At 60.6% G+C, this 52,605-nt stretch carries 67 protein-coding genes and 1 tRNA gene (2 of these 68 only partly in view); 36 read left to right on the forward strand and 32 right to left on the reverse strand.

The features are described from left to right. From ACNFG0_RS09645 to ACNFG0_RS09695, 11 genes are all read right to left on the reverse strand, one after another. Positions 1-77, reverse strand: the beginning of a protein-coding gene (locus tag ACNFG0_RS09645; RefSeq protein WP_416764591.1) for an HNH endonuclease. 292 nt of this gene lie to the left of the window's left edge; only the first 77 of its 369 coding nucleotides appear in the window; its start codon is at positions 75-77; its stop codon lies beyond the left edge, outside the window. Further along, positions 68-247 (reverse strand): hypothetical protein, encoded by a 180-nt coding sequence (locus tag ACNFG0_RS09650; RefSeq protein ID WP_416764592.1) that lies wholly within the window; start codon positions 245-247, stop codon positions 68-70. Before ACNFG0_RS09650 ends, ACNFG0_RS09645 begins: the two co-directional genes overlap by 10 nt. Before the next feature lie 60 nt (positions 248-307). Continuing rightward, positions 308-631: a phage holin, lambda family gene (locus tag ACNFG0_RS09655; protein ID WP_010952643.1), complete on the reverse strand. Its 324-nt coding sequence runs from the start codon at positions 629-631 to the stop codon at positions 308-310. A gap of 329 nt (positions 632-960) precedes the next feature. Further along, positions 961-1,350, reverse strand: coding sequence for an antiterminator Q family protein (locus ACNFG0_RS09660; protein WP_027609633.1), 390 nt, complete (start codon positions 1,348-1,350; stop codon positions 961-963). 11 nt (positions 1,351-1,361) lie between these two features. Continuing rightward, complete coding sequence (locus ACNFG0_RS09665) at positions 1,362-1,679, reverse strand: hypothetical protein (RefSeq protein ID WP_416764593.1); 318 nt, start codon at positions 1,677-1,679, stop codon at positions 1,362-1,364. A 241-nt stretch (positions 1,680-1,920) separates the two neighbouring features. Next, positions 1,921-3,207: a tyrosine-type recombinase/integrase gene (locus ACNFG0_RS09670; RefSeq protein WP_416764594.1), complete on the reverse strand. Its 1,287-nt coding sequence runs from the start codon at positions 3,205-3,207 to the stop codon at positions 1,921-1,923. Continuing rightward, complete coding sequence (locus tag ACNFG0_RS09675) at positions 3,204-3,620, reverse strand: VRR-NUC domain-containing protein (RefSeq protein ID WP_349738462.1); 417 nt, start codon at positions 3,618-3,620, stop codon at positions 3,204-3,206. Before ACNFG0_RS09675 ends, ACNFG0_RS09670 begins: the two co-directional genes overlap by 4 nt. Further along, positions 3,602-3,811, reverse strand: a complete 210-nt coding sequence (locus tag ACNFG0_RS09680; protein WP_416764595.1) for a hypothetical protein — start codon at positions 3,809-3,811, stop codon at positions 3,602-3,604. Before ACNFG0_RS09680 ends, ACNFG0_RS09675 begins: the two co-directional genes overlap by 19 nt. Further along, a complete protein-coding gene (gene dnaB / locus ACNFG0_RS09685; protein WP_416764596.1) occupies positions 3,808-5,190 on the reverse strand; it encodes a replicative DNA helicase in 1,383 nt (460 codons plus the stop codon). Before dnaB ends, ACNFG0_RS09680 begins: the two co-directional genes overlap by 4 nt. Then, entirely contained in the window at positions 5,183-5,905 is a 723-nt protein-coding gene (locus ACNFG0_RS09690) for a helix-turn-helix domain-containing protein (protein ID WP_416764597.1), read from the reverse strand. The genes dnaB and ACNFG0_RS09690 overlap by 8 nt, the downstream gene beginning before the upstream one ends. Before the next feature lie 326 nt (positions 5,906-6,231). Then, the gene (locus tag ACNFG0_RS09695; protein WP_186618272.1) at positions 6,232-6,408 is read right to left on the reverse strand and encodes a Cro/CI family transcriptional regulator; all 177 of its coding nucleotides are present in this window, start codon (positions 6,406-6,408) and stop codon (positions 6,232-6,234) included. A gap of 88 nt (positions 6,409-6,496) precedes the next feature. Here ACNFG0_RS09695 and ACNFG0_RS09700 point away from each other — a divergent pair, with 88 nt between their 5' ends. The 3 genes from ACNFG0_RS09700 (at position 6,497) to ACNFG0_RS09710 (ending at position 8,994) form a co-directional block, all read left to right on the forward strand. Continuing rightward, positions 6,497-7,354 carry an XRE family transcriptional regulator gene (locus tag ACNFG0_RS09700; RefSeq protein ID WP_416764598.1) on the forward strand — a complete coding sequence of 286 codons (858 nt, stop codon included), beginning with the start codon at positions 6,497-6,499 and terminating at the stop codon, positions 7,352-7,354. A 112-nt stretch (positions 7,355-7,466) separates the two neighbouring features. Continuing rightward, positions 7,467-8,318 (forward strand): hypothetical protein, encoded by an 852-nt coding sequence (locus ACNFG0_RS09705; RefSeq protein ID WP_416764599.1) that lies wholly within the window; start codon positions 7,467-7,469, stop codon positions 8,316-8,318. Between the two features lie 280 nt (positions 8,319-8,598). Continuing rightward, positions 8,599-8,994, forward strand: a complete 396-nt coding sequence (locus ACNFG0_RS09710; protein ID WP_416764600.1) for a hypothetical protein — start codon at positions 8,599-8,601, stop codon at positions 8,992-8,994. Between the two features lie 122 nt (positions 8,995-9,116). Here ACNFG0_RS09710 and ACNFG0_RS09715 read toward each other — a convergent pair whose 3' ends face one another. After that, positions 9,117-9,419: a DUF1654 domain-containing protein gene (locus tag ACNFG0_RS09715; RefSeq protein WP_416764601.1), complete on the reverse strand. Its 303-nt coding sequence runs from the start codon at positions 9,417-9,419 to the stop codon at positions 9,117-9,119. Positions 9,420-9,974: 555 nt separating this feature from the next. On the opposite strand from ACNFG0_RS09715, the gene ACNFG0_RS09720 reads away from it, so the two are divergent. Genes ACNFG0_RS09720 through ACNFG0_RS09735 form a run of 4 tightly spaced genes read left to right on the forward strand, consistent with a single transcriptional unit; the run spans position 9,975 to position 11,353 of the window. After that, complete coding sequence (locus ACNFG0_RS09720; protein ID WP_416764602.1) at positions 9,975-10,358, forward strand: response regulator transcription factor; 384 nt, start codon at positions 9,975-9,977, stop codon at positions 10,356-10,358. Positions 10,359-10,377: 19 nt separating this feature from the next. Next, entirely contained in the window at positions 10,378-10,716 is a 339-nt protein-coding gene (locus ACNFG0_RS09725) for a hypothetical protein (protein ID WP_416764603.1), read from the forward strand. Beyond that, a complete protein-coding gene (gene ssb, locus ACNFG0_RS09730; RefSeq protein WP_416764604.1) occupies positions 10,713-11,189 on the forward strand; it encodes a single-stranded DNA-binding protein in 477 nt (158 codons plus the stop codon). The genes ACNFG0_RS09725 and ssb overlap by 4 nt, the downstream gene beginning before the upstream one ends. 2 nt (positions 11,190-11,191) lie before the next feature. Beyond that, on the forward strand, positions 11,192-11,353 hold the full coding sequence (locus tag ACNFG0_RS09735) for a hypothetical protein (protein ID WP_416764605.1): 162 nt from the start codon (positions 11,192-11,194) through the stop codon (positions 11,351-11,353). Between the two features lie 76 nt (positions 11,354-11,429). On the opposite strand, the gene ACNFG0_RS09740 is transcribed toward ACNFG0_RS09735, so the two are convergent. Next, positions 11,430-12,005 carry a YecA family protein gene (locus ACNFG0_RS09740; protein WP_416764606.1) on the reverse strand — a complete coding sequence of 192 codons (576 nt, stop codon included), beginning with the start codon at positions 12,003-12,005 and terminating at the stop codon, positions 11,430-11,432. 107 nt (positions 12,006-12,112) lie between these two features. Between ACNFG0_RS09740 and ACNFG0_RS09745 the strand changes: the two genes are divergently transcribed. The 10 genes from ACNFG0_RS09745 to ACNFG0_RS09790 all read left to right on the forward strand — a co-directional run bounded on the left by ACNFG0_RS09745 (position 12,113) and on the right by ACNFG0_RS09790 (position 18,140). After that, on the forward strand, positions 12,113-12,658 hold the full coding sequence (locus ACNFG0_RS09745) for a hypothetical protein (protein ID WP_416764607.1): 546 nt from the start codon (positions 12,113-12,115) through the stop codon (positions 12,656-12,658). Between the two features lie 69 nt (positions 12,659-12,727). After that, complete coding sequence (locus ACNFG0_RS09750; RefSeq protein WP_416764608.1) at positions 12,728-14,575, forward strand: DNA cytosine methyltransferase; 1,848 nt, start codon at positions 12,728-12,730, stop codon at positions 14,573-14,575. A 248-nt stretch (positions 14,576-14,823) separates the two neighbouring features. Further along, positions 14,824-15,690: a hypothetical protein gene (locus ACNFG0_RS09755; protein WP_416764609.1), complete on the forward strand. Its 867-nt coding sequence runs from the start codon at positions 14,824-14,826 to the stop codon at positions 15,688-15,690. Positions 15,691-15,783: 93 nt separating this feature from the next. Continuing rightward, on the forward strand, positions 15,784-15,984 hold the full coding sequence (locus ACNFG0_RS09760; RefSeq protein WP_416764610.1) for a hypothetical protein: 201 nt from the start codon (positions 15,784-15,786) through the stop codon (positions 15,982-15,984). Positions 15,985-16,078: 94 nt separating this feature from the next. After that, entirely contained in the window at positions 16,079-16,561 is a 483-nt protein-coding gene (locus ACNFG0_RS09765; RefSeq protein WP_416764611.1) for a class I SAM-dependent methyltransferase, read from the forward strand. Positions 16,562-16,617: 56 nt separating this feature from the next. Further along, entirely contained in the window at positions 16,618-17,169 is a 552-nt protein-coding gene (locus tag ACNFG0_RS09770) for a hypothetical protein (protein ID WP_416764612.1), read from the forward strand. Between the two features lie 39 nt (positions 17,170-17,208). Continuing rightward, positions 17,209-17,442, forward strand: a complete 234-nt coding sequence (locus ACNFG0_RS09775) for a hypothetical protein (protein WP_416764613.1) — start codon at positions 17,209-17,211, stop codon at positions 17,440-17,442. After that, entirely contained in the window at positions 17,439-17,615 is a 177-nt protein-coding gene (locus ACNFG0_RS09780; RefSeq protein ID WP_416764614.1) for a hypothetical protein, read from the forward strand. Before ACNFG0_RS09775 ends, ACNFG0_RS09780 begins: the two co-directional genes overlap by 4 nt. A 9-nt stretch (positions 17,616-17,624) precedes the next feature. After that, on the forward strand, positions 17,625-17,867 hold the full coding sequence (locus tag ACNFG0_RS09785) for a hypothetical protein (protein WP_416764615.1): 243 nt from the start codon (positions 17,625-17,627) through the stop codon (positions 17,865-17,867). Between the two features lie 27 nt (positions 17,868-17,894). Then, positions 17,895-18,140, forward strand: coding sequence for a helix-turn-helix transcriptional regulator (locus ACNFG0_RS09790; protein WP_416764616.1), 246 nt, complete (start codon positions 17,895-17,897; stop codon positions 18,138-18,140). Here the strand turns inward: ACNFG0_RS09790 and ACNFG0_RS09795 are convergent. From ACNFG0_RS09795 to sohB, 3 genes are all read right to left on the reverse strand, one after another. Then, the gene (locus ACNFG0_RS09795) at positions 18,137-19,114 is read right to left on the reverse strand and encodes a tyrosine-type recombinase/integrase (protein ID WP_416764617.1); all 978 of its coding nucleotides are present in this window, start codon (positions 19,112-19,114) and stop codon (positions 18,137-18,139) included. The genes ACNFG0_RS09790 and ACNFG0_RS09795 overlap by 4 nt on opposite strands. A 139-nt stretch (positions 19,115-19,253) precedes the next feature. Beyond that, a tRNA-Cys gene (locus ACNFG0_RS09800) sits at positions 19,254-19,327 on the reverse strand. A 153-nt stretch (positions 19,328-19,480) separates the two neighbouring features. Next, complete coding sequence (gene sohB / locus ACNFG0_RS09805) at positions 19,481-20,506, reverse strand: protease SohB (protein ID WP_084855669.1); 1,026 nt, start codon at positions 20,504-20,506, stop codon at positions 19,481-19,483. A gap of 584 nt (positions 20,507-21,090) precedes the next feature. Here sohB and ACNFG0_RS09810 point away from each other — a divergent pair. Then, complete coding sequence (locus ACNFG0_RS09810; protein ID WP_416764618.1) at positions 21,091-21,666, forward strand: hypothetical protein; 576 nt, start codon at positions 21,091-21,093, stop codon at positions 21,664-21,666. After that, positions 21,666-22,703: a DUF262 domain-containing protein gene (locus ACNFG0_RS09815; RefSeq protein ID WP_416764619.1), complete on the forward strand. Its 1,038-nt coding sequence runs from the start codon at positions 21,666-21,668 to the stop codon at positions 22,701-22,703. Before ACNFG0_RS09810 ends, ACNFG0_RS09815 begins: the two co-directional genes overlap by 1 nt. A 63-nt stretch (positions 22,704-22,766) precedes the next feature. On the opposite strand, the gene ACNFG0_RS09820 is transcribed toward ACNFG0_RS09815, so the two are convergent. The 3 genes from ACNFG0_RS09820 to ACNFG0_RS09830 all read right to left on the reverse strand — a co-directional run bounded on the left by ACNFG0_RS09820 (position 22,767) and on the right by ACNFG0_RS09830 (position 25,121). Continuing rightward, entirely contained in the window at positions 22,767-23,321 is a 555-nt protein-coding gene (locus ACNFG0_RS09820; protein WP_416764620.1) for a recombinase family protein, read from the reverse strand. Positions 23,322-23,637: 316 nt separating this feature from the next. Beyond that, positions 23,638-24,255 (reverse strand): Rha family transcriptional regulator, encoded by a 618-nt coding sequence (locus tag ACNFG0_RS09825; RefSeq protein ID WP_416764621.1) that lies wholly within the window; start codon positions 24,253-24,255, stop codon positions 23,638-23,640. Positions 24,256-24,653: 398 nt separating this feature from the next. After that, complete coding sequence (locus tag ACNFG0_RS09830; RefSeq protein WP_416764622.1) at positions 24,654-25,121, reverse strand: Lrp/AsnC family transcriptional regulator; 468 nt, start codon at positions 25,119-25,121, stop codon at positions 24,654-24,656. 361 nt (positions 25,122-25,482) lie between these two features. Here ACNFG0_RS09830 and ACNFG0_RS09835 point away from each other — a divergent pair, with 361 nt between their 5' ends. After that, a complete protein-coding gene (locus ACNFG0_RS09835) occupies positions 25,483-26,097 on the forward strand; it encodes a YitT family protein (RefSeq protein ID WP_416764623.1) in 615 nt (204 codons plus the stop codon). A 499-nt stretch (positions 26,098-26,596) separates the two neighbouring features. On the opposite strand, the gene ACNFG0_RS09840 is transcribed toward ACNFG0_RS09835, so the two are convergent. The 3 genes from ACNFG0_RS09840 to ACNFG0_RS09850 all read right to left on the reverse strand — a co-directional run bounded on the left by ACNFG0_RS09840 (position 26,597) and on the right by ACNFG0_RS09850 (position 29,168). Continuing rightward, complete coding sequence (locus ACNFG0_RS09840; protein WP_416764624.1) at positions 26,597-27,283, reverse strand: hypothetical protein; 687 nt, start codon at positions 27,281-27,283, stop codon at positions 26,597-26,599. Between the two features lie 229 nt (positions 27,284-27,512). After that, positions 27,513-27,752 carry a hypothetical protein gene (locus ACNFG0_RS09845; RefSeq protein ID WP_416764625.1) on the reverse strand — a complete coding sequence of 80 codons (240 nt, stop codon included), beginning with the start codon at positions 27,750-27,752 and terminating at the stop codon, positions 27,513-27,515. 114 nt (positions 27,753-27,866) lie between these two features. Continuing rightward, positions 27,867-29,168, reverse strand: coding sequence for a tyrosine-type recombinase/integrase (locus tag ACNFG0_RS09850; protein WP_416764626.1), 1,302 nt, complete (start codon positions 29,166-29,168; stop codon positions 27,867-27,869). Between the two features lie 450 nt (positions 29,169-29,618). On the opposite strand from ACNFG0_RS09850, the gene ACNFG0_RS09855 reads away from it, so the two are divergent. The 6 genes from ACNFG0_RS09855 to ACNFG0_RS09880 all read left to right on the forward strand — a co-directional run bounded on the left by ACNFG0_RS09855 (position 29,619) and on the right by ACNFG0_RS09880 (position 34,756). Next, positions 29,619-30,329, forward strand: a complete 711-nt coding sequence (locus ACNFG0_RS09855) for a histidine phosphatase family protein (RefSeq protein ID WP_196154993.1) — start codon at positions 29,619-29,621, stop codon at positions 30,327-30,329. 54 nt (positions 30,330-30,383) lie between these two features. Continuing rightward, entirely contained in the window at positions 30,384-30,701 is a 318-nt protein-coding gene (locus tag ACNFG0_RS09860; protein WP_084855671.1) for an SCP2 sterol-binding domain-containing protein, read from the forward strand. Between the two features lie 202 nt (positions 30,702-30,903). Continuing rightward, positions 30,904-31,971 carry a phosphotransferase family protein gene (locus ACNFG0_RS09865; protein ID WP_196145810.1) on the forward strand — a complete coding sequence of 356 codons (1,068 nt, stop codon included), beginning with the start codon at positions 30,904-30,906 and terminating at the stop codon, positions 31,969-31,971. 16 nt (positions 31,972-31,987) lie between these two features. Further along, complete coding sequence (locus ACNFG0_RS09870; RefSeq protein WP_196145811.1) at positions 31,988-32,755, forward strand: SDR family oxidoreductase; 768 nt, start codon at positions 31,988-31,990, stop codon at positions 32,753-32,755. A 212-nt stretch (positions 32,756-32,967) separates the two neighbouring features. Next, entirely contained in the window at positions 32,968-34,041 is a 1,074-nt protein-coding gene (locus ACNFG0_RS09875) for a helix-turn-helix domain-containing protein (protein WP_196145812.1), read from the forward strand. Positions 34,042-34,057: 16 nt separating this feature from the next. Next, complete coding sequence (locus ACNFG0_RS09880; protein ID WP_416764686.1) at positions 34,058-34,756, forward strand: YoaK family protein; 699 nt, start codon at positions 34,058-34,060, stop codon at positions 34,754-34,756. 1 nt (position 34,757) lies between these two features. On the opposite strand, the gene ACNFG0_RS09885 is transcribed toward ACNFG0_RS09880, so the two are convergent. After that, on the reverse strand, positions 34,758-35,108 hold the full coding sequence (locus ACNFG0_RS09885) for a hypothetical protein (RefSeq protein ID WP_196154995.1): 351 nt from the start codon (positions 35,106-35,108) through the stop codon (positions 34,758-34,760). A gap of 281 nt (positions 35,109-35,389) precedes the next feature. On the opposite strand from ACNFG0_RS09885, the gene ACNFG0_RS09890 reads away from it, so the two are divergent. From ACNFG0_RS09890 to ACNFG0_RS09910, 5 genes are all read left to right on the forward strand, one after another. Further along, the gene (locus ACNFG0_RS09890) at positions 35,390-35,692 is read left to right on the forward strand and encodes an RcnB family protein (protein WP_196145814.1); all 303 of its coding nucleotides are present in this window, start codon (positions 35,390-35,392) and stop codon (positions 35,690-35,692) included. Positions 35,693-35,876: 184 nt separating this feature from the next. Continuing rightward, positions 35,877-36,104: a hypothetical protein gene (locus ACNFG0_RS09895; protein WP_230390412.1), complete on the forward strand. Its 228-nt coding sequence runs from the start codon at positions 35,877-35,879 to the stop codon at positions 36,102-36,104. A gap of 77 nt (positions 36,105-36,181) precedes the next feature. Continuing rightward, complete coding sequence (locus ACNFG0_RS09900) at positions 36,182-36,586, forward strand: glycine zipper domain-containing protein (protein WP_416764627.1); 405 nt, start codon at positions 36,182-36,184, stop codon at positions 36,584-36,586. Between the two features lie 172 nt (positions 36,587-36,758). Continuing rightward, the gene (locus ACNFG0_RS09905; RefSeq protein WP_416764628.1) at positions 36,759-38,588 is read left to right on the forward strand and encodes an SLC13 family permease; all 1,830 of its coding nucleotides are present in this window, start codon (positions 36,759-36,761) and stop codon (positions 38,586-38,588) included. A 146-nt stretch (positions 38,589-38,734) separates the two neighbouring features. Beyond that, entirely contained in the window at positions 38,735-40,159 is a 1,425-nt protein-coding gene (locus tag ACNFG0_RS09910; protein WP_416764629.1) for a diguanylate cyclase, read from the forward strand. Between the two features lies 1 nt (position 40,160). Here ACNFG0_RS09910 and ACNFG0_RS09915 read toward each other — a convergent pair whose 3' ends face one another. Then, positions 40,161-40,922, reverse strand: coding sequence for a sulfite exporter TauE/SafE family protein (locus ACNFG0_RS09915; RefSeq protein ID WP_196145819.1), 762 nt, complete (start codon positions 40,920-40,922; stop codon positions 40,161-40,163). A gap of 101 nt (positions 40,923-41,023) precedes the next feature. On the opposite strand from ACNFG0_RS09915, the gene ACNFG0_RS09920 reads away from it, so the two are divergent. Beyond that, complete coding sequence (locus ACNFG0_RS09920; RefSeq protein WP_416764630.1) at positions 41,024-41,923, forward strand: LysR substrate-binding domain-containing protein; 900 nt, start codon at positions 41,024-41,026, stop codon at positions 41,921-41,923. A gap of 685 nt (positions 41,924-42,608) precedes the next feature. Here the strand turns inward: ACNFG0_RS09920 and cfa are convergent. Both cfa and ACNFG0_RS09930 read right to left on the reverse strand, forming a co-directional pair. Then, positions 42,609-43,763 (reverse strand): cyclopropane fatty acyl phospholipid synthase, encoded by a 1,155-nt coding sequence (gene cfa, locus ACNFG0_RS09925; RefSeq protein WP_196155001.1) that lies wholly within the window; start codon positions 43,761-43,763, stop codon positions 42,609-42,611. A gap of 36 nt (positions 43,764-43,799) precedes the next feature. Beyond that, positions 43,800-44,225: a DUF892 family protein gene (locus ACNFG0_RS09930; RefSeq protein WP_196155002.1), complete on the reverse strand. Its 426-nt coding sequence runs from the start codon at positions 44,223-44,225 to the stop codon at positions 43,800-43,802. A gap of 718 nt (positions 44,226-44,943) precedes the next feature. Here ACNFG0_RS09930 and ACNFG0_RS09935 point away from each other — a divergent pair. Then, positions 44,944-45,207, forward strand: coding sequence for a hypothetical protein (locus ACNFG0_RS09935; RefSeq protein ID WP_416764631.1), 264 nt, complete (start codon positions 44,944-44,946; stop codon positions 45,205-45,207). Positions 45,208-45,217: 10 nt separating this feature from the next. Here ACNFG0_RS09935 and ACNFG0_RS09940 read toward each other — a convergent pair whose 3' ends face one another. From ACNFG0_RS09940 to ACNFG0_RS09955, 4 genes are all read right to left on the reverse strand, one after another. Then, positions 45,218-45,970: a hypothetical protein gene (locus tag ACNFG0_RS09940; RefSeq protein ID WP_416764632.1), complete on the reverse strand. Its 753-nt coding sequence runs from the start codon at positions 45,968-45,970 to the stop codon at positions 45,218-45,220. Positions 45,971-46,037: 67 nt separating this feature from the next. Beyond that, positions 46,038-47,495 (reverse strand): DUF5666 domain-containing protein, encoded by a 1,458-nt coding sequence (locus ACNFG0_RS09945; RefSeq protein ID WP_416764633.1) that lies wholly within the window; start codon positions 47,493-47,495, stop codon positions 46,038-46,040. Next, positions 47,492-48,346 (reverse strand): DUF6502 family protein, encoded by an 855-nt coding sequence (locus ACNFG0_RS09950; protein ID WP_196155006.1) that lies wholly within the window; start codon positions 48,344-48,346, stop codon positions 47,492-47,494. Before ACNFG0_RS09950 ends, ACNFG0_RS09945 begins: the two co-directional genes overlap by 4 nt. Before the next feature lie 143 nt (positions 48,347-48,489). Beyond that, positions 48,490-49,119 (reverse strand): hypothetical protein, encoded by a 630-nt coding sequence (locus ACNFG0_RS09955; protein WP_416764634.1) that lies wholly within the window; start codon positions 49,117-49,119, stop codon positions 48,490-48,492. 409 nt (positions 49,120-49,528) lie between these two features. Here ACNFG0_RS09955 and ACNFG0_RS09960 point away from each other — a divergent pair, with 409 nt between their 5' ends. Both ACNFG0_RS09960 and ACNFG0_RS09965 read left to right on the forward strand, forming a co-directional pair. After that, entirely contained in the window at positions 49,529-49,852 is a 324-nt protein-coding gene (locus tag ACNFG0_RS09960) for a phage holin, lambda family (RefSeq protein WP_416764635.1), read from the forward strand. A 121-nt stretch (positions 49,853-49,973) separates the two neighbouring features. Further along, complete coding sequence (locus tag ACNFG0_RS09965; RefSeq protein WP_416764636.1) at positions 49,974-50,210, forward strand: hypothetical protein; 237 nt, start codon at positions 49,974-49,976, stop codon at positions 50,208-50,210. A 90-nt stretch (positions 50,211-50,300) separates the two neighbouring features. Here ACNFG0_RS09965 and ACNFG0_RS09970 read toward each other — a convergent pair whose 3' ends face one another. Continuing rightward, positions 50,301-51,206 (reverse strand): LysR family transcriptional regulator, encoded by a 906-nt coding sequence (locus tag ACNFG0_RS09970; protein WP_416764637.1) that lies wholly within the window; start codon positions 51,204-51,206, stop codon positions 50,301-50,303. 178 nt (positions 51,207-51,384) lie between these two features. Between ACNFG0_RS09970 and ACNFG0_RS09975 the strand changes: the two genes are divergently transcribed. Continuing rightward, a complete protein-coding gene (locus ACNFG0_RS09975; protein ID WP_416764638.1) occupies positions 51,385-52,071 on the forward strand; it encodes a hydrolase in 687 nt (228 codons plus the stop codon). A gap of 502 nt (positions 52,072-52,573) precedes the next feature. On the opposite strand, the gene ACNFG0_RS09980 is transcribed toward ACNFG0_RS09975, so the two are convergent. Further along, positions 52,574-52,605: the 3' end of a YitT family protein gene (locus ACNFG0_RS09980; protein ID WP_416764639.1), read on the reverse strand. It continues 442 nt past the right edge of the window; 32 of the gene's 474 nt are visible here — the last part of the coding sequence; its start codon lies off the right edge, out of view — the gene reads right to left on this strand; the stop codon is at positions 52,574-52,576.

The raw sequence follows: 52,605 nt of genomic DNA on the forward strand, positions 1-52,605 counted from the left end.
TCGCAGTATCCATTGCCGTTGCGGTGCAGTGCTCTGCACCCTGACGCCCGGCACGGGCGCTGAGGTCTCATCGGCATGGCGCACCACTCAGGTAAGTCTGAGGCGGGGCGTCAAGATCGACGCCGCCTTCATCCGCCAGCGCTTCGATCAGTGCCAGGTTCTGGGTCGCGATCTGTTCGAGCAGGCTGGTCTGCTTCTGCTGCTGGTCCAGGATCTTCTGGAGCAAAGAGATTGCTTGCTCGTTCACGGGCCACCTTCATCCACTTGTTGATCCATTCGCGCCGGGCGGCGCACCCAGTACAGCTCATCAGCCCTGAGCCTTACGAGACAGGAACAGGTCGGAGTAGCCGCGAAGCTTCTCCACGCCCATGAAGCCGACCATGCCGCCGGCGAATGTGGCCATGCCCTGTGGCAGGCCCATCCATTCGAGCAACGGCACCAGGGCCAGGGTGATGAGGCCGCACAGAGCGCCCTCCAAGAACATCTGCCGGCGGGTACCGCCGCCATACACCACCCGGAGGACGGCGATCGCGACTGACAAGCCAGCGGCATACAGCTGAGGCTGATGGGCCAGCACCCAGGTGAGCACAGCGGCCCACAGGCCAGGATCCTTCTCGGGCATGTTTGGCATCTCGATTCCTCCCTTTTGGGGAGCGCAGTAGGTTCGGCCCCAACAGCACTCCCAGCTCGGGGCGATGGGTGTGGTGGAGCCGAAAACGAAAAAGCCCCGGCAAGTGCCGAGGCTTCGAATTGGCGGAGATGTCGACCCTGTCAGGTCGATGTCGTGGCGCTTCCCTCCAGTCCCCACGCTGACTGTTACCCCTGCACGTTCCCGCCGGGCTTTGATCATCTCCAAAACGCAAAATCCCGGTCACATTCGCCGGGATCTCACTGTGTCGCGTTGCTTGCAAGCTGGACACGCTGCTATGAAAACAGGTGTTTATCCGCGCGGAAAGCTTTTTATGCAGCCTCGCGCAATTGCTCCAGGGCACAATCGATCCAGGCCACTCCAGTGTTGATCAGCTCGCGTGCCTTGGCTTCGCTCATCTTGTGCTCGCGGGCGATCCGCAGCGCCGGCCACTTAGCACCGAAGTACAGCCAGACGAAGCCGCCCATCTGCGGGTTGCGCTTGTTCAGCCTGGCTACGGCGCCGTCCACCGCAAGCGCTAGGTCGTCCGTGATCACGTATTGCTTGAGCCCGCCTTCTGCTGGGGCGTGCTCCTTCATAAGCGCATACAGCGGGCATACGTACTGAGGCACGCCCATGCCATCCATGCGCCACCAGCCCCATTGCTCGAGCATGTACGCGGTGTCACCAAGGGCCTTGTCTACATAGGTTCGCTTTTTCATGTCCTTCCCCCTCAATCCCCGGTGTAGTTGGTGCGCCCAGCACCACGCTGGTTGCTTCCCTGATATGTCGCCTCAGGCCCGGATGCCTGAGGGTTCTTCAACTGCTCGATCTGCCGTGTCGCTGCCTGCAGCTTCAGGCTGAGCTGGGTCACCAGTTCATCCAGGGCTAGGGCCTCGCCAGTTGCAGCAACTACCCAGCCTGAAGCGTTGCAGTGGTCGCATGGCAGTTCGTGAAACAGGCCCTGAGTGACCGCTCTCCCACGGCACAAAGGGCACTGAGCCAACTCGATCACAGCCTTCTTGAAGGCGGGGCCGCGGCTCTTTCTCATCGGCCTGTCTTCACCCAACGTCGAATTCGCAGCTCACACCCACTCACGAGGGCGACGCCATTTGCGCAGCCGTAATGAGTTGCGCGGCGTTTGCAGCCGCATTGGCAGCGGCGTCGAGCAGTGGACGGCTTCGCCTCCATGTAGCGAATATGACCTGGCAGGCCGCCGATCTGCCCCCAACCATCGACACCTCCACGCATTGCTGCTGATCGCGCACCTGGCGAAAGCTTGTTCAAATCGATCATTTGGAATCCTCGCCTATGGTTGTTTCCTGAATCCCAGCGCAGGCCTTGTGCTGCGCGGGGTGTGGGTCATTACCCGAATCTGCGTTTCTACCCTCCTTCTTCCCATGGATGCGGTTGAAACCCTTGCTGTCGAGAAACGCGTGCCACTGCTCCAGGGCGGCGCGCTTGCGCTCCTCGGCAGTGGTCTGGATGTACACCTGGACGTTGTGGCCCATGGAGTGGTTGATCAGCAGTTCACCGATCAGGAAGTCGATGCCCTGGTCGGCCCAGCAGCCTCGGGCCAGCTTGCGCAGGTCATGACTGGTCCACTTGCCCTGGCCTAGGCGGGTGAATACCTCGGCGGCCTGTTTCTCGCTCAGGCACTGCCCCGACTTGCCCGGGAACAGAAAGCGCCCGGTATAGCCCTGGGCCTGCTGCCACTCGCGGTAGCCGCTCAGCAACGCACACACCTGGTCGGTCAGCGGCAGCGAGTGCTCCACCCGGGTCTTGGTGTTTTCGGCGGGCAGGTACCAGCGGCGGGTAGCCAGGCTGATGTGAGGCCATTGGGCCATGCGGGTTTCCCCGACCCGGTTGCCGTGGCACAGCATCAGCAAGGCCAGCATGGCGTCAGCGGGCGCTTGATCCATCACATCGGCCAGCTGGGTCAGCAGGTCCTCGATCTGCACAGCGCGCAAGCGGGCGGCCTTGGGCTTGATACGGGCCTTGGTGAAGTCGCTGAAGCGCATCCCGGCCATGGGGTTGCTGGCGATCATGCCCAGGCCCTGGGCCTTCTTGAACGCATCGGCCAGCAGGCCGAACACCAGGCGCACGTACTCGAGCGACAGCTGCTCCTGCAGCGGCCACACCAGATCGCGATCCAGAGCGCTGCGACTCACGTCGGCCAGGGCCAGGCCGCCCAGGCGCGGGATCAGGTGCCGGGTGATGGCGGACTTGGCCGTGGCCTTGCGCTTGGCCGACAGGCTGCGGTTGCGCTCCAGGCGATCGGCGAACCAGGCCAGCAGCTCGCCCAACTGCTCCCAGCCAGACACGGTGGCCGGTGCCTCGGTGGCCAGGCGTTGGCGAATCTCCGGCAGTGCGGCCAGCACCACCTTGGTGGATTGGTCGGGATAGGCGCCGATCCGATGCCAGCGCTTGCGCACCACCAGGTACCAGGTGCCACGCGGGCGGGCCTCGGTGAACCGGAAGCGCAGGCCAGGGTAACGCGGGTCGCGCAGCAGCACGGCGGACGGGTCGTCGCTACGGCGGCGCAGCTCGGCGTCGGAGAACGCAATTACCGCCGTCATGCCGCCACCGTGGCGGGCTGCAGCAGGTAGTTGCGGATGGTCTGGATCGCGTCGATCCTGCCGCGACACACCACGGCCAGATAGCCCTGACGGTGCAGCTTCTGCAGGTAGGCATCCTGGCTCGGCGAGACCGGCGCATCGAACGGCGGCTCGGCCTTGAACTCGATATACAGGCCGAACCAGCCGCCGCGGGCCATCGGCAGGACCAAGTCAGGCACACCGGCCTTGACGCCCTGCCCCTTCAACTTGGCGGCCACGGCCTTGACCCGGTGCCCACCATTGGGAACGTGATAGATCAGGGCGTAGGCCTCTGGGAAGCGCAGCTGCAGCTCGGCCATCAGCGCAGCCTGTTCCTGTCCTTCCCTGTCGATTGGCTTGGCGCGGCCAGGTTCCATCACCGCGAACCGACGCATGGATTGCCTCCTTGCAGGTCGATGACCGTGAAGGCGCCAGGCCACATCTGGGCGCCATGCGCCTGGGCCAACGCCTCTTCGCGATACAGCGCCACGGGCTCCCGTGCGCCATAGGAAATGTCGAGCTTGTCGCTGCGACAGTAGAGCGCGTAGCGGTACTCGGCCGGGTTTGGGGTGAGCAGCGTGCTCATACAGCATTCTCCTTACGGCGATAGCGGGCCGACAGCGGGCGGTCGCTGGCCGGCTGTGCTTTCGCAGGCGGTTGCCAACTGGCGGACAGGTTCTCGAAGCGGTTGTACTGACCCAAGAAGGCGGCGCGAACGGTGCCGGTCTCGATGTCGCGGCCCTTGCCGATGATGATCTCGGCAACACCCTTGTATTCGCTGTTCTCGTGGTAGACCTCGTCGCGGTACACGAACAGGATCACATCGGCGTCCTGCTCGATGGCACCCGATTCGCGCAGGTCGGACGGCACCGGGCGCTTGTTCGGACGCTCCTCGCACTTGCGGGACAGCTGGCTGAGCAGCACGACCGGAATACCCAGCTCGCGGGCCAGCAGCTTGCAACCCCGGCTGATGCTGCTGACTTCCTCTGTGCGGTTGCCGCCCTCGCCGTCCATCAGCTGCAGGTAATCGATCACCAGCAGGTCCAGGCCGTAACGCAACTTGTGGCGGCGGGCCAGGGAGCGGATGCGCCCCACGGTGCCGCCAGATCGGTCAGCGATAAACAGGTTGGCCTGCTGCACCTTTCGGGCACCAAGGCCAAGCTCGGTCGCGTGGGACTGGCACGCGGAGCCGTTCTTGATCAGGTTGAGCGGGACGCGCCCCTCCGAAGCCACTGCGCGATCGAGCAGCTGGCTTTTGCTCATCTCCAGGCTGACCACTAGGGCCGATTTCTTCTGGCGCACCGCGGCATCGAGAGCAAACCCCATGGCCAGAGTCGTTTTGCCCATGGCTGGGCGACCGGCGACGACGATTAGCTGCTCAGGCTGCAGACCGCCCAGCTTCGCATCCAGGTCATCCAGGCCCGTGGACAGACCAATCAAGGTCTCACCTCGGCAGTGGCGATCATGCCGCTCCTGCCAAACCTCCACCTGTTCCGCCATCAGGTCGGCCGCCTTTACAACCTCCTCGCCATCGCAGCCCGAGTCGATGGCCATGGCCGCAGCCTGCACCGCCGCGATCTTGTCCTGGATGTTTCCGCCGCCCTGGACGATCTCCAGGGTCTTGTCGCTCAGATCGTACAGGGCGCGCTCGATGGCGCGCTCACGAACGATGCCCGCGTAGGTGCCGGCGTTGGCAACGCTTGGAGTGTTGGCGACCAGGGCGGCACAGTGGCCCAACGCCTTATCGCCGTTGTCGAGCATGCCGATGTGATCAGAGACGGTCAGCAGGTCAACGGCCTTGCCAGCAGCGCGCAATGCCATGATCCCGCGGAACACCTCGGCGTTCTCGGCGAAGTAGAACGATTCCGGCGACAGGTCGTCGGACAGGGTGTCGATCAGCTCCGGGCGCTGGAGCATGGCACCCAGCAGGCCGTGCTCGGCTTCGGCGTTGTAGGGCTCACGCATGGTAATTGCCCTCCACCACCTTGACGAAGTTGGATGGGGCGATCAACCAGTCGAAAGTGCAACGGAACGGCTTCGCGCCATTCTTGCCCTCGATCTTGCCCATCAGGAAGGCGCTGGTCTTGACTGTGACAAAGAAGTCCCGCCAGAACTCCAGATCCTGGTGAACGGGGCTTTCCTCCCAGCGCGCTTTGATCTTGCTTATGCGGTCCTTGTTGATCAGGACTACGTTCGGCAGTTCTGGCAATAACTCGTTGAACAGGCCGACGATCTCATTCACCGGAACCCGATTCGATCCTTCGCGCATGCGCGTGGAGTCTCCTGACGGTTCCTTGATGGTTCCTTTACGGTTCTGGGGGCACGAGGTGCCGGGGTGGGGGGCATCTGGTGCCGGGGTGGGGGGCATTTCCTGCCGGGGTTGGTCGGCATCTGGTGCCGGGGGGCAGGAGCTGCCGGGGTTGTAGCTTTCCGGGCTGACCGTATACCAGGTGGAGCGGCCTGTCCTATGGTGCGCAGCCAGCACCCCAGAGGCTTCCAACCAGCGCAGCGCATTGCGAACAGCACGTTCTGAAAGGCAGGTGCGCTCGGCAATGCGAGCCACTGATGGCCAGCAGACGCCGTCGTCGTTCGCGTTGTCGGCCAGCGAGATGAGCACGGACTTCTGAGCAGGGCTCATATCCTGCAATGGCCAACAGGCCGTCATCACGATTGTGCTCATGGTTTGGTCTCGCAGAGGGAGGCGCGCAAGTGCTCAACGCATTCAACACGAAACGCGTTCTTCCACTCAGCGGCGTACTGGAGACGAATCATCCGCGCGGCATGGAGGGCGGCGGACTGGTGGTAGGCTTTCTGGTGCGAAACGGCCAAGGGTGCGGTGTTGCTTGCATCCATTGCAGAGTGCATAATCGACCTCGTTTTGAAGCTGTTGAAGAAGCCGGGCTGCCACCCGGTTTTTTTATGCCTGCGATTCAGGTACTGGATGGATCAGCAGGTGTTTTAGTCATCTACTGGCGCATGGCCTGCCAGCTGAAAATGTCCTCACGGTCACGCTGCTGCGTCCGCCTTCCCGGCCTTAAGCGCTCCCTTCGTGATTCGCTCAATCTGGTACTGGCGCAGCTCAGGCACATCCGCCCATTGGCGGACCGCCTCGTAGGTCACCCCCAGCGCCTTAGCGAGCGCCGATATCGACCCGAAATGTTTGATTGCCTGGCTTTTGGTCATGGCGACCTCCTTTGCTCGTCTTGATATTCAAGCATGCTTGCATATTCAAAACAAGCATGCTTGACAAGCAACCTTGTAGATTGCGCACATGAAAACCACAGATCGAATCACCAAGCTCGTACTGGCCCGTCGCCCCGAACTCGGCGTGCGCAACGTCAAGCGGGATATCGCGAACACCTGCGGAATCAGCTATGAAGCTGTACGTCAGTGGTTCGCGGGCGACACCGAGAACATCAAAAACGAGAATCTCGTAGCCCTTGCGGACGGCTATGACACGACTGTGGATTGGTTACTTGCAGGCAAGGGGGAGCCGCCAAGACGCAAAGATGCCCCGGCGCCTAAAGCGGAAGAAAAACAATCGCGATCAGCGGCTGATCTTGTTCAGCAGATGCTTGCCAAGCACGGTAAAAGCCTGCCGGAGGAAGCTCGACAGAAAATCGCAAGCGCGGTCGAAGAGACAGCCGCGGCAGTGTCGATGAATAACGTCATCACTGTAGATTTCTCGCGTCCCGGGTTGGTCGGCGATGAGGTCTGGATTGCTCACTATGACGTCCGCGGCTCTATGGGTGGAGGGCAGGTCACGCATGACCACCCAGAGATGCTCCAAGATGTCCGAGTAAGTCCCAAGCACCTTCGTGAATTGGGCGTCGAGTTCAAGGAGCACTTCCACCTGAAGCTGGTGACGGGCTGGGGGCAGTCGATGGCGCCCACGATCAAGAACCGTGATCCTCTGATAGTGGACGTGAGCATCCGCGAGTTTGTAGGCGATGGGATCTACTACTTCTCCTGGGGCGGGCACGAGTACATCAAGCGGCTCCAGATCGCGGATGAAGACCACTTCGAGATGATCTCGGACAACCCGAAGCACAAAGACCGGATGATCCGGAGGGAAGATACCTATATCCAGGCCAGGGTGTTATTGGTATGGAATGCGCATTTAGTTTAAAACTAAGTCTCACCTAGACAGCGTTTCGCAATTTATGCTCCTCCAATGACGCTTACAAGAACAACCAACACAAAACAGAATAATTAAAACCAACAATGCGAGATCATTTTAGATGGAAGAAATAGTCAAAACGGAATTTAAAATTTCCTACGACGATACCGGCGAACTCAATAAGCACCAGATTAACGCCAAAGATCTTGGCACTGCCATCATCGGGATGTACGACCTGATAACCAAGGCAGCTGAAATTGTAAGCAATGGATCATCAAAAGCCGATCTGAAAGTGGTAGCTCCGGCGAAAGAGGGGTCGCTGGAGGTAATTTTCGCCATTGTTGCCGATCCGCTAACCACTACAACGGTGCTAAAGTCGATTGGTATTGGCGTGGCCACTGCCGCTGCTGGAATCGGTACTGCACTTGGAATAATGGACCGAATTCGAGATACCAAGATCGATCGTGTCATTGTTAATCAACGCACACAGAAAGCCACGCTTGAGACCAAAGATGGCCCAATCGAGACTGATAGCAAAGTAGCTTTGCTGGTATCAAGCAAGGAAATTCGTCAGGCGCTGCACAAGGTGATCCAGGCTCCAGTACAAGGCCGGCCCGAAGCAAAGGTATCATTTATCATTGATGATAAGCGTCTAACTCTTGAAGAGGATAGAATTAAATCTTTCACTCAGATACGTTCAGACGTGACCGAGAGAGAAACCTCCCGCACCCTCCAAAAGACGGTTCAATTCACAAAGCTCAATTTCAAAAGCAAGCGCGGCTGGAACATCCAGACAACTGACGGAATGGAAATGTCGGTTGTAATACAAGACCCGTTATTCCTCGAAAAGATTGCGGCCAACGAAGAAGCTTTTAAAAAAGAAAAGCTTTATGCTGTCGAGCTAGAGGAAACCACGACAATTAACGCTAGCGGAACAAAGACAAAATATGCCATAGTGCGCGTAATAAATTAATTCAGGCGACGGAAATTTTAGGTCTAACCATGTGGGATTACATAACGATATGGCAAGCAATAGGATGGCTTGTTTTAATCTTATGCTCGCCCTGGATAGTGCTAGTGACTAGAAAAATATCTAGGCATATTGCATACGCTGCATTCCCTAAAGACACAATACTACAATATACTGACGGAACAAGGGTTGTGGAAGCTTACTACGTAAAGCACTCCATATTAAGGAAGCCATCCTTTAGAAAGCTGAGCCGCGCAGAATTGACAGAATTGGAGGATAGGACATGAGCAATAACATGTTCATGGCTGGATCCACGACAGTTCTAAATGCTGCTGCCCTTACCATAACAAGCCTTTTCCCAAATCACAACGTCGCACAGGTTGTCATGGCGCTATGCAGCTTGGTTTCTCCATTTCTGTCGATATGGCTATTAAAGCTTTACATTCGCTCAGATGATCCACCCGAGTTAACTAGAAGCATAGCCGGCCTCAAGGCATCTATAAAAACATGCGAGGGGCATCTGAAAGATAAAGGTGCCTCTCCTGAATTCAAAGAAAGCACCAGACTGCAGTTAGAAGACTTTAAGAAAAAACTGCAGAATGTACGGCCTGATTTTGAGAAAGGGCGTGTGCACACTATTACACCGTTCCAAAGCTCTCATTCAGATCCGCCAGGCTGAGCCTATTTTTGATGGATGAATAAGCTTTCGTTAGGCGGCCTTCATTACCTCCACGAGGCTTGACTACATTACTGCGGCAGAACCCTTAGCCCGCTATTTTTTTAGCGGGCTTTTTGTGTCCCTCAGAAAGGCGGATCCTCCTCGCCACTCTCCTCCCGCTCAACCACCGAGCCATCCACGTCCGGCTTATCCCATTGCAAGATCACCGATCCGTCATCACAGAAGGTCATGTCCAGGCCGTCCGTTTCGGATAGCAGTTCCATGATCGCATCCCAGTCCTGATCGCTGTCCGTATCCATACGGTGGATCAGCACCCTTCTCCCCAGCTGCGCTAGCGGCGAATTAATCATTGCCGAAACCCTCAGGCCCAGCCGCTCCAGGCTTGTCAATTCCGCGATCCGAGCTGCTTTTTCCTGTGCTGACATCCGCTATCTCCTACTAACTGGATATCCATACAGTACGAAAAATTAACACAAGCGTGCTTGCATTTGAAAAACAAGCATGCTTTTATTATTGCAAGTTCGCTTGCATATGCATCGAACCAGGCAGCTCAGGCAGCCACTGCTCTTTACACAACTCGACACCCGTCACCCTCAGCGGCACATGAGGGCAGCAGCTGCCTCATGCAGTGAGCTGGGTTCAGGTAACCAAGTGGCGCGCATGCCAATGCGGGGTAGCGCGTAGCCCAGAGAGCGATGGGCGCCTGGATCACTTCAATTTCACTGGCTGGCCTTGGCGACAGGGCCAGACGGGAAATGAATCCTGACCGGGGTTAGCCGGCCGCTGGACTCCCAAGCGCATAAAGGGATAGCCCTTCCGCATGACGGGCTCAATGGTTGTGCGGTGACAGCCGGAAAGACGGCCCGATCCACCTGGTTCCCTATCACCAGGCTGCATCGGTCGTGGCGTTCGACCTCCCCTGGTCCGGGAGGCTCACGGCAGCGAGCGTCACGACCGATGCAGCCCACCAAGGACAGTTCATGGAAACGATCACCTGTGGCTCATGGATAGGCCAGCTCGGCAAGGCGCTGGCTCCCCGCGAGCTTGAAGCATTGCTGTGGGTGGCCCAAGGCCTAACCACCAAAGAAATCGCCCGCCAGATGGCGGTTAGCCCGGGCACAGTGGCCAACCGCATCGAGGCCGCGCTGTTCAAGCTGGAGGCAGGGCGCCGCATCGAAGCGGTAACCAAGGCCATGCGCCGCCAGATCATCAGCCCCCTGTGCATCGCCCTCGCCGGCCTGATCGCCATGCATTCCGCGATCAACGACGGCGACCCGATGCGCCGCGACCGGCGCGTGCCTGAACGCCGTGTCGCTCAAGTCCGAATCGTTCGCAAGGCCGAGGCCTTCGAGCTCCACGCCTGACCCTACCGAGGATCACAACATGCAAGCAGCCATCAAAGACAGCCAGGGCCAGCTCGACGTCCTGCGCCAAGAGGTCATCACCGCAACCGAGGAGTTCCGCAGCAAGTCTCGCTTCTACGTAACCCAGAGCGGCAACGGCTGGGTTGTTGTGTCGGCGAGCGACAGTCGCGTGTACGGCCGCAACGTCAGCTACCCGCAGGCCGTGCGTTACGCACAGAGCCTCGAGCGGGCGATAGACGCCAAGGTTATGCCTGTCGCGGCAGTCATCCAGGCAAGACACATCGGTGAGCGTGCAACCCGCTGGGTCAGTTTGTTTGCCCTACTGCTGGTGGTGCTGGCCGGAGCGGCGTCAGCATGAGCCGTGGGGTCAACAAGGTCATCCTGGTCGGCACGCTCGGCCAGGACCCAGAGGTGCGCTACCTGCCCAATGGCAATGCTGTGACCAGCATCAGCCTGGCCACCAGTGAGCAGTGGACGGACAAGCGCTCCGGACAGAAGGTCGAGCGCACCGAATGGCATCGCGTCGTGCTGTTCGGCAAGGTCGCCGAGATCACCGGCGAGTATGCCCGCAAGGGATCGCAGATCTACATCGAGGGCAAGCTGCAGACCCGCGAGTGGGAGAAGGACGGCATTAAGCGCTACACCACCGAAGTCATCGTTGACATGCAGGGCACCATGCAGCTCCTGGGTGGACGCCCGCAAGGCCAGCCCGGTGGCCAGCAACAGCGCCAGCAGCGCCCTGCCCCACAGCCGAGCCAACAAGCCGTGCCGCCTGACGCCTTCGATGACGACATCCCCTTCGCGCCCATGCCTTACCTGGCCGGGACGTAGCCATGAAGCACCAGCATGCCCCTCACCCTGAGGCCTACTACCTGGGCCGCGCCTGCCGCGACAACGGACAGTCGAAGCACTCCCAGCCCTATGTCTGGATGACCGTCGACTGCGGCTGGTGGCTGGCAGGCTGGAACGATCGAGACATGGAGCTCATCGCTTGAAAAGTATTACCTACCGAACTCGGAATGGCCGCCACCATGATATTCAGGATATATGAAGATACGCAAAATCCAACATTTAGCCTCCACCAAAAACGGCGATACCAATCGCGCCCGCCAATTGTACCCAAAGGCCTGCGTTAATATTTTGTTCCATACACCATGTCTTTAGCCTTGAGTGCTCAAGAGTTTCTGTAGTGCCGCTAGACCTGACCTCACGAAATGCCTCATCAAGAATTTCTTTCGGAGGCGCAACACCAAGACCTTTTAAAAATTCATCCACACCAAGAACATTGGGGACTACATGATTTAGCTCCTCTATATGAGCATGACTATCAGTAAGGTCAACGCCAATATCCGCGACTATATTTGCCTTACCAACCGTGAAGGTGCTGCGAGTTGATCTAATACCAGTCGACATATTCTCTCTTCCTAAGCAGCATTTTTTGTACTTTAATCCGGACCCACAGGGACAGACTTCATTCCTACCAACTTTCGAAAACCGCTCAGCACTCGAAGCGTGGCGGGAACTGTTGTTGTCCATGTATATATTTTTAGAATTATAAATATCTATAGCGATATCAACGCCAATACCAAAGTCGTTATCTGTGACGCGTGTACCGTTGCAATTGATCATGAGCAGTCCAGTAGCCATAGACCTTCCTCGAAATTAGCCGCATATGGATACATAGCTCATCCGACACTAAATTGCCACCATGCCGCATCCGGCCACGGAGGGCGGCGCATGCATGGAGTACCGTAATGCAAGTCGAGACCTCGACCGTCACCAAGCTGCTGATCACCGGCGCCGAAGGCCTGGACCCGATCAGCGTCTACCTCGAAGACTTCGAGCCCTGTAAGGGCAAGATCACCGTCAGCTGCTACGACAAGACCTGGCACGCCTACTGGGGCGGCATGTGGGATGGCCTGACCATCGGCCAGTTCTTCTGCAAGCTGCACGACGCCTACATCATCGGCTACTTCGACCGGTCCCTGAGTTCTCGCCGGTTCAGCGCTGAGGCCCTGGCCGACAAAGCGCGGAAGGTGATCGTGCAAATGCGGCGTGACCGGGACCTGGACGCAGAAGACGCCCGGAGCCTGCTCGACGAGGCGGAAGTTGTGCGCCACACCAGCTCGCTCGATGAGTGCGGAGGCGCCCACCGCGAGTTCATGCACCGCGTGTTCGGTGACGACTGGTGGAACCTGCCGGCCGATGCCATGGAGCCCAACCCAGATTGGGCCTACCTCTGCCGGATCATCGAAACGGTGCAGCAGGCCCTGGCCAAGCAGTTTCCAATCGCCGCCTGACCCTCGCTGCCCGCCAGCGCCTTCCCCTATTCAACGATAACGACTCACGCCAACCGGCGAGGACCGCCCATGTCTACGTTTCAGAAAAAGAACCCTCTCGACTTCAAAACCCAGTACGGCCTTGGCTTCGACCCGCAGGACGATGAAATCGTGGTCGACTTCTTCTGCGGTGGTGGTGGCGCCGGTACCGGCCTGGAGATGGGCCTGGGCCGTCCGGTGAATGTCGCCAAGAACCACAGCCCCGCAGCCATCAATATGCACACCGCCAATCACCCAGCAGCGCGCCACTTCACCACGGACGTATTCGAGGGCGATCCCGACGAGGAATGCCAAGGCCGGCCGGTTGGATGGTTCCACATGTCGCCCGACTGCACCCACCACAGCCAGGCCGCCGGCGGCCAGCCGCGCAAGCGCGAGATCCGCAACCTGTCGTGGATTGGCCTGAAGTGGGCCGGCAAGAAGAAGCCGCGTGTGATCAGCCTGGAGAACGTGAAACAGATCCTGCAGTGGGGACCGCTGATCGCCAAGCGCGACAAGGCCACCGGCCGGGTGATGAAGCTGGACGGCACCGTTGCGGCCATCGGCGAGCGCGTGCCGGTGCAACAGCAGTACCTTGTGCCCGACCCGAAGCGCCGCGGCGTCACCTGGCGCCGGTTCGTGCATCTGCTCGAAAGCATGGGCTACCAGGTGGAATGGCGAATCATCAAGGCCTGCGACTTTGGCGCGCCGACCAGCCGGGAACGTCTGTTCATGATCGCCCGTTGCGACGGTCAGCCCATCGTGTGGCCTGAGCCGACCCACGCCAAGAACCCAGCCAAGGGACAGCAGAAGTGGCGCACCGCCGCGGACTGCATCGACTGGAGCGTGCCGAGCAAGAGCATTTTCGGTCGCAAGAAGCCCCTGGCAGCAGCAACGCTGCGCCGAGTGGCCAAGGGGATGAAGAAGTTCGTGCTGGACAACCCGCAGCCTTTCATCGTGCCGATAGCGAACTGGTCGGGAGAGCTGGCCCAGTCAGCCCACGAACCTCTACGCACGGTCACCTCATGGCCACGCGGCGGATCATTCGCCGTGGCCAGCCCTACCCTGGTTCAGACCGGATACGGTGAGCGGGCCGGTCAGCAGCCCAGGGTGCCGGGCCTCGATCAGCCGCTGGGCACTGTCGTCGCCGGTGATGTGAAGCATGCCTTGGCAGCCGCGCACCTGGTCAAGTTCAGGTTCAACAGCGAAGGCTCCCCCATCACCGAGCCGGTGCCGACCATCACCAGCGGTGGCAACTACAAGCGGCCGGCGGGTGCTGCCCATGCCATGGGCGTGTGCACAGCCTTCATTGAGCAGGCCAATGGCGGATTCAACACCACACCAGCTAAGGGAGCCGACGAACCACTGACCACGGTCACCAACACGGGCAGCCAGCAGCGCCTGGTTACGGCCAGCCTGGCCACTCTCCGGCGAAACTGCGTAGGCCGAGCCGTTGATGAGCCCGTACCGACCATGACCGCCGGTGCCGAGCATCACGCCCTGGTCGAGTACAGGCTGTCACCAGAGCATGAGGAAGGCGCCCTGCGCGTGGCTGCGTTTCTGATCAGCTACTACGGCACCGAAAACACCAGCGCAGCAGACGCGCCAGCGCCAACGGTGACCACCAAGGACCGACTGGGCCTGGTCACCGTGTTCGTGAAGGGCACGCCCTACGTCATCGTCGACATCTGCCTACGCATGCTGCAGCCGCACGAGCTGTACCGCGCCCAAGGCTTCCCGGCCAGCTACATCATCGACAAGGGCGCCGACGGTAAGCCATTCACCAAGACTGAGCAGGTGCACATGTGCGGCAACAGCGTCAGCCCGCCGCCTATGGCCGCGCTGGCCCGCGCCAACAACCCATGGCGCACATCCGACAGGCTTGCTTCAGCTGCATAGTGGCGTCTTCACCAACCCCCAAGCCCAGGCCATCACATCCAAGATGCCCTGGGCTATCAGCTGAACGATCACCTCTTCTATCACTCGCTTCATCATGTCGGTACAGCTCCTCTGTAGATGAGGAAATTCTGCTGTCACGACCAATTCGAATCCTCTTGGGTTTTTTCCAAAAACTCTTCATCAGCGATCACTGCCGATCACGACTGTTCACACAGCAACTACCGTTTGTCGGCAATTGAGGTATCCCCATGCTCACAGAAAACCGATCCAGCAACACAGAGATGGTAAGCGTGCAAGCAACCATCGAATCGCTTGAAGAGGCTTATGCAGGCGATGGCGCGCTCGACTTCATGAACGATGCTGCTCAGCTGCTGCGACAGTTCAAGGCCATTTCCGCCTTGGAGCTCCAGGGCGAACCAGTGGTGCCAAAGCTCAAAAAACCGCGCTACACGCCAACTCCATGCAGGTTCGGTGGCAAGGATGGCTACTACCAAGTGGGTGGAGTGCTGGTTTACGACAGTCTGGCCGAGGCTCAAGCCTCTGCCGACAGGAAAAATGCCGAACTGGCGCAGCGGTATTACGAAGCGCTTGAACACGCCGATCCTGGCGAGGTTGATCGGCTGCGCGAGGTAGAGGACGCCTACAAGGCACTTGAAGAAATGGTCCAGATCACAGCGAAAGCGGTCGGCGACAACACCGGCACGATGTGGGTGAAGATCCAGACAGCCTTCCTACGCGACATGCCCAGGCTGCGTGCCCAGCTGGCCGAGGCGAGGAATCTGCTGGATACCGCCAGCATCACTCTGGCGCGCTGGCTCAATATGAGCGATGAGCCACGTAGACAAATAATTTCGTTCTTGGAAGCCAGCGCAGAGCCGAGCGCGCCGATTGCCTGGCACGTCGGCGGAAATGGCTATGACCGGATCTGCTTCGAAAAACCAGCCGAGCTACCGGGTAGCCCTTGCATCCAGGCCATCCATGACCAGCACCAGCTGATCGACCTGCTCAAGCGGTACGACCTGCGCGACGAGGAAGTGCCACTAGACGAGCGCTCCCACGGCATCCCCGGCACCTCCTTCCAGCGACTAAACGCACTGGCCAACCAGGGCGAGTAAGCCGGGGCTCGTGAAGAGCACATTTGTACTCCACCCTGCTGTAACCCCTCTCACCTCTATTCACTGCCGCGATATGGCGGCCAAGGACGCCCTGTGCCTGAAATCAAGCGTACCTACCTGATCGGCTACCTCTGCAAAGTCGGCGGCGGCAGGTTCTTCCATGAGCGCGACACCGATGACGCCCCAACTTGCGAGCAAATCGAGAGCATGGAAGCGAAGCTGGCCGCTGACAATGGAGTGACCTGCGCAATCACGTCGATATCCCTGATCCAGAACAGCAAGGCGCAGCCATGACCAGTCTGATCCAAGTGAAGAACTGCACCTGCCCATCCGGAGACGGCTCGCTGCGCTGGCCTTGCCCGGTTCATCCGCCGAAGGAGGTTTTCCAATGAGCGCAGCAGCTAAAGTTCTCGATCCCTGCAGCGCCAGCCGCATGATGTGGTTCGACAAGCAGGATCAGCGCGCCCTGTTCGGCGATATCCGCGACGAGGAACACCTACTCTGCGACGGCCGGGTGCTGAAGGTTGAGCCCGATGTGCTGATGGACTTTCGGAGTCTTCCCTTCGAGGCCTCAACCTTCCGCCTGGTAGTGTTCGATCCACCCCACCTCACCCGCGCCGGCGTAGATAGCTGGATGCGTGCCAAGTACGGAGTGCTCACCAGCGACTGGCGGGAAGACATCCGCCAAGGGTTTGCCGAGTGCTTCCGCGTGCTGGAGCCCGAAGGCATCCTGATCTTCAAGTGGAACGAAACCCAGGTGCTGGTAAGCGAGCTTCTGGCCCTGACAGATGAGAAGCCCCTGTTTGGCCACAAGTCCGGCAAGCGTGAGAAAACGCACTGGATCACATTCATGAAGCGCCCCGCAGCCTAACCCCTCCCCCAACTACTCAAGCCCGCCGACATGCGCGGGAATGGAGAGCTATTGCCATGATCATCGACGATGTGATGACGGACAAAGTCACGCTACACGGCCTGGGCTTCGTCCAGGTCCAACTGCAGGGCGACCAGCGTCTGCACGTGTGGCACCCCGAACTGCCGCGCCGCAGCTGCTTCGAGCACTCGGCCATCCACGACCATCGCTTCAATTTCGTTTCGAGAATTCTGGTCGGAAAACAGATCAACCACTGCTACGACATGCGCCTGCTTGATGATGGCGAATTCGTTCTCTACCTGCATGAGGGGGCGCGTCAAGCTGGCGGCGGGAGACCTTGGACGCCGGACGGTAGGGCCGACATGGTGCATCACTCGACCTGCACTATTGCCGCCGGCGACGTGTACACCACCAGGGCCTACGAGTATCACCGGACTGAGCCAGGCGGTGACGGCCGTGTGGCCACCATCATGCAGAAACGTGGCGAATACCCTGCCGGCGCCCACTCCACCTGCCGCTACGGAATCCAGCCCGACACCGACTTCGACCGCTACCAATGGCCCGCCGCCCGACTCTGGGAAGTTGTGCGTGACGTGCTGCTGGCCTGACAACCAACCTGCCGCCACCGGCGGCGTGGAGACCTACCCATGCCAGTAATCACCATCAAAACCACCATCACCACCAGGTTCGAGATCCCCGAGGGCCTGACCATCGACATGATCCGACACCAGGCCATTCCCATCCTCGATGAGGATGAGGAAGGCACCGATGAGGTTGGCAACCTGCAGGACGCGGCCCTGAACATGGTGTTCTTGGGTGATGCCGAGGCCCAGTCCCGCACCGTCGAGCATTCCATCATTGAAGGTGGGGACCATCCATGAACCAGGTCGACTGCTACGTCACGAAGATCCTCGGTGAGCCGTACCGCAAGTTCGGCTACTGGTGGGTATCGGTTGAGTTCGAGGCGGAAGGCTGGCCTGGCACCAAAGAAATCATGTTCCGCACTGAAACGGCGGCACGAGCCGCTGCAGTCGGTCACCACTTCTTGGCGTGAGGATTACCCATGACCATCCCATTCAAGGCCTACACCCTGGGCGAGGACTTCGCCGTCAGGGAGGTCACCATCGTGCGCAAAGGCCTGTTCTGCGTGGACAGCAAAGGCGTGAAGCACCCGAGGCCGAAGTTGTTCACCAGCGCCAAGGCCGCTCAGGAAAAGGCCAGGAAGTGGCTGGCCGACCGTGAGGCGCAGCTGGCCAGAGAGAACGAGCTGCACGAGCAGCGCAAAAAGATAGCCGCATCCTACTGATGCCGCCGGGTGCGGCAGGAGCCCTACATGGAACCAGAAATCATCCACATCCCCGAGCTAGCCAAGCTCCTTGGCCGGTCCGAATCCGCCATCCGCAGCGCCCGGCAGGCCGGAGCATCCTGGCTGCCACCGTTCTTCAAGCAAGGCGCCAGGATTTGCTGGAGAGTCAGCACGGTTCGCCAGTTTTTGCAGGAGTGCGAAAGCGGGATGCACGCGCCGGCGAAGCCAGGCCGGAAGCGCCAGGCGCCGCCGACCTTGGCCAGCGTGCGCTAGCCGAGCTTGTCAGCCAGGGTATCGGGGCACAGATGCGTGTAGCGCTTGAGCATGCTCAAGGACTTGTGCCCCGTGATCGTGCTGACCTCCATCATGGACAGCCCTTTTTCGAACAGCCTCGACGTACCTTCATGGCGAAGGTCGTGGAAATGCAGGTCCTCGACGTTGGCCGCCCGGCAGGCCCGGGTGAAGTACTGGCTTACCGAGTGCGGGACCAGGGAAAACACCTTGCCATCCAGGCGCGCCGGCAGCGCCTCGAGCAGGTTGCGCGCACGGACGGACAGCGGGACCAGTCGTCGGGTACCGTTCTTGGTGTCTTCCAGAATCACGTGCTTCGCTTTGACGTTCTCGCGGCGGAGCGTCAGCAGTTCGCTACGGCGCATCGCCGTCTCTACCGCAATACCGATGATCGCCGGCATCTCAGCATGGATATCGCCTGCTGCCTTGATCACATCCTTCAGTTCCTGGGCAGTCGGCCGTCGATCGCGCGACTTCGCCCCCTTCGGCATCCTCAGCCGGGCCACCGGGTTGCTCAGCCCCTCAATACCCCAGTCCTTGATGGCTACTGTATAAAGGTGGCTGATCACCGCCAGGTCGAGCTTGACCGTCGCGGTGGACTTCCCTTCCTTGAGCTCATCATCCCTATACGCAGCCATATCGCTTGACCGGATCGCGGCCAGGCCCTTCTTCGCCAGCTTGTGCTTCTTCCACTTGGCGATGCGAGTCATCTCCTGCTTGGCGCCCTTCTTGGCCGAGGTCACCTCGCGAGAGTAGCGATCGAGGGCCTCTTCCAGGGTTGTGCTCTCAGCCTCGCGCATGTCGACAAACCTGGCGCGCGACATGTCGCCTTCGATTTCGGCAGCCCAGCGCTGGGCCTCGGCCTTAGTGTCGAAGGTCGCGGAGAGGGTTGGGTATCCTTTTCGGCGGATCTTGGTCCGCCATGCCCCGTTGGGGCGCTGCTCAATAGTGGCCATGCACCGGATTTTGCCGGGGACCCGTGGGACATGCAATTTCTTCGAGTGTCCCAGGATTGTCCCAAATGGCCGGGGCCAACAAAATCCGCAGGCATGAAAAAAGCCCCGCAACCTCAATGGCTGCGGGGCTTTCGAATGGTGGAGGCCGAGGTCGGAATCGAACCGGCGTAGACGGATTTGCAATCCGGAGCATAACCACTTTGCTACTCGGCCTCAAAGTTCGGATCTAGCAGCTTGCGCTTCGCTATCTCCTTGAAACTTCAGCACTTTTTCAAGCTTGCTGCGTTTCGATGGACGCCATTATGTCTACATTCTCTGGACCTTGCAACCCCCTGAAGATAAAAAATCTTCAAGGGGCTCAAGGTGTTAGCGCAGGCGACCGAGTTTGCTCCACAGGCCTACCAAGGTGTTCTCGACAGTGCCGCTGGCGGCCATGCCGATGCGCTCTTGCAGGCTCTTGCGTTCGGCGTAGTGCAGGTGGAACAGGTTGGCTTCGCGAGCGCGGTCGCTGAGGTATTCGTCGCTGGTGCGCAACTCGTCGACCAGCTTGCGGTTCAAGGCGGCGACGCCGAGCCAGACTTCGCCGGTGGCCACTTCGTCGATGTGCAGTTGAGGGCGGTAGCGGGAGACGAAATCCTTGAACAGCTGGTGGGTGATGTCCAGGTCTTCCTGGAACTTCTCCCGGCCTTTCTCGGTGTTCTCGCCGAACACGGTCAGGGTGCGCTTGTATTCGCCAGCAGTGAGCACTTCGAAGTCGATGTCGTGCTTTTTCAGCAGGCGATTGACGTTCGGCAGCTGGGCGACCACGCCGATCGAGCCGAGCACGGCAAACGGGGCGCTGACGATCTTTTCGCCGATGCAGGCCATCATGTAGCCGCCGCTGGCGGCTACCTTGTCGATGCACACGGTCAGCGGAATGCCGGCCTGGCGGATTCGTGCCAGTTGCGAGGCCGCCAGGCCATAGCTGTGCACCAGGCCGCCGCCGCTTTCCAGGCGCAGCACCACTTCGTCACGCGGAGTGGCCAGGGTCAGCAGCGCGGTGATCTCGTTGCGCAGGCTCTCGGTGGCCGAGGCCTTGATGTCGCCGTCGAAATCGAGGACGAACACACGGCCTTTTTCCTCGGCCTTGGCCTTGCCCTTCTTCTGTTGTTTTTCCGCCTTGGCCTGCTGCTTGCGCAAGGCCTTGAGCTGGGCCTTGTCGAACAGGCCCGACTCCAGGCGTTCGCGCAGATCCTTGTAGAACTCGTTCAGGCGGGTGACCTGCAACTGCCCGCCCGACTTGCGCCGCCCCTTGCCCCGCAGGCCGGCGATAGCCGACAGGACCACCAGGATGGCGATCACCAGGGTGGCGGTTTTGGCGAGAAAGCTTGCGTATTCGGCAAGAAACTCCACAGTAGTCCTCGAAGCCCGGAATTGAAGCCTCATCGTACCTAAGCTTGTGACTGTTTGGTACGGTCTTGTGACAATGACTCGTTGGCCCTCTAAAAGCGAGCCCCGCCGAAATGCGCCTACAAAAGCGGACAGCCCCGTGGTTACTGCATCTGACAGTTCTTCTCGCCCCAACGCTGGGCAGAGCTGATGCTGAAGGACAGTTGTTACCCAGCAATCTTTCGTTATATAAAGCATCATAGCTGTAAGCCATTACTCTCGCGCACATGTGCCCCCTTGGCGCGCCCCATACGAGCACGAGTGATGCGCTATGACCATAGTCACACCAAGGCCCCGCCCCGTTTTGCCAGCGCTACCACCGAAGGTGTTGCCTGCCACTGATGCTTTCACGACAGCTTTAGGAAGACTAAGCCAGGCTTTAACGAGTGAAGAGGAGGTCAATACGTGCGAAGGGATTTGCCGCGAGAACTGCAAAAGGTTATCCAGTCGAACATTGAAGAGCGCTATCTAATGGAACTACGAGAAAGCCATCTGATATGGCCACCCCTCAAGCTCAAACTCGGCGTATCGGCAATGGATTTTCGAGAATGAGCTATGTAAGCTTAAAAGAGTTTTCTACAGACATAACATCGAGAGACCCAAAAGAATTAATTGACTGCTGGATGCGTACCGAGCAACCACATGCGTTTTCCTCCAGCGGATTGTACAATGAATTTAGGGAGCAAATATCAACAGACTGGCCCAACAATGAAATGATATCAATTGCGGGAAGCGGAAACTGGCGATACAGCCTGAACCCAACTAAAAAATTCAGCGAGTTTCATGACGGCAGCGACATTGATGTCGTTGTAATCAGCCAGGAGTATTTCGAGCGCACCTGGCAAGAGCTACGAACAATTCATAAAAAGTCCTGGATCCGTTGGAACCCTACTGAGCGGGCAGCCGTAATGCGAACCGGCCAAAACGTATACTGCGGCTTCGTCTCTCCCAAACATATACCCGAAGCGCAGAACCCTTATCGTTTCGATTTCTTGAAAAAATGTAATTCCTACTCCACTGGAGCAGTAGGATATCGAGAAGTTAATCTCATGTTCTTCAAATCTTTAGAAGATACAATCGATTACTATCTGCGCGGCGTTCGACTTGCGAAAGGAAAAATCTAATGGAGTATGAAGTCAGCTTACAGACAATTGCCTGGATTAACTCGCAGAGGAACGAGGAGAAGCTCGAGATCAGCGCTGCATTCCAACGGCGTGCCGTGTGGATGGAAAGGGAGCGAGCAGACCTCATCGCGACGATCCTCGACGGTTTACCATTCCCGGAAATCTATATCCACGTAGTGACAGACCCCGACAGTGGGAAGCAAACCCACATTGTGGTAGATGGCCAGCAGAGAACCACCTCCATCCTCATGTTTATCGACAATGAGTTCGCCATTCCACCAAGCAGGACCGGATCTTCGGTGTACTTCCGTGACCTCTCCCCTGAGGCGAAAGAAAGGTTTTGGGACTATAAGGTCGTCGTGCGCAGCCTGCGAAAAACAAACGAGGCGGAGATCCGCGACATATTCGCACGCCTCAACACAAACAACATCACCTTAAACGACCAAGAACTCAGAAACGCCAAATATATCGGAAAGTTCAAGCAGGCAGCGGAGCGACTTGCGGATAACCCGCTTTTTGAGGACATGGGACTCTTCACTGCGCGGGACATGCGCCGAATGCTTGACGTCGAGTTTGTCTCTGAGCTTCTTCTGCGCCTAACAGTAGGAATAACAAATAAAAAGGACTTACTTGAAGAGTCCTATGCAGCCTACGAAGAGGAATTCCCGGGCGAAGCACAATACGAAACGGAGTTCACCACGGCGATGTCACTTTTATGGAGCATCTATGACGACTCTGTAAAGGCCGCTTATAAAACACGAGGAAATTTCTCCAGTGTATTTGGCTGCTTCGTCGAGTACTACAGACTCACTGGGCGCCGGGCTTTTTTACAGCCTCAGATCGTCAAAGAGATTTTCAGCGAATTCCTCAATGCGGTCCGCAATAGAGAGTTTGATGAGAGTAATGCCAACATCGAAATCTATCATGATGCAGTGTCACGCGCTTCCTCTGACAGATCGCGCCGCGCGCGCAGGGAGAATATTCTGAGCGAGCTACTGGTCCAGGCTGGCGAGCTTGGACAGCCTTATAATTTTTAGGCAATCGCCCCGGCTTGCAACTACCACGAAAGTCGGGGTGGCTTCACAGACCAAAGATATCGATCAGCTGTTGCTACGCGATGTTTTCATAGCCCTTTGAACGGTGCTAAGGCCAACTCCAAGCTCTTCAGCGGTCCTTCGGAAGCTTAACCCGCCAGCGACAGCCGCCCGAATCGCTTCATCGTTTACAGTCTTCTTGCGACCCTTGTATACACCAGACGCCTTGGCCTTAGCGATACCTTCGGCTTGACGCTCTCGAATCATGCTACGCTCAAACTGAGCCACCGCGCCCATCATGCTCAGCATCAGGTCTTGCGTGTGATTTTTCTCGCTCGTGAAGATCAACCCTTCCTTGTGGAAATGAAGCTGCACGCCACGGGATTTGAGGTCCTCGACCAGCGCCAGCAGATCCTTGAGGCTCCGGGCAAGCCGGTCGATGCTATGAACATGGATGGTGTCACCCTTACGCACGTAGCGCAGCATCTCTTGGAGCGCTGGACGTTCCGTTGTTGCACCGCTTAGATGGTCCTCGAATACCCCATCCAGCGCCACGCCGTCCAATTGTCGGGCTGTGTTTTGGTCTGTCGAACTCACACGCTTGTAACCTACCTGCGCCATTAACAGCCTCGCATTGTGTATTCAGTTGGGCTTAGATGCTGCAATGCTGAGTGTAGTCGTAATCGATGTCAACCCTAATGAACACGTATGACGAGGGCCACGCGTGTTCACCAAGCTGCATTCTCAAGGGTGCACCCTTTTGGATACATGGTGTAAGACGTGGATGGCGCCGGTCTGGGAGCTGTTCGTGCCCGGAGCGATGCCTCATGAATTCACCTCGACGCCAGGAGAGAACCCAGAAAATCACCAGAGCCGAGGCCGATCAGGGGGGGCTTTCGCCAATTGCTTATATGAGGTGACCTCTCGGAAATTTCTCTCAGATTTTCGTCAGGGCACTTAACAAATGACATGGCTCCACCTTAGGGCGAGCTTTCGGTGTCTTGAGGCCAAGCGCCTTGGCTTTCTCAAGGGTCAGGTTGCCACTCTCCACCGCTGCCCGCAGGCCGCGCTGTGAGTTGATCTCGCCGCGATTCTTGAGGCCGCGAAGTGCTGCCGCTCGGTTGTCCTTCTCGCGTTCCACAAGCTCGACCACGGCTTCCTGCACGGACACACGGGCAAACCCGGAGCCTTCGAGTTCCAGCCAGCGACCCACGATGAGGTCGGACAGCTTGAACGAATAGCGGGACAGCAGGACGAAGGTTCGTCGTTTGTCGAGGATCATCATCGGACGTAGCTCGCCCTTTGCATCGAGGCACTGGACCTCAGCGAAGGTAACCGGCTCAGATTTGAGCTCGTTAACCGCCTCCAATTTGGATTGGTCAGATAGTCCCAGTTCGTCCAGCATCTTGCGGATGTCCCGAAGTACGTTCTTGTGACTCTTACCAGTGATCTCTGCAATTTCCTGTGAGGTCATACCCGGCAGGCCGTTCAGAGTCGTCGGGTGAGCTACGCGGGTCTGGTTGATCTGCTCTGCAATGACGGTGATGGTATTCATAATTGTCGATTTCCTTTTGGTAGCGCCCTCCAGGTCGCACCCACACACGGCCATCCAGCCCCCGACAAAGGGGACCGGTGTGGCACGAAAGGCGCTATCAGAAGAACTGGATAGTGATGATGATATTTTCGACGGTCGTCCACCGCCGACACAGTGCGACCTGTGATATCGAGGTGGAGCAGGATGCGGGACGGGGCAAGGACTGCCGATCAGGGTTGATAGCTACGCGTCTGTTGTTGAACCTGGGCTTGGCCGTCCGTGGCTCATGTATGGTTTGAGCATTCAACCGTAGGAGGAAACCCCTCGCTTCTACCCCCTATAGTGAGGGTTTCTAATCGTTCTGCTGCACACGTGGCCGACTTGATACGAACTATCCAAACACGAGCCATCAGCATGCTTCACAGCGGCACGCTTGCTGCCTTTAGCTGTCGGAGAACAAAGCTCGATACCGAATGACGAAGGCCGGGGATCTTGTAAAGCTTCTCACGCAGCAAGCGCTCATAGTCGCGGGTGTCTCGCACGGCCAGTCTCAAAAAGTAGTCATACTCACCTGACACCAAGTACGCCTCGATAACCTCGGGAATCTCAGCGAGCGCCTGCTCGAACTTGTGGAGAACCTCATCGCCGTGCTGGTCGAGGGTTACCATCACAATCAAGCCCTCACCATACCCAAGCTCGGTCATGTCGATCTTCGCCTGATACCCCTGAATAACCCCGGCTTCCTCCATGCGCTTGATGCGCTGCCAGCAGGGACTTGAAGACAGCCCGACCTGCTTTCCGATTTCTTGCAAGCTTGCCCGACCATCACGGCTTAGCACGCGGAGGATACGACGATCAATCTCGTCAATCAGATTGTTTTTCTGCATAACAGTCAATCCTCAAAAAACATTTCTGAATGGTAGAGGTTTAGCCGAATGATTCGAAAGCACTTTCCGTGTAACTCGGCAGAAAATAGAGATCCAGCAATGCGGGTCCGAGGGAGACCCGGTGGGGCCTGACGGTGCAATCCACCAGAACCTCGCCAAGTTGCGGCTGGAATCCCAAAAGGAAAAGCTATGCATCAGGTGAAGTACGACATGCCAGAGGCCCAAGCGAGCCTCGAATACATCCTCGAACAGGTCATCTACGGAACCGAAGTAATCATCGAGCGGGATGGTGTCGAGATTGCTCGTGTGACAGCCGTAGACGGGCTTACTAAGCGCGCTACAACGCTAATAGGGGCACCGTATGAACTGCGATAACGCTGCCCTGTATCCTCGGCATAGCGCCGTTGATGATGCCTACGGGCTTTTCACCGGCATCGCTTTGGCAGCCACTGGAATCGCAATCCTCGGGAAAGCCGGGCTGATTACCGGAGGAATCGCAGGGATGGCCCTATTGGGCTCATTCGTCAGTCCTTACCCGACTTCGGTTCTGGTCCCGGCGATCAACATCCCGTTCCTGCTGTTCGCCCTGTTCACCATGGGCCGCAACTTCACTCTAAAGAGCGTCCTCGTCAGTTTCGCCCTGGGTGCAGGCGTAAAGCTCATCACACCGGCTCTCAACGCTTCGGGGATCGACCCGGCGCTCGGATGGGTGGTCGGCGGGACGCTACTCGGGATGGGCATTTTGTGCCTTGCGCGCCATAACGCCTCAATGGGTGGCACCGGCTCGGTGACCCTCTGGATTCAAAAGCACTTCGGGATCAACGCAGGGCTCGCCCAGTTGGCCTGTGACTGCATCCTGTTCATCGTCGCGGCCTTCTACTTGCCCGCCGAAAAGATGGCTTGGTCGCTCATTGGTACCGTCGCGATGAATCTGGTGCTCATCCGATGGCACAAGCCGGGCCGGTATCGCGGTTAAGCCACCCTTCGTATTCACAACAATAAAAGGAACGGAGTAATGCGTTTCGAGAAGCGCGTCTGTATGGGCATCGAACTGGACGTGCTGGCGGGACACTGAGGAAGTCTTGTCGACCACCCGGAAGACTGAGCTACCACAGACCGCCGAGCCCGAGAACCCAACCGCTGTCGAGACCATCGAGGAGCTGGCCAAGTTACACACGCGACTCGATGAGATCTTGGCAGGGTTGATGACCTCTTACTCGATTATCAGCATCCTTGGATCATAGCTCAGTGATCTTAACGACGCAGATCGTCCTATAACTTGCTCTTGATGACTGACTCAGTGAGCAGAGACTTTGATAAATACAATCACACCCTTCTTGTCGTCAGTCGCTCAGTGTCTTGAAGATGGTCCACGGCCACCTATATCTTTGTGCGCATGTTTTTGGTCGAAATCGCTACAGGCCTCGTAATACAAGGGCTCCAGCGGCGTACCATCCCGGACCGCAGCGGACCAACTAAAGGCCCAGCTTCAGCCACGCTTGGTCATCGGAGGAGCCCTCCCGGTCCGGCGCCGTGACCTCGCCTGCATCCCCAAAATGATCAACCGCAGCCTGAGCGTGCACCTCCAGATTGCGAAGCCGGGCTTCAATGGGAACCGCCTTGCGGCCTGCGAGCATTGCCAGAAGTTCGGCCTGTAGAGCCGTGAAGTCTGCGCCAGGGAATCGTTGAACGAGGTCGAAGCTGATGTCCGTGATTCGCTCTTGAATGTCAGCCAATCCCGCGATCATCGCTTGGCGCTGGGAACCTGCTCGGTGCTTGTCGAGCCACTTCGGCAGGCAGACCCCACCATTCTCCGTGGCGCGCTTTCTAAGGCCGTCAATCTGCCAGCGTGTAGCGAGGGACATCCCGCCCGCATCGCGTCCATAAACAGCCGCTGCGAAGTCGTAGACGGCATCCGGGGAAAGCCCCTCCGGTGACTTGGCGAGTTCCTGAAGTGCCTTGATGGCTTCGGCTCGTGTCATCGTCGGTGGCGTTCCGCCTGCGCCTTGTTCCTCGATGGGGAATAGCTGGGCATCTGCTTTGGCTTCGACTTCTATACGGTTCCGCACTTGGCGCCGCGAGATGCAGAGGTGTTCCGCCAAAGCCCGTTCGCTCATGGTCTTGCGCAGGTCGGTAATGCGTGGTTGGGAAAGCATGTTCATAGGTCGTGGTCCTCCGTGGTTATTCTCACTACCAGTGAGGACTTCTGGACCATGGCCCTCGGACCGCCCACGAAAACTACAGAGACAGACCGGGCGATCCCCGATCAGCCTCATTGCATCCCGTTCTTAGGCAAAATGTGCAGCCCTCCTATGCCTCTGCGAATCCTCCAGATTTCACGCAGGAACGCGATACGGTGGCCTCTACCAAACTGTATAGACCCCGGTGTAGTCACACCCGCAGCCCATGCCGGTAAGCCATACAGCCTTTCATCCAGATGCACAGGCCAGCGCTAAGCTTCTGAGCGACATCATCCAGACCACGCACACGAGCCTCAGCGATTCGCACCCGGAACTCAGCAGCGAGCGGGTAGAGCATCTGGTCTACTGGATTGGCAAGCTGTCTGGCTCTGCGTCTGGCCGCTGTGAGTTCAACTTGTCGGGCTTGCAGTGCTTCGGTCGGCGTGGTCATGGCGGTAGCTCCTTGCTTCGTCCAAATGAAAACGGCGAGCACCTTACGCCCGCCGCTTCGATCCATTCAAGTGTTAGAACTTAGAAAGTAGAACTATCCACGCATGTTTCATATTCAACGCACGAGCTTCAGGGCCTTGACCATGAGGTCCATTGAGGCAGCCGCATTGCTCCCATACGTATCGTACGCGATGACTCCAGAGCTATGCCCCAAGATCGACTGAGCGATGCCTACAGCCACGCCAGCGGCCTTCAGATCGGACGCCAGAGAATGACGAAGCGAGTGGAACGACTGCCCTTCCCCGGTCTTCACGCCCAGCAGGTCACGGATCATTTGATTGAGCAACTGAGCAAAGCCGCTCATGGATTGACCGAACAGACGGCCTTCGGTAGCCGCAAGCATCCGCAGGTGAACGTCAGGAATGCCTACCAGCGGCACCACACGGCGGCTGAATGAGTTCTTCAGGGTCTTCCCGTCGTTGTCGTTGATATCCATGATCCATTGACCGCCTTCCTCTCGGATGTCCGCCCCGGTCAGCTGGTGGATTTCCCCAATGCGAGCACCTGTAGCCACAGCCAGGGCGATTGCAGACGCCTTCCAGTCGTCGAGCAGGCTCGTTTCAGCCCACCCCTGTAGCGTTGCCAGTTGCGCCTGCGTGAAGGCCGTGCGCTCGCTCTCGGCACCTTTCGAGATCATCAGGTTCTTCGAGAAATTCTTGTCGATCAATCCGGTATCCACAGCCCAACCAATGACCATGGAAGCGTGGGTCATGATCTTGTTCACCGACGAAGGCTTGCGATTGTCAGCCAGTAGCGCGTCCCGTAGACCCGTGAAGGTCGCCCGCGTGTGAGTCGCCATGCCTGCATCCCCGAGGTGCCGAGTGATAACCCGCGTGCAGCTCTCCCAGTTCTTGATGGTGTTGGGTGTCTTGTCGCCACCCCGCTCGGCTTTGAACGCAGCGTAGAGAGCGCTGAAGGTCTGACCTTTGGTGGATTGGGCATCCACGTTGGAATCCGAAAGAGACATACAGATAGGGACAGAGAGAGGTTTATGCGCAGAACTGTCAGTCGAACCTATCTCATTAAAACTATTTTGAATACGACCAAGCTTCCCGGACTCCAGAAGATCAACGAGAGGCTTCAGGTTCCCCGCGTGGCGCTCCTCAGCAGCCGCTACGACACGTTGAGCCATCGTCAGGGCCTGAGCTTGGGGCAGACCGAGCGGCACGCTGTGAGCGATCTCCCGCAGGTTCTGAGCGACATCATCCAGCACGAGGCCGTAGGCATCGCCTTGTGGGTTGCCCAGTGCTTCCTCAGCGATGAACCGCAGGTGCTCGCGTAGCTCCTCCCATGTGGCCTCAGGCCGATCCAGATGGAACGCCTTGAGAGTCGAAAGGAGATGCTTTGCAGTGGTCATTGCGGCTGGCCTGTTGGTTGTCTTGAGCGAGAGCGTGTAGGAGCTGTGAGAGCCTTTCGGGCGCACACGAAGATAGTAGCGGCCAGAGGAACGGCGGTAGACGTAGGGAAGCGCTATGGCGGTTTGTGACACGTTGTGACTTGGTTGTGACACTGAAGCGCTTGGTTGAATGGTCATAATTGGCTGGAAGCCCCGTGTTGCTTGGCTTAGCCCGGTCATCGTCAGCTTTAGCGGCAGTTGGCAAGAAACTCCACATTGACTCCTTGATAGACCAGCGCCTCAGGGCGCGAAACTGTTGCAAGCATACCGGTGCGCTTGGAGCGCTGCCAGCCGGGGTAAACGCTGGCAACACAGTTCAAACGACCTTTTCAAACGCTTGTATGTTTTTTCGTTGACAGCCTGTCTGTCGCATCCTAACCTCGCAGCAACTCCAATCGGCCGGACCTCTACGTGGGCAACATCTACCTGATCCGACATGGCCAAGCCTCCTTCGGCGCCGACGACTACGATGTCCTCTCGCCATTGGGTGCGCGCCAGAGCCACGCACTGGGCGAGCACCTGGCTCAGCTCGGGCTGCGCCTGGATCGCTGCCTGGCCGGCGACCTGCGCCGCCAGCAGGACACCGCACGACTGACGCTCCAGGCGATGCAGGCCCAGGGCTGCCACACGCCCGCCATTGAGACCGACGCCGCGTTCAACGAGTTCGACGCCGACGGCATGATCCGCGCGCTGCTCCCCGGCCTGCTGCCGCAGGAGCCCGAAGCGCTGCATATCCTGCGCAATGCCGCTAGCAACCGCAGCGAGTTCCAGCGCCTGTTCGCCCTGATGGTGCAACGCTGGCACGATGGTGGGCATGAAAGCGACGGCCTGGAGACCTGGCAAGCCTTCACCGCCCGGGTCGACGCCGGCCTCGCGCGGGTGCTCGAAAGCGCCAACAGCGGCGACAACATCGCCATCTTCACCTCCGGCGGCACCATTGCCGCCCTGCTCCACCTGGTCACCCGTATCACTCCCAGCCAAGCCTTCGCGCTGAACTGGCAGATCATCAACACGTCGCTCAGCCAGTTGAAGTTCCGTGGCCGCGACGTGGCACTGGCTTCCTTCAACAGCCAAGCCCATGTGCAGTTGTTGAGGGCGCCGGAGCTCGTCACCTACCGATGAGCCCGGCCTGTTGTCCCTGTGGGGACGTGAATATCACTCTATAAGGAATGCGCCATGACCTCCGTAGCTGATGCCGTCAAGAAGATGCAAGAGAAGTTCAACCCATCCGCTGCCGCCGGCCTGGACCTGGTGTTCGGTTTCAACATCACCGACGAAGACAAGCACTACGCCCTGATCGTCAAGGATGGCACCTGCGACCTGCAGGAAGGCGAGAACCCGGACGCCAACTGCACCCTGGTCATGGACAGCGAGACCCTCAAGGGCATCGTCAGCGGTGACACCGACGGTATGCAGGCCTTCATGAGCGGCAAGCTGCGCGTGGAAGGCGACATGATGCTGTCGATGAAGCTCAGCGAGCTGTTCCCGGCCTGAGTGGCATGGGCGCTGGCCGATGAAAGAAACCGGAGCCGATGGGCTTCGGTTTTTTTTTGCCAGCTACCAGGCGCCCAACATTCATCAGGCCTACTGATTGCGCACCAACACCGACGTCTATCGGTTGCGGGTACGCTTGTACCCGGGCTGACCTGAAATTAGATTAGCCAATAATCCTCATGCTCGATAATAAGGTAAACGCATGACGCTCACCGACCAGTCCACCCAGGTACGTCCCGGCGAAGAACTCGACGCGGCCGTCATCGACCCTTACCTCAAGGCCCAGGTGCCAGGGCTGAGCGGCACTCCGATCATCAGCCAATTCCCGGGCGGTGCGTCGAACCTCACCTACCTGGTCGCCTACCCGGAACAAGAGTTCGTGCTACGTCGCCCGCCGTTCGGCCACAAGGCCAAGACCGCCCATGACATGGGCCGCGAGTTCCGTATCCTCAACCAGCTCAACAGCGGCTTCCCCTATTGCCCCAAGGCCTACGTGCACTGCACCGACGAGTCGCTGATCGGCAGCGAGTTCTACGTCATGGAACGGGTCAAGGGTATCATCCTGCGCTCGGACATTCCGCCGTCCCTGGGCCTGGACGCCAGCCGCACCGAGGCCCTGTGCAAGAGCTTCATCGACCGCCTGGTAGAACTGCATCAAGTCGACTACAAGGCCTGTGGCCTGGCCGACCTGGGCAAGCCCGAAGGCTACGTGCAGCGCCAGGTGGAGGGCTGGACCAGCCGCTACGAAAAGGCCCTGACACCAGATGCACCGCACTGGGAACAGGTAATCGCCTGGCTGCGCGACAAGATGCCCGCCGACCACCCGCGCCCGGGCATCGTGCACAACGACTACCGCTTCGACAACGTGATCCTCGATGTCGACAACCCGATGCGCATCATCGGCGTGCTGGACTGGGAAATGACCACCCTGGGCGACCCGCTGATGGACCTGGGCAACAGCCTGGCCTATTGGATCGAAGCCAACGACCCACCGCCAGTGCAACTGATGCGCCGCCAGCCGAGCAATGCTCCGGGCATGCTGACCCGCCGCCAGTTCGTCGACTACTACGCCGAGCGCGCCGGCATCCGCCTGGACAACTTCGATTACTACTATTGCTATGGCCTGTTCCGCCTGGCCGGCATCGTCCAGCAGATCTACTACCGCTTCCACCACGGCCAGACCCAGGACAAACGCTTCGCCCAGTTCATCCACATGAACCGGCTGCTGGAGCAGATGGCCCTGCAGGTGATCGGTAAGTCCTCACTCTGACAACAAGGAAACCGGCATGTCCAAGACCACCCTGTTCGACCTCGACGGCAAGATCGCCTTCGTCTCCGGCGCCAGCCGCGGCATCGGCGAGGCCATCGCCCACCTGTTGGCCCAGCAAGGCGCCCACGTGATCGTCTCCAGCCGCAAGCTCGACGGCTGCCAGCATGTCGCCGATGCCATCGTCGCCGCGGGTGGCAAGGCCAGCGCCGTGGCCTGCCACATCGGCGAGATGGAGCAGATCCAGCAGGTGTTCGCCGGGATCCGTGAACAGTTCGGTCGCCTGGACATCCTGGTCAACAACGCCGCCACCAACCCGCAGTTTTGCAATGTGCTGGATACCGACCTGGGCGCCTTCCAGAAGACCGTGGACGTGAACATCCGCGGCTACTTCTTCATGTCGGTGGAAGCCGGCAAGCTGATGCGCGAGCACGGTGGCGGCAGCATCATCAACGTGGCCTCGATCAACGGGGTTTCGCCGGGGCTGTTCCAGGGCATCTATTCGATGACCAAAGCCGCGGTGATCAACATGACCAAGGTATTCGCCAAGGAATGTGCGCAATTCGGCATCCGCTGCAACGCCCTGCTCCCGGGGCTGACCGACACCAAGTTCGCCTCGGCCCTGGTCAAGAACGACGCCATCCTCAATGCCGCCCTGCAGCACATCCCGCTCAAGCGCGTGGCCAACCCCAGCGAGATGGCCGGCGCAGTGCTGTATCTGGCCAGCGAGGCGTCCAGCTATACCACCGGCACCGCGCTGAACGTCGACGGTGGCTACCTGTCCTGACCGTACAAAAAACGCCCGCTTGCCCCCTTCCGTAGCGGGCTTACCCCGCGAAGCGGTGTGCCTTAGGCTTTGTACGAAAAGTGCCTGATCGCCGCTCGGCTACTTTTCGTACAAACCCTAAATCAACGCATGAAAGGTTGACGCAACCCGTCAACCTGAAGTTTACAGCTCAGGTATACTGCCGGCTTCGGCCCAAGCCCAGGATCCTGACCATGACGGAAAACAGCTTTGCCTTTCGCCTCAAGGAACTGCTCGAACACCACAAGCTGACCCTCCAGGCAGTAGGCACGGCACTGGGCATCTCGCGCACGGCAGTGCACAAGTGGACCCGCGGCGGCGAGATCGACTACGACAATCTGCGCAAGCTGGCAGACTTTCTCAAGGTCAACTGGATCTGGCTGCGCTACGGCGAAGAGGCCCTGCAAAGCGTGCAGCAGGCCGAAGTGGTGGAGCTGCCGATGACCGATCTGCGTCGGCGCTACACCGCCGAGATCATGGAAAGCGAAACGCGCATGAAGCTGGCCCAGGAAGGTGCGCGTATCGTCACTTGGGAATGGAACCTGGTCAGCGACGAGGTGACCTACTCGCCCAATGTCGAGGACGTGTACGGCTGGCCAGTGCGGCACAACGAGGACTTCTGGGTGCACGTGGCGCCGGAAGACGCCATGCAGATGCACGCCATGTACACCCGCGCCGTGGCCAGCGGCACCCGCTGCGAATGTGATTTTCGCATCACCCGACCCGACGGTAGCCAGCGCTGGATCGCCTCTCGCGCCACGGTGCTGCAGGACAGCGTCGGACGTTCGGTAAAGATGGTCGGCATCAGCATGGACGTCACCGAACGCAAGGTGGCCGAGGCGGAACTGCGCCAGAGCGAGGAGCGCTTTCGCACCATCTTCGAACTGGCCTGGGGCGCCTTGGCCTATATCGACCCGGACGGCACCTGGAGCCGCGTCAACGGCAGCTTCTGCGAACTGCTGGGCTATACCGAACAGGAGCTGTACGGCATGACCTTCCAGCAGCTTACCCACCCCGACGACCTGCCCGGCAACCTGGTGCTGCTCGAGCGCATGCTGGCGGGCGAAATCGACCGCTACGAAGTGGAAAAACGCGTGCGCCACAAGGATGGCCGCTATATCTGGGTGCGCGCCCGTACCTCGCTGCAACGCCACGTCGACGGCCAGCCCGAGCACCTGATCAGCGTGTTCGAGGACATCACCGCCGAGCGCGACGAACATGAACGCCTGCAAGCCCATATCGCCGGCCTGCAAGCTCGCCTTAACTAGACGGAGAAGCGTGACGATGCTGCCCGGGAGCCTGTCAGCCAATGGCCAAAGCCGTAACCATGTGCAGCGCCGCGGCACCGTGGGGCTGTATTTCGTCGCTGGGCTCTCGGTGCTGGCCGGCATGACCGATGCCATTGGCTTCATGGCCACCGGCGATTTCGTCTCGTTCATGAGTGGCAACACCACGCGCTTGGCGGTATCGCTGGGCAGCGCCGAACTGGGCCTGGTCCTGCGCCTGGTGTTGGTGATCGGTGCCTTTGTCCTGGGCAACGCCCTGGGCGTGATCGTCGCGGCGAAAAGCGGCCGGCGCCCCTGGCCGTTGCTCGGCCTGATCGCCGCCCTGCTGGCGCTGGCTGCCCTGTTGCCAGAATTGCTGCAACTGCCCGCCCTGCTGGCGGCGGTCACGGCCATGGGCATGATCAACGCTGTGGTGGAGGAAGTGAACGGCCTGCCGATCGGCCTCACCTACGTCACCGGCGCCCTATCACGCTTCGGCCGAGGCCTGGGGCGCACGTTGCTGGGCCAACGCCGGCAGGGCTGGCGGGTGCAGTTGATCCCTTGGAGCGGCATGTTCTTGGGCGCGATCGCCGGGGTCCTGCTGGAGCAGCGCTTCGACCGCGCCGCCCTGCTCGCCAGCGCCCTGCTAGCCCTGCTGCTGGGCCTGGCTTCGCTGAAAATTCCGCGGCGCTGGCAGTTGCGCTACATGCCACGCTGAATCACAGGCAGGTCGCCGCCGCGGCGCGACGGCGCAAGGCGTTGGTGTCCTTGCCTTGCGCGTAGTAGTCGACGCGGGTTCCGCCGGCCTGCGGGTAGATGTCGGCGAACGACTCCGCCTCCCGGGTGTAGACGGTAAAACCGCCCTGCTTGCGCGGCTCCAGGTAGCCGCTGGCATCGACCCCGAATGCCGCCTCTTCCTGCCAGCTGAACTGAATGCACTGGGCGACAAGGTCGGGCGCCTTGGTCGAGTCGAGCTGGGCGGTCGGCGTGCCGTTACGCGCGGCGTCCATGGTCGCTGAAGCACAACCGGCCAGTACCAGCGCTACGGCGATCGGCAGAATTGCTCGCATGTTCCATCCTCGGGGCAAAAAAGAAGGCGACTCTAGCACTGGCGCCAGCGCGAGTGAATTGTCCCGCGCGTGCCGTTGTCGCAGATAGGGCATGCCCAAATGCCAGCTGCACTGGGGGCTGCTACGCAGCCCATCGCCGGCAAGCCGGCTCCCACAGGGACAGCGCCGCTCTCAGGCTGACGCGTTACTTGTGGGAGCCGGCTTGCCGGCGATGGGCGTGCAGCGCCCCGCGTCCTTAACTAACAGGCAATAGGGCATGCCCTGCCTACAAGGAGACTTCCATGAAGCCTAGCCAAACCCTATATGCCCTGCTGCTCGGCGCAACCTTGTCCTGCCTGCCCCTGGCAGCGACCGCGGCGGATGTGTCAGAAGAAAGCGTCACCGCACCACACACCGAACGCGAACTGAAGGTCGGCGACAAGGCGCCGGACCAATACAAGCGCGACGACCTGGCCGTGCGCGACTGGCGCGCCAAAGGCCTGCCTGCCCCGGAAGAGGACAGCCACTGGGTACGTCTGGCCGACCATTACGTGCTGGTGCAGACCACCAATGGCGTGATTCTCGCCATCCAGCCCGCCACCTGACCCAACCACCCGGGCAAGCCCGCCCAGGCGATAGACGCGCCGCTGCTTGCCCGGGCCCTTTGGCGACCCAACCCATGCCGCTTATCGCTGGAGCGGGAAAATCTTGCGCGTGCAAGAAACCAAATCGAGCGATGCCTGTCTCACGAAGTACCCCGTAAACCTTTGCGGATCAAGGACCTATATCGTGATCAAGCGCATAGCGAGCTTTTCGTTGATTGCCACCGTGCTGCTGCTTGGCGGCTGCTACCACCATTACGACGATGATGACTATGGCTGGCGGGACCGTGACCGCGACCATCGCTACTACCGCTATGACCGCGATGACGATGACCACCGTTACCGCGATCGGGACCGTCGCGACCGTTACTACCGTCACCGCGACCGTGATCGCGATGATGACGATGACGATTGAAACCGATACCGTCCTAACCCTGACCCGCCGCCGTGGCGCGGCACTTTTACCCTGATGATTCCTTTGAGGTTCATATCATGCGTCTGACTCTGCCTTCCCTTGCCCTCGGCTTGCTGCTCTGCCAGGGCGCATTTGCCGGCGACGGCACCGCGGCCATTGGCGGCGGCCTGGGCGGCGCCCTGGGCAACATCGTTGGCCAACAAATCGGCGGCGGCACCGGTGCTGCCATTGGTGCAGGCCTGGGCGGCGCGGCCGGCAGCGCGGTCGGTGCACGCAAGGGCAACCGTACCGAAGCTGCCATCGGCGGCGGTCTGGGTTCGGCCGGCGGTTCGGTGCTGGGCCGCGCGGTAGGCGGCTCCACCGGCTCGACCATCGGCGCAGGCCTTGGTGGTGCTGCCGGCGGCGCACTGGGCAACCACATCGGCGACAATGACCGCGACCACGGCCACGGCCACCGCCACCACCGTCGTCATCGCCACTGATCCATCGTCCGCGGGGGCTGCCTTGCAGCCCTTTCGCGGCACAACGCCGCGTCTACAGAAAAAGCGTCATCCGAACTGCAGCCTTGCAGTGCATCAATACCTCCTTCACCACACGTCGGCACACTGACGCTACTCTCTACCGTGCCCCTCGCGTGAAGGATCACCCCTCCCCATGAACCATGAGTTGCTCTGGGTCCTCGGCCTTTTGGCCGTCGTCGTCATTCTCTTCGTCGTCAACCGCCCGCGCATGGACGTGGTCGCCCTGCTGGTGATACTCGCCCTGCCGCTTTCGGGCATCCTCACCATCGAGCAGGCCCTGGCCGGTTTCAGCGACCCCAACGTGGTGCTGATCGCTGCACTGTTCGTGATCGGCGAAGGCCTGGTGCGCACCGGCATCGCTTACCGCATCGGCGAATGGATGAGCGAACGCGCCGGCAACAGCGAGGCACGCCTGCTGGTGCTGCTGATGATCGCCGTGGCCGGCCTGGGTTCGGTGATGAGCTCGACGGGCGTGGTGGCCATCTTCATCCCGGTGGTATTGAGCATCGCCGCACGCCTACAGCTCTCGCCCAGCCGGCTGATGATGCCGCTGAGCTTCGCCGGCCTGATCAGCGGCATGCTCAGCTTGGTCGCCACGCCACCCAACGTGGTGGTGCACAGCGAACTGGTACGTCATGGCGGGCAGGGCTTCGGTTTTTTCAGCTTCACCCCGTTCGGCTTGGTGGTGCTGCTGCTCGGCATCGGCTACATGCTGTTCGCCCGCCGCTGGCTCAATGGCGAAGTGCGCAAGGATGGCCGCGTGGAAACCCGCCGCACGCTGCTTGACCTGGTGCTGGACTACAAGCTCAACGGCCGCGAACGGCGCCTGCGTGTGCGTCCCCATTCGCCCCTGGTCGGGCACACCCTGGGCGAACTGGAGTTGCGCACCCGCCATGGCGCCAACGTGATCGGCATCGAGCGCCAGCACAAATTCACCACCCGGGTCATCGCGGCCGACTCCAGCACGGTGCTGCACCAGGGCGATGTACTGCTGCTCGACCTCTTCGCCAACGTCGACGACCTGCGCAGCCTGTGCCAGACCATGCAACTCGAGCCCCTGCACTTCAAGGCGGCCTACTTCATCGACCAGTCACAGGAGCTGGGCATGGCCGAGGTGTCCCTGCCGCCCGGCTCGCAGCTGATCGGCAAAAGCATCCTGGACTTGGCCTTTCGTAGCCGCTTCGGCCTGAACGTGGTCGGCCTGCGTCGGGAGCAAACCGCGATCGAAGCACAGCTGGTGGAGGAAAAACTGCGTCTGGGCGACACGCTGCTGGTAGTGGGGCCCTGGAAGGCCGTACGCCAGCTGCAGGGACAACCCCGGGACTTCCTGGTCTTGAGCCTGCCGGCGGAAATCGACCAGGTGGCCCCGGCGCGCACACGGGCGCCGTATGCGCTGCTCAGCCTGGCGGTCATGGTGGGCCTGATGGTCAGTGGCGTGGTGCCCAATGTGGTGGCCGCGCTGATCGGTTGCGTGCTGATGGGCGCCGGGCGCTGCATCGACATGGACAGCGCCTACCGCGCCATCCATTGGCAAAGCCTGGTGCTGATCGTCGGCATGCTGCCGTTCGCCCTGGCCCTGCAGCAAACCGGCGGCATCGACCTGGCAGTGAGTGGCCTGGTCGGCCTGCTAGGCGGCGCCGGGCCCAGCGCGATCCTGGCGTGTCTGTTCGTCGTTACCGCCGTGATCGGCCTGTTCATTTCCAACACCGCCACGGCGGTTCTGATGGCACCGGTGGCGATCAGTACCGCGCAACAACTGGGCATGTCGCCCTACCCGTTCGCCATGACCGTGGCCCTGGCGGCTTCGGCGGCATTCATGACGCCGGTCTCCTCCCCGGTCAATACCCTGGTGCTGGGGCCGGGCCAGTACCGCTTCGCCGACTTCGTGAAGGTCGGCGTGCCGTTCACCTTTTTGGTGATGCTGGTCACGGTGTTCATGGTGCCATGGTTCTTCGGCTTGTAGCTGACGTCAAGAAAACGACGAAAAATTAATACGGTCACATTTCGACCGGCAGGACACCAGCTAATTGACATTGTCCCTGCTCTCGAAACACACTGATACGAATTGCCCCAGGTGCCTTCGGTCGTTTTCCTGGATTCAGTTCCCGCTTGCCGGTCGAGCCCATGGTGTTTCCAGCCCAGTCGCGCCTGCTTCCTCCCCTGGTCCTGTTCGGCCTGACGTTCGCCCTGACCGTGGGCGGCATCCTGGCCCGGCCGATCGAATCCCTGTCGCTGTTCTGGCCGGTAAACGCCGTGCTCGCCGGTGTGCTGTTGCGTTATCCGCGCCAGGCCAACGCAAGAGGCTTTGTGCTTATCTGGGTGGCCATGGTCGCTGCCGACCTAGCCAGTGGCAGCACGTTGAAGCCAGCGTTGTGGCTCAACCTGTGCAACCTGAGCGTGATCGCTACCCTCTGGCAAGTGCTGTCGCGCCTGCCGCGCATGCATCGGCGCATGCGCACGCCACAGGGCGTATTGTGGGTGTTCGGCGCTTGCGCCGCTGGCGCCATGGTGGCGGCAAGCCTGGCCTGCGTCGTGGCAGCGCCGTGGTTCCAGCAGTCGCTGCGGGCCACCTGGCTGGCCTGGTTCAGCGAGCAGTTCTCCACAAACGTGCTGGTGCTGCCGATGCTGCTCACCGCACCGAACCTGCGACCCCTGGTACGCGGTGGCGCCCAAGCGATTCACGTGTCCCCCATGCTGGTGTTGCTGGCCTCCCTGGCCTTGGGTATCGCTTTCGGCGGGCCAGGCGCCATCGCCTTTCCCATCGCCGCATTGCTCTGGTGTGCCTGGATCTATTCGCCGTTCCTGGTCTGCGTACTGGCCTTCACCGCCGGCACCACGCTGATCGTCGCCGTAGCCCAGAGCCTCATGCATTTCAGCCTGCCGCAGAGCGTGCCTGGGGTCACCACCTTGATGTCGGCGCGCCTGGGCATCGCCATGCTGGTGCTCGGCCCGCTGGTAGTCGCTTGTGTCAGCCAGGCCAACCGCAGCCTGCTGGCACGCCTGGCGCACCAGGCCACGGTAGACCACCTGACCGGAGCCCTGACCCGCAGCGCCTTCACCCATCGCGCCACGGCCCTGCTCGACAGTCGCCAGCAACACGAGCAGGCCCTGCCGCTGACCCTGATGATGCTCGACATCGACCACTTCAAGGGCATCAACGACCAGCATGGTCATGCCGTGGGCGACCAGGTCTTGCGCCAGTTCGCCCGCACCCTGCAAGACCAGCTACACGAAGGTGAGCTGTTCGCCCGCCTGGGCGGCGAGGAATTCGTGATCATCGTGCCGGGCCTTGCGCCGGAGCAGGCCAAGTTCACCGCCGAACGCCTGCGCCGGGCGGTGCAGGACCTGCGCGTGGTCCAAGCCGAGCAGCGTCTGCAGGTGACGGTCAGCATCGGCGTGGCTGGCTGCACCGCCGAGCAGCACTCGGTGAACCTGGACACCTTGCTGGCCCATGCCGACCAGGCGCTCTACCGGGCCAAGGCCGATGGCCGCAACCGCGTCGAGCAGGCCGAAGCCCAGCGCCAGGCAATGTGACCTACCCCGCCAGCAAATCCCAGGACAGCTTGGCGATCAGCACGCACAACAACACCAGGAACAGCCCGCGCACGAAGCCCGCGCCCTTGCGTACCGCCAGCCAGGTACCAGTCAGGGCGCCGAGGATATTGAACGCCGCCATGGGCAAGGCGATGGCCCACAGCACGTTGCCCGACGGGATGAAGAACACCAGCGCGGCCAAGTTGGTGGCGATGTTCACAAGCTTGGCCGAGGCCGAGGCGTGGAGAAAATCCAGGGCGAAAAAGCGGATGAACAGGAAGATCAGGAAACTTCCGGTGCCCGGCCCGAACAGCCCGTCGTAGAAACCGATGGCGCCTCCGATCAGCACCGCCAGGCATTGCTCCTTGCGGCCGATGTGGGTTGGCTTGTGCAAGGTGCCGAAGTCCTTCTTGCAGAAGGTATAGATCGCCATCAGCACGATCAGCACCAGCACCGCCGGGCGCATCAGGCTTGGCGGCACCAGAGACACCGTCGCCGCGCCAACGAATGACATGACGAAGGCACTGAGCATCGCCGGCACGATCAGCCCCCAATCCAGTTTCACCTTGCGGATGAATGAGCGCGCCGCGAACGACGTGCCGCAGACCGAGGCCAGCTTGTTGCTGCCCAACAGGGCCGCCGGTTGCGCGTTCGGCAATACGTTGAACAGTGCTGGAATCTGGATCAACCCGCCGCCACCGACGGCGGCATCGATCAGGCCAGCGGCGAAGGCGAACAGCGAAAGCAGGGCTATATCCATCATGGGGCGGAGTTCCGGGCATCAAGGCAAGCGCCAAGGCTAATCAAAGCCGTGCGCTTATGGTGAAATGCCGTATTGCGAAAACTGCAACCAAGGAACCTTTCATGGCATTGGACATGTTGCGCGAGATCCAGGCGTTCGTAAGCGTCGCGCACAAGCGCAGCTTCGTTGCCGCGGCCCGTTCCCTGGGGCGCTCGCCCAGCTCCGTGACACGCGCGGTGCAAGCGCTGGAAGACAATGCCGGGGCCAAGCTGCTCAACCGCAGCGCCAGCACCGTGACCCTCACCGAGGCGGGCGAACGGCTGCTGCCCCATGCAGAACGCTTGCTGGATGTGCAACGCGACGCAGCCGACGAACTGGCCGCGCTCAGCGGCACCGCCCAAGGCTGGATCCGCTTCGCCGCGCCAGAACTGCTCAGCCAGCAGGTATTGCCCCAGGTATTGGCAGAGTTTTCCCAGCGCCACCCTCAGGTCACCTTGGACGTGCAATTCAGCGACGTGGCGCTGGACCCTCTGCAAGGCAAGTTCGACTTCGTCATTCGTGGCGCCTTTGCGCAGTCCAGCGAGCTGATCGGCTACCCACTGTGGCGCTACCGGCGCTACTTGTATGCCAGCCCCGATTACCTGGCCCGGGCAGGCATGCCTGAGCACCCGAAAGCCCTCGAGCGGCACGCGGTGATCCTGCACACCGCACCGCGCATCCTCAAAGCCTGGCACTTCTATCGCGACGGCCAGATCACCAGCCTGCGCCCGCACCCTCGCCTGCGCCTGAGTTCAGGAGGCGCGGTGCTGCAAAGCACCCTGGCCGGCGCTGGTATCGCCCGCCTGGCGGATTGGGCAGGCGACCCGTATGTACGCGCCGGTCGGCTGGTAAAGGTGTGCCCCGGTTTTCGATTGACCTCCAGCACGGGCCAGGACCCGCAGATGCATGCCCTGTATCCGGCTGGCGAATTACCGGCGCGAGTAAGGGAATTGCTGCAGACGCTGCGCCTGGCTCCCCCGTGACGCGAAGGTTCGGCTGCGCTTCAACAGCGCTGCTCAAATTCTGTTCAATTTAACAGAGCCCGCCGCCGGCTTGGGTTGCAGCATTTTATCCACAGACCTACCCACTTTTTTTGTGGACAGATTTCCCAGCGTAAAGAACGACTTATCGTACAGGCCAGGCTCCAGGAAAGCGGGCCATGAACAACGGATTCAGCTGGGCGGAATGGTCCCCAGCAGGCCGATCAGGATTGTCAGGAACAGGAAACCACCCAGAAACAGTGCGAGCTTGCCCATCGGAACCTCTACATGGATGTACGGGAACGGCGAGGCTGGCTGGTGCGGATGCAGTGCAGCTCAGCTTGCCCAGCGCTCGCCGGTAGGAAAGGCTGGGCCTGATGGGTATTGTCGGCGTGAGGCTGATACGGTTACAGATTCAGGTTCATGTAAAAAAAGCGTATCAGATGAGCGCTGGCGGCCTTCGTGTCGGGGATCCTTGTTGGAGCGGGTTTACCGGCGAGGCATGCCTCGCGCTAACGGGCACCGGCGTTGCCGGTGTTCGCGGGGCAAGCCCGCTCAGGGACAGCGTTATTTCAGGACTGCGGTAATCCTGTGGGAGCGGGCTTGTCCCGCGATTGGGCAGCACTGCCATCGCCGCTGCTTGGCAAGGGCTTCGCCCTTGTTCGCAGGGCAAGCCCACTCAGGTGGTTTAACTGACCCGTTGGTAGCCGCCGAGCACACCTCGGCGTGACATCACCCATTGCCACAACTGGATGTCCCGGGCACGGAATGCACCTGCGCAGGACAACAGGTAGTAGCGCCACATACGCCGGAAGCGCTCGCCCAGTTCGTTGGCGAAATACTGCCAATGGGCCTCGAAGTTCTCGTACCAAGCCATCAGCGTGCGGTCGTAGTCCGCACCGAAGTTATGCAGGTCCTCGACCACCAACAGGCCATCGGCGGCATCGCCGATCTGGCCGATCGAAGGCAGGTCGCCATTGGGGAAGATGTACTTGTCGATCCAGCGGTCCGGCACGTCGCGACGCCGGTTCTTACCGATGGTGTGCAACAGCAGCAGGCCATCGTCCTCCAGACAACGCGCGGCGACTTCCATGAAGGTGCGATGATTCTTGCGCCCCACGTGCTCGAACATGCCGATGCTGACAACGCGATCGAAGCGCTCGTCGAGCGCTCGGTAATCCTGGAGGCGAAACTCCAGCGGCAGGCCTTTGTAGCGTTTCTCGGCCCATTGGCACTGCTCGCGGGAGATAGTCACCCCGACGCATTCGACGCCATAGCGCTCGGCGGCAAAACCCATGAAGCTGCCCCAGCCGCAGCCGATGTCCAGAAGCCGCATGCCCGGGCGCAGCCCCAACTTGCGGCAGATCAGGTCCAGTTTGGCTTCCTGGGCCTGGGCAAGGTCGTCGGCGTCCTTCCAATAGCCGCAGGTATAGGTCATGCGCGGATCGAGCATGGCTGCGTAGAAATCGTTGCCCAGGTCATAGTGGCGCTCGCCCACGGTCCAGGCGCGTCGGGACGTCTGGCGATTGAGCAGACGAGCCTGCAGCGCATGGTAGATCAGCGCCATCGGGCTGACTTGGTCGGCCACACCAGCGCGAAGCAGGCGGGTGAAGAATTCGTCGAGTTGCTCGCAGTCCCAGTCACCATCCATGTAGGCCTCGCCCAGGCCAAGGTTGCCCTGGGCCAGGGCGCGCTGGGGTACATCGGCGGCGTGCAGTTGCATGTCCCAGGGCTGCTCGCCCTCCAGGCCAAGGCCGGCCTGGGCCAGCAGCTCACGGGCGAAGCGGGTGGTACGGCTGGCCGGCGCAGCGCCGGGCAGGTTGGAGGAAAGCTCGGAAGGCATGGTGTGTCCTTGTGGGTATTGGAAATCGGACGCGCTTCAAACGTCGGGGGTGTCCTGGTGCAGCCCCAGCACCACTTGCAGCTCCTGGCGCAGCCAGGGCTGTTCGATCGAGGGCAGGCGTGCCTGCAATTGGCGGGCGACCCAGCGTTGGCCGCGGGCGATGAAATGCAGGCGCTCGTGCAGGTCGGCGATGGCCATGGCCTTGCCATAGAACTCGCCCATGCCGCCGCCGGGCTTGGCATCCAGGCGTTCCAGGCAGTTGCGCAGGCGACGGCAGCTCTCGGCTTCGCCGTGGTGCAGCTGCTCCAGGCGCTGAAGCAACAAGGGGTCTGTGGTCTGCCTGGCGCTGTCGAGCATCAGCCTGGCACCAGCACGCTCGGCGCGCATGAGCATGCGCAACCAGTCGATCAGATCGTCGGAGGGCGGTATGGCAGGGCCCTGTGTTTCACAAGCATGTGACATGGAAAACTCCTGAAGCCGCTGGACTGCGCGGCGACAGGACGAGCTTAGAATGCTGGCACGCTGAAATTAATTGAAATTAAATGGGGGTTGAGTGCAATAAAACGAATACTTGCAGACCACTCGAAACCTGCCTCGAATGGCGCTGGCCATACGTATTCGGGGCCTGGGAGCTACAGCCCACACGCCATCGTTGCAACCTTGATGCAAAATTTTCGAAGCAATCGGCTTGAGGCGCTCCGCCTGCTATCGCGTCCCTTCATTACCTCGCGCCACATCGCCCTCCTGCTCGGCGGTGCGTTGGGCCGTGGTCTTCCCCACCTGGGGCCGTCTAGCGTTCGGTCGCAGGGCATCGTTGTCCCGCTCGACTTACCTGGCGTGCGTTGAGCGGGTGTGCTGCCGGTGTTCTTTTTCATGATCCACCTCGACGTGAGCCTGTGCTGGGTTCGAGCCATGCGTGCGGTGAAGGGTTCAATTCTGCTGTTTTCCGTTTGCAAGACATACTCGGTGCCAGGCAATTGAAACATTTCTTTTCCCATTAACTCGGCATTGACCTTATGTAGCCCAACAGACCATTCGAGGGCTTAACGAGCGCGCGCCCCCTTGTCTACAGGGGGAACACCCTGTCCCAGGTCATCAGTCGAAACGTATCTCACGCTGGCTTTGCAGGACTCGTCCGAAGCACGCGTAGCCTGGGTCCTACGTAAAGCCCAGTCCCTGTATGAAACATCAGTTTCACCTGTTTGAACGAGCTGATACGGTCGCCGCTTTCCTACAGCGGCACGGATGCCAGCAGCACGAGACCGACATGGACCCGTATCAAACCTCTGCCCTCTCCCTACAAAAGACCCTGCTCAACCTGCGCCAGAAACGCGACCTGCTGAGGTCCCAGGCACGCCATGAGGAAGCCGACAGGCTTGCCAAGCAAATCGCCGATATCGAGACGACGCTTCGCGGCCTGCCGGCTGTACCGACGTTGCAGTGACTGGGTTGTCTTAGAAAGCGCGGCTGAGCTGTAACCCGCCGCCGGTGTCGGGGCTCGCATCGGAAAAGCCTTTCAATGCATAGAGCTGGACCTTCCAGTGCGCATCGAGCCTTTGGGTCAGGAACAAGGTGAGCTCCCGGATTTCATCACCGTCGGCAGTCACTTTCTGCCGCCAGTCATAGGCTGCCCCCGCGGACGTACCAGGTGCCAGGCGGGTAACCAGGCCTACGGAGGTAAAGACCGGGTCGCGAAAATCGCTGCCCGCCGGGTCACCGAACTTCTTCCAGCCCAACGTGGCAAAGCCGCTCACGGCGCCAAAGGCCCGCACCAGATCGACCTGGGCGGAATAATCGGCTTTGCCCGTACCCAGACAACGGTCTTCGTCCGCCGTGGGCAACTTCACCTTCCCCACCAGGTCCACCAACAGGTTGCCGCCGTCGCGGCCATCGAACAGCGCATAATCGACGCTGGCCACCGTGTCTCCGAGGCCGCTCTCGACGCGCCCGCAATCATCGCCCGCCAACGGCTCTCCGCCGGGGCCAACCGCGGGGTTGGTAATGCGCAGGTAGGGAATGGTGAGTTTGTAGATCATCGGGCCGGCTTCGTACTTGCCGATCACAGGTACGTACCAGGTCTCGCTGGTGGCGGCCGTGCCATAGTCGCCCCGCGAGTAGTCCACCCCTGTCGAAAGGCTGAGGTCACCTGCCACGGCGGGCAATGCCAGGGCCATCAGGCAGGGAAACAGCGCGCGTATCGGTACCATGATCACCTCGTGGCGATTGCATATCGACGGTTACATGGGCCACCAGCCCATCAAGCAAGGCCCAGCGTCAATGCGGTCCCGAATGGTCCACACGCTCGACCTTTTCTGGGCGCTCCACTTTTTCAGGGCGCTCGATTTTCTCTGGGCGTTCGACCTTTTCGGGCCGTTCGACCTTGTCCGGCCGTTCCGTACGTTCTACCCGCTCGATCCTTTCGATGCGGTCAGGCTTGTCTGGCCGGTCGGAGCGCTCGATCTTCTCGGTCCGCTCGATGCGCTCCACACGCACGCCGTTTTCGAACACCTCGATCCGCTCGCGGGTCTCCACACGCTCCCCATCGTCACGCGTTTCGATCCGCTCCCGACGCTCGAGCGCTCCCGAGCCTGACAGGTCCTGGCGCTCAACCTTCTCACCAGACCCATCGTGCTCGATGCGCTCCTGGGTATTTCCCTGCCCACGTCCGGCACTTGTGCGTTCATGGTTTTGCGACTCAACCTTACGCCCTCCCTGGTACAGGGTCTGGCCGGAATGCTCGGGCAGCACTTCGACCCGATCGGCCCGAATGCTGCGCCCTTGCTCGAATACGCCGCTCACCCGGACACGTTGGCCGATGGCAAGGCTCGCCGCCTGGCTGCCGCCGACATAGGCGGTGAAACCGCCGACTTCGACACGATCACCTTGCTGCCCGCGCACCAGCCCTTCCACCAGTGCGTTGCGCACTCGCCCGGCGAAGGGGAAACCGGGGTCCTGGCTAGCCTTGGCAACGTCAAGCTGCTGGCCGTTCCACGCACCGCGCACCAGCATTTCACCGGTGGCCGGCAGCGGCTTGCTTAGCGCCAGGCCCTGCAGATTGCCTGCCTGCCGGATATCGCCAATGGCACTGGCCTGCATCAGGCCTGGCGCTCGATCGATTCGGCTGGCCATCACCTCGCCCTGGGCGTTACGCAGGCCGCTGACGCGCACCGGCTCACCGATGCGCAGGCCGGGGGCCAGGCGAGCGCCCGGAGCCACGCGCACCGGCTGGCCCATCACACGCAAAGGCACATCGCCAGAGGCAAGCCCTGTTACCGGGCCTTCGTACGCGTTGAGGATGGCGATGCTGCGCGCCTCCAGCCCCCGACGTGACTGGTGCGCTTCGACCGCGACGACCTGGCCGATCGCCAGGCGCTGGCTGCTGGCGGGCAGGCCGTTCTCGCTGAAGGCCACGTGGTCATCGAAATGCACTTCCGCGCCATTGACGCAAATCGAGCCAAACCCGGTAATGGTGCCGACAATACCGGTGCCACCCACCCCGCCATCCTCGACCGGAGCCCCGGTGCCCCCGATCCCCCCTCCGCCTGGCCGCGCACCGGTGCCACCGACGCCACCGGTGTCCGCTGGCGCACCCGCACCGCCGGGTGCTATCGCACCTGTGCCGCCCATGCCGCCGGGTTCGACGCAAGCCGGTGCTGCCGTCGCCAAAAATGGCAGCATGAGCAGGCCGAGCAGCACGGCGAGGCTGCCAACCAGGCGCGGGACTCCGTTCATGGTGGGCTGGCCTTGGCTTCAGGGGGAGCCTCGGCCGGGCTGGGTTCGGTGTAGAGATAAAGGCCTACGGTAATGCGCTGTCGGGCATCGGCGGGCGGAGGGTCCCGCTCTTCCCATTCCGCGGCTAGCTGGTTCAGGGCAATGAGCACCTGCATGCCGTCGGTTTGCACCAGCGCTTTCAGGTGCTCAACCCCAGCCACGGACAGGCTGTCGTAGTGCACCGCACGCTCGAAGAATGGCTCGCCCGGCTCGGTCAGGTTGTGCACGGCTGCACAAGCGTGGTCATGCAGGTTATGGCGCAGGTACGCCACCTTTTCGTCGAAGCCCCGCTGCGGGATGAACGCCCGGGTCTGCAGGTGCACCTGGTCCTGTTCGTCTACCCGCACCACGCCCAGGCGCAGCCATTCATCCAGCACCACACGCGCGCGGATATCGGTGCTCAGCGTCGCGACCAGGCCGTCGAACGAGCCGTCGCCACCCATGCTGGCCAGGCGTGGCAAGGGCCGCGGCTGGCCGGGCTGATCGCAGAACGGCATCTGGTTCAACCAGATGCTCACCAAGTGCGCACCGAAAGAAACCGCCTCCGGCATTCCGGCGTCGCCGTCTACCGGCTGGGCGCGCAGACGCCGAACATCCTTGCGGTGCACGCCGGTGATCAGGCTGATCCGGCTGTCACTCGCCGGTTTGCCCTCAAGACGGAATTCCCGCTCGGCGACCTCCACGAAGATCTCCTTGAGCATCTGAGTGAAGCTGTTGAATGTGACCCCTTTGCGCAACATCAGCCTCACCAGCGGACGCATGACGTGCCTCAACGCTGGCAAGAGGGAGGGAGGCAAGGTAGGCAATTGCATTGCAGGTCTTCCTTATCGACGGGCGGTGTGGTCCCAGGCCATTGCAGCAGCTTGCCCAAGGCATCACAACCATCCTGGCCTACGCCCGGCCTCAACACGGAGCCCGACCCTCACGCCGGGCCCCGTCGTCCTGCGTTCAGCGGTCAGGCACCGCCGCGATCATCACCGACGTCATGAGCCGGGCCGTCATCGGCACCGTGGCCGATGCCGTGGGCCTCACCGACATCATGGTTGGGGCCATCATCGGCACCGTGGCCTACGCCGTGCGCCTCGCCGACATCGTGGTTGGGGCCATCGTCGGCGCCATGGCCGACACCATGCAGGCCGCCCTCATCGTGATCTCGACCGTCGTCGCGGCCACGCCCGCTGTTCGCGCTTCCCGGGCCGCTGTTACCAGCATGGCCACCCTCTGCGCCGTGGCCAGAACCACTGTTGCCGCCGTGGCCGCCACCATCACCGCCGTGGCCTGAGCCATGGCCGCCTCCACCGCCGCTGCCGCCTCCACCGTGGCCACCACCACCTCCACTGCCGCCATGACCGCCCCCGCCACTTCCACCACCGTGGCCGCCTCCACCACCATGACCACCACCGCCGCCATGACCTCCGCCACCGCCATGGCCTCCGCCACCGCCACCGCCACCGCCACCGCCACCGCCACCGCCATCTTTCGCATAAGCGCTGGAGAAATCACTGATCTGGTCAGGTACCAAGGCCAGCGACGCCGAAAGAGCGCCGCCAATGGCGAGCGCCAGCAAGCATTTCTTGAGCAGCATGATGAATCTCCGCTTCAGGGTTGCAGTTTCACGCTCGAAACAGACGCAACAACCAACGAATCCCGGCTGCCTTACGGGCAACCAGCGGGTGCTCCATCCCGGTGTCTGTGCCGATGTGCTTGTGCACGTTCCTTCTGGGCCAGTCAGCCTGTTCTTTTATGCGTGGGATTTTTTCCCACGATTCGAGCATAGACCTATGCCAGGGAGAGTCAATGACCAGCTATCCGTTGGCCTACAAATGCCGTACCTGTGACATCAGCTGGTTGCCGTCGCCCTGTCGTCTGCAGACCATGGCTTATCTCGCTGACAAGGACACAACGCATGCACCTCGAAACAACCTCCACCGCCCGGCAAGCCAGCCCCATTCGAAACTGGCCGCCTGGATGCGACCCTATGAGTGGGGTGCTCCATGCTTGACCATATCGATGTCTGGGCATGGGTCGTCGGCTGGCTTCAGGAAAACTGGCCAGCCTTGTATGCCGGGCTCCTGGCTGTCGTCATTGCCGGGCTTCGCGTGGTTTATGGCGGCGGCTCACTGCGCCGGATGGCAATAGAAGCCCCCTTGTGCGGCGCCCTCGCCCTGTCCGCCAGCCATGGCCTGTCGCTGATCGGCATGCCCCTCGATACCGCGCCGTTTTTCGGTGGCATGATTGGCTTGCTGGGGGTCGAAGGGATTCGTGAGGCGGCGAGGAGGTTCGTGTTGCATAAGGGAAAAGACGAACAGCAGCGCTGACGATTGTTCGCGCTAGCCCCAGGATTATGCCTGGCTGCCCATCCAGATGGATGCAAAGCCAGTAACGGGGGTAGCTCGCAGCAGAGTAGCGTTGAGCCTTGACGGTATCACGGAGGGGTATATGAACATTCGCAGCCTGGCCAAGAACCTTCCAGCAGACCCTGATCGCGAAGGCAGGGTCCTGGGTTGGGGCGTACTTAGAGACCGGCATCCATGGCATTTCGTGGATGTCTATGCCGACCAGCAGACTGCCCGGGCGCAAGCGCAGCGGTGCGGTGAGGGCTACGTCGTGGAATACGGCTCGCACCGGTTGGGATCGGATGATTTTATCTGTGGCGTGACACCGCCTGAGGGGTAAATGCCGCGAGACAAGCCGGTTTCGCTCGGCGGCATGAGCGAAACCAGACGCGTGGCACGGCAGACAGGACTCACCACTGCCGTTCGCGAACTAGCTGATTCCGCTGGTGGCAAATTCGCTGCCAAGAAAATCCAGCAGTGCCCGCACGGAGGGAAGCAAACCGCGACGGGAGGCATAGACCGCATGGACCACCCCAGTCCGGGGCGCCCAATCCGGTAGCAGGTTCACAAGCGTGCCGTCATTCAGGTCTTCGCGCACCACGACGGCGGGCATATGCACCGCCCCGGCGCCCACCAGTGCAGCCTGGCGCAGAGCGACGAGGTCATCGGTAACCAACCGTGGCCGGTAGCGAACCTGCGCTCTGGCATCCCCGGGACCGTCCAGTTGCCAATGGTACTCACGCTGTGCCGCCCCCCAGTGAAGGGTTGGCAAAGCCGCTACATCGGCAGGTGCCGGCCTTGCTGGCAGGCGCTCGCGCAACGCCGGGGCACCCACCACACATTGTTGACTTTCACCCAGTATCTTCATGACCAGGTCACTGCTTTCCAACGGGGGGAAGCGCACCCGCAAGGCGATGTCGATGCTGTCCTGGATCGGGTCCATCTGGCGATTGGTGCTCTGTACATGCAACTCCACCAGCGGGTACTGCACCATGAAACGCGCGAGCATCGGGCCGACCCAGAAGTTCAACAGCGCCGTGGGGCAACTCAAGCTCACCACCCCACGGGGTTCGGAACGATGCCGTTCGACAGCCTCGGTGGCTGCAGCAGCTTCCACCAGCATCGCTACGCAATGGCGGTAGAACACCTGGCCGATCTCCGTCACCGAAAAGTGCCTCGTGGAACGCTGGATCAATCGCACGCCTAGGCGCTCCTCCAGCGCAGCCATGCGCCGGCTCAGCTTCGACTTGGGTTCGCCCAAGGCGCGTCCGGCAGGCGTGAAACCGCCGTGCTCCACCACTTGGGCGAAATAATAAAGGTCGTTGAGATCGTCCATTTCAGTGTTCCTTTCGCAGAACACTGATACTAATTTTTGCGGACTACCGAGGCAATTGTTCCATCTATATCGTTTTCTCCGTGATCTGTCCCCAGGCTCAGGCCTCGCCAAGCCTGGATGAACGCCCGGCAGGAGGCACGGGTTTACCGGCCTGGAGGCCCTCTCAGGAGAAACCGATATGTCCAACTTTTCTCAGATTGCCAACTTCAACGGCCAGCGCCCGGTGATCGATCCAGACGACACCGCCATGCTACTCATCGACCATCAGAGTGGCCTTTTCCAGACGGTCAAGGACATGCCGATGACCGAACTGCGCAACAACGCCATCACCCTGGCCAAGATCGCCACATTGGCGAAAATCCCGGTGATCACCACCGCTTCGGTGCCGCAGGGCCCCAACGGCCCGCTGATTCCCGAAATCCATGAGGCTGCCCCCCATGCGCAGTATGTGGCACGCAAGGGTGAGATCAACGCTTGGGACAATCCTGAATTCGTCGCCGCCGTAGAGGCTACGGGTAAAAAGACCCTGGTCATCGCCGGCACTATCACCAGCGTATGCATGGCTTTCCCAGCGATTGCCGCGATCAATGCCGGCTACAGAGTATTCGCAGTGATCGACGCCTCCGGCACTTACTCCAAGGCTGCCCAGGAAATCACGCTGGCCCGAATCGTCCAGGCAGGCGTGGTGCCCATGGATACTGCCGCAGTCGCCTCGGAAATCCAGCGCACGTGGAATCGCCCGGATGCTGCACAGTGGGCCGAGGCCTACAGTTTGATCTTCCCGCACTACCGTCTGCTGATCGAAAGCTACGCCAAGGCCCAGCAGGTCGTGACCGAACACGAAGCGCTCGATTCGCAACGTTGATGCCTTTCGGCTCGGCAGCGTGCTGCCGGGCCGTCTTGATCGTTGAGTAGATAACGCCTCGCATGGGTTTATCTGCCCTATACCGCGTCGCATCGTTCGCGGATAAACCCGCCCCATAGAACCACACATAACTATTCGATGTGCAGGCCATTGTGGGGCTTGTCCCGCGATTAGGCCGGGCCCGATATCACCGTCGCCTGGCAAGGGCCTCGCCCTTGGTCGCGGGACGAGCCCGCTCTCATAGAACAACGCATAACTATTTGAGTTTGCAGGTCCATTGTGGGAGCGGGCTTGTCCCGCGATTGGGCCGGGCCCGATATCACCGTCGCCTGGCAAGGGCTTCGCCCTTGATCGCGGGACAAGCCGGACCGCCGCACCGCCGCTCCCACAGGGGGGCAGCGCTAGCCGCTTGTTCTCTGCGCGCCAGCACAGCCCGAAGGCCGCGCGCTCTAACCAGCTATTGGGGTTTTCACACAGCCTGGGGCGATGGCCATCCTATGCCTTAGCCTCGGTAGCGTCCCGGTTTATGCCAGA

The organism is Pseudomonas sp. NY15372 (assembly GCF_048068215.1).
GTDB classification, from domain to species: domain Bacteria; phylum Pseudomonadota; class Gammaproteobacteria; order Pseudomonadales; family Pseudomonadaceae; genus Aquipseudomonas; species Aquipseudomonas guariconensis_A.

Bases quoted from the DNA above. Each gene is read 5' to 3' on its own strand.
- ACNFG0_RS09655 (WP_010952643.1), bottom strand. From the start codon at position 631: ATGCCAAACATGCCCGAGAAGGATCCTGGCCTGTGGGCCGCTGTGCTC.
- ACNFG0_RS09660 (WP_027609633.1), bottom strand. From the start codon at position 1,350: ATGAAAAAGCGAACCTATGTAGACAAGGCCCTTGGTGACACCGCGTAC.
- ACNFG0_RS09665 (WP_416764593.1), bottom strand. From the start codon at position 1,679: ATGAGAAAGAGCCGCGGCCCCGCCTTCAAGAAGGCTGTGATCGAGTTG.
- ACNFG0_RS09670 (WP_416764594.1), bottom strand. From the start codon at position 3,207: ATGACGGCGGTAATTGCGTTCTCCGACGCCGAGCTGCGCCGCCGTAGC.
- ACNFG0_RS09675 (WP_349738462.1), bottom strand. From the start codon at position 3,620: ATGCGTCGGTTCGCGGTGATGGAACCTGGCCGCGCCAAGCCAATCGAC.
- ACNFG0_RS09680 (WP_416764595.1), bottom strand. From the start codon at position 3,811: ATGAGCACGCTGCTCACCCCAAACCCGGCCGAGTACCGCTACGCGCTC.
- dnaB (WP_416764596.1), bottom strand. From the start codon at position 5,190: ATGCGTGAGCCCTACAACGCCGAAGCCGAGCACGGCCTGCTGGGTGCC.
- ACNFG0_RS09690 (WP_416764597.1), bottom strand. From the start codon at position 5,905: ATGAGCACAATCGTGATGACGGCCTGTTGGCCATTGCAGGATATGAGC.
- ACNFG0_RS09695 (WP_186618272.1), bottom strand. From the start codon at position 6,408: ATGACCAAAAGCCAGGCAATCAAACATTTCGGGTCGATATCGGCGCTC.
- ACNFG0_RS09700 (WP_416764598.1), top strand. From the start codon at position 6,497: ATGAAAACCACAGATCGAATCACCAAGCTCGTACTGGCCCGTCGCCCC.
- ACNFG0_RS09705 (WP_416764599.1), top strand. From the start codon at position 7,467: ATGGAAGAAATAGTCAAAACGGAATTTAAAATTTCCTACGACGATACC.
- ACNFG0_RS09710 (WP_416764600.1), top strand. From the start codon at position 8,599: ATGAGCAATAACATGTTCATGGCTGGATCCACGACAGTTCTAAATGCT.
- ACNFG0_RS09715 (WP_416764601.1), bottom strand. From the start codon at position 9,419: ATGTCAGCACAGGAAAAAGCAGCTCGGATCGCGGAATTGACAAGCCTG.
- ACNFG0_RS09720 (WP_416764602.1), top strand. From the start codon at position 9,975: ATGGAAACGATCACCTGTGGCTCATGGATAGGCCAGCTCGGCAAGGCG.
- ACNFG0_RS09725 (WP_416764603.1), top strand. From the start codon at position 10,378: ATGCAAGCAGCCATCAAAGACAGCCAGGGCCAGCTCGACGTCCTGCGC.
- ssb (WP_416764604.1), top strand. From the start codon at position 10,713: ATGAGCCGTGGGGTCAACAAGGTCATCCTGGTCGGCACGCTCGGCCAG.
- ACNFG0_RS09735 (WP_416764605.1), top strand. From the start codon at position 11,192: ATGAAGCACCAGCATGCCCCTCACCCTGAGGCCTACTACCTGGGCCGC.
- ACNFG0_RS09740 (WP_416764606.1), bottom strand. From the start codon at position 12,005: ATGGCTACTGGACTGCTCATGATCAATTGCAACGGTACACGCGTCACA.
- ACNFG0_RS09745 (WP_416764607.1), top strand. From the start codon at position 12,113: ATGCAAGTCGAGACCTCGACCGTCACCAAGCTGCTGATCACCGGCGCC.
- ACNFG0_RS09750 (WP_416764608.1), top strand. From the start codon at position 12,728: ATGTCTACGTTTCAGAAAAAGAACCCTCTCGACTTCAAAACCCAGTAC.
- ACNFG0_RS09755 (WP_416764609.1), top strand. From the start codon at position 14,824: ATGCTCACAGAAAACCGATCCAGCAACACAGAGATGGTAAGCGTGCAA.
- ACNFG0_RS09765 (WP_416764611.1), top strand. From the start codon at position 16,079: ATGAGCGCAGCAGCTAAAGTTCTCGATCCCTGCAGCGCCAGCCGCATG.
- ACNFG0_RS09770 (WP_416764612.1), top strand. From the start codon at position 16,618: ATGATCATCGACGATGTGATGACGGACAAAGTCACGCTACACGGCCTG.
- ACNFG0_RS09775 (WP_416764613.1), top strand. From the start codon at position 17,209: ATGCCAGTAATCACCATCAAAACCACCATCACCACCAGGTTCGAGATC.
- ACNFG0_RS09780 (WP_416764614.1), top strand. From the start codon at position 17,439: ATGAACCAGGTCGACTGCTACGTCACGAAGATCCTCGGTGAGCCGTAC.
- ACNFG0_RS09785 (WP_416764615.1), top strand. From the start codon at position 17,625: ATGACCATCCCATTCAAGGCCTACACCCTGGGCGAGGACTTCGCCGTC.
- ACNFG0_RS09790 (WP_416764616.1), top strand. From the start codon at position 17,895: ATGGAACCAGAAATCATCCACATCCCCGAGCTAGCCAAGCTCCTTGGC.
- ACNFG0_RS09795 (WP_416764617.1), bottom strand. From the start codon at position 19,114: ATGGCCACTATTGAGCAGCGCCCCAACGGGGCATGGCGGACCAAGATC.
- ACNFG0_RS09810 (WP_416764618.1), top strand. From the start codon at position 21,091: ATGAGCTATGTAAGCTTAAAAGAGTTTTCTACAGACATAACATCGAGA.
- ACNFG0_RS09815 (WP_416764619.1), top strand. From the start codon at position 21,666: ATGGAGTATGAAGTCAGCTTACAGACAATTGCCTGGATTAACTCGCAG.
- ACNFG0_RS09820 (WP_416764620.1), bottom strand. From the start codon at position 23,321: ATGGCGCAGGTAGGTTACAAGCGTGTGAGTTCGACAGACCAAAACACA.
- ACNFG0_RS09825 (WP_416764621.1), bottom strand. From the start codon at position 24,255: ATGAATACCATCACCGTCATTGCAGAGCAGATCAACCAGACCCGCGTA.
- ACNFG0_RS09830 (WP_416764622.1), bottom strand. From the start codon at position 25,121: ATGCAGAAAAACAATCTGATTGACGAGATTGATCGTCGTATCCTCCGC.
- ACNFG0_RS09835 (WP_416764623.1), top strand. From the start codon at position 25,483: ATGAACTGCGATAACGCTGCCCTGTATCCTCGGCATAGCGCCGTTGAT.
- ACNFG0_RS09840 (WP_416764624.1), bottom strand. From the start codon at position 27,283: ATGAACATGCTTTCCCAACCACGCATTACCGACCTGCGCAAGACCATG.
- ACNFG0_RS09845 (WP_416764625.1), bottom strand. From the start codon at position 27,752: ATGACCACGCCGACCGAAGCACTGCAAGCCCGACAAGTTGAACTCACA.
- ACNFG0_RS09850 (WP_416764626.1), bottom strand. From the start codon at position 29,168: ATGACCACTGCAAAGCATCTCCTTTCGACTCTCAAGGCGTTCCATCTG.
- ACNFG0_RS09860 (WP_084855671.1), top strand. From the start codon at position 30,384: ATGACCTCCGTAGCTGATGCCGTCAAGAAGATGCAAGAGAAGTTCAAC.
- ACNFG0_RS09865 (WP_196145810.1), top strand. From the start codon at position 30,904: ATGACGCTCACCGACCAGTCCACCCAGGTACGTCCCGGCGAAGAACTC.
- ACNFG0_RS09870 (WP_196145811.1), top strand. From the start codon at position 31,988: ATGTCCAAGACCACCCTGTTCGACCTCGACGGCAAGATCGCCTTCGTC.
- ACNFG0_RS09875 (WP_196145812.1), top strand. From the start codon at position 32,968: ATGACGGAAAACAGCTTTGCCTTTCGCCTCAAGGAACTGCTCGAACAC.
- ACNFG0_RS09880 (WP_416764686.1), top strand. From the start codon at position 34,058: ATGCTGCCCGGGAGCCTGTCAGCCAATGGCCAAAGCCGTAACCATGTG.
- ACNFG0_RS09885 (WP_196154995.1), bottom strand. From the start codon at position 35,108: ATGCGAGCAATTCTGCCGATCGCCGTAGCGCTGGTACTGGCCGGTTGT.
- ACNFG0_RS09890 (WP_196145814.1), top strand. From the start codon at position 35,390: ATGAAGCCTAGCCAAACCCTATATGCCCTGCTGCTCGGCGCAACCTTG.
- ACNFG0_RS09900 (WP_416764627.1), top strand. From the start codon at position 36,182: ATGCGTCTGACTCTGCCTTCCCTTGCCCTCGGCTTGCTGCTCTGCCAG.
- ACNFG0_RS09905 (WP_416764628.1), top strand. From the start codon at position 36,759: ATGAACCATGAGTTGCTCTGGGTCCTCGGCCTTTTGGCCGTCGTCGTC.
- ACNFG0_RS09915 (WP_196145819.1), bottom strand. From the start codon at position 40,922: ATGATGGATATAGCCCTGCTTTCGCTGTTCGCCTTCGCCGCTGGCCTG.
- ACNFG0_RS09920 (WP_416764630.1), top strand. From the start codon at position 41,024: ATGGCATTGGACATGTTGCGCGAGATCCAGGCGTTCGTAAGCGTCGCG.
- cfa (WP_196155001.1), bottom strand. From the start codon at position 43,763: ATGCCTTCCGAGCTTTCCTCCAACCTGCCCGGCGCTGCGCCGGCCAGC.
- ACNFG0_RS09930 (WP_196155002.1), bottom strand. From the start codon at position 44,225: ATGTCACATGCTTGTGAAACACAGGGCCCTGCCATACCGCCCTCCGAC.
- ACNFG0_RS09935 (WP_416764631.1), top strand. From the start codon at position 44,944: ATGAAACATCAGTTTCACCTGTTTGAACGAGCTGATACGGTCGCCGCT.
- ACNFG0_RS09940 (WP_416764632.1), bottom strand. From the start codon at position 45,970: ATGGTACCGATACGCGCGCTGTTTCCCTGCCTGATGGCCCTGGCATTG.
- ACNFG0_RS09945 (WP_416764633.1), bottom strand. From the start codon at position 47,495: ATGAACGGAGTCCCGCGCCTGGTTGGCAGCCTCGCCGTGCTGCTCGGC.
- ACNFG0_RS09950 (WP_196155006.1), bottom strand. From the start codon at position 48,346: ATGCAATTGCCTACCTTGCCTCCCTCCCTCTTGCCAGCGTTGAGGCAC.
- ACNFG0_RS09955 (WP_416764634.1), bottom strand. From the start codon at position 49,119: ATGCTGCTCAAGAAATGCTTGCTGGCGCTCGCCATTGGCGGCGCTCTT.
- ACNFG0_RS09960 (WP_416764635.1), top strand. From the start codon at position 49,529: ATGCTTGACCATATCGATGTCTGGGCATGGGTCGTCGGCTGGCTTCAG.
- ACNFG0_RS09965 (WP_416764636.1), top strand. From the start codon at position 49,974: ATGAACATTCGCAGCCTGGCCAAGAACCTTCCAGCAGACCCTGATCGC.
- ACNFG0_RS09970 (WP_416764637.1), bottom strand. From the start codon at position 51,206: ATGGACGATCTCAACGACCTTTATTATTTCGCCCAAGTGGTGGAGCAC.
- ACNFG0_RS09975 (WP_416764638.1), top strand. From the start codon at position 51,385: ATGTCCAACTTTTCTCAGATTGCCAACTTCAACGGCCAGCGCCCGGTG.